This is a genomic window from Nocardia tenerifensis NBRC 101015 (assembly GCF_000308715.1).
GTDB lineage: Bacteria > Actinomycetota > Actinomycetes > Mycobacteriales > Mycobacteriaceae > Nocardia > Nocardia tenerifensis.
Window position 1 is genome coordinate 1 of sequence record NZ_BAGH01000418.1, and the last position, 56326, is coordinate 56326.

At 68.0% G+C, this 56326-nt stretch carries 55 protein-coding genes (1 of these 55 cut by a window edge); 31 read left to right on the plus strand and 24 right to left on the minus strand.

The features are described from left to right. Positions 1 to 411 (minus strand): TerD family protein (locus tag ON39_RS32865; protein ID WP_040740022.1); only part of this gene is annotated, 411 nt, incomplete at its 3' end. Between the two features lie 31 nt (positions 412 to 442). Next, positions 443 to 1867, minus strand: coding sequence for a TerD family protein (locus tag ON39_RS32870; protein ID WP_040740024.1), 1425 nt, complete (start codon positions 1865 to 1867; stop codon positions 443 to 445). A gap of 183 nt (positions 1868 to 2050) precedes the next feature. On the opposite strand from ON39_RS32870, the gene ON39_RS32875 reads away from it, so the two are divergent. From ON39_RS32875 to ON39_RS49870, 4 genes are all read left to right on the plus strand, one after another. Then, positions 2051 to 2674 carry an AIM24 family protein gene (locus ON39_RS32875; RefSeq protein WP_040740025.1) on the plus strand — a complete coding sequence of 208 codons (624 nt, stop codon included), beginning with the start codon at positions 2051 to 2053 and terminating at the stop codon, positions 2672 to 2674. Between the two features lie 10 nt (positions 2675 to 2684). Continuing rightward, positions 2685 to 3380, plus strand: a complete 696-nt coding sequence (locus ON39_RS32880) for an AIM24 family protein (RefSeq protein ID WP_040740026.1) — start codon at positions 2685 to 2687, stop codon at positions 3378 to 3380. 2 nt (positions 3381 to 3382) lie between these two features. Beyond that, complete coding sequence (locus ON39_RS32885) at positions 3383 to 4147, plus strand: AIM24 family protein (RefSeq protein ID WP_040740097.1); 765 nt, start codon at positions 3383 to 3385, stop codon at positions 4145 to 4147. Between the two features lie 104 nt (positions 4148 to 4251). Beyond that, positions 4252 to 4956 (plus strand): hypothetical protein, encoded by a 705-nt coding sequence (locus ON39_RS49870; protein ID WP_174412595.1) that lies wholly within the window; start codon positions 4252 to 4254, stop codon positions 4954 to 4956. Between the two features lie 7 nt (positions 4957 to 4963). Here ON39_RS49870 and ON39_RS32895 read toward each other — a convergent pair whose 3' ends face one another. Both ON39_RS32895 and ON39_RS32900 read right to left on the minus strand, forming a co-directional pair. Next, a complete protein-coding gene (locus tag ON39_RS32895) occupies positions 4964 to 5872 on the minus strand; it encodes an NAD-dependent epimerase/dehydratase family protein (protein ID WP_040740101.1) in 909 nt (302 codons plus the stop codon). A 14-nt stretch (positions 5873 to 5886) separates the two neighbouring features. Then, on the minus strand, positions 5887 to 6684 hold the full coding sequence (locus tag ON39_RS32900; RefSeq protein ID WP_040740028.1) for an MBL fold metallo-hydrolase: 798 nt from the start codon (positions 6682 to 6684) through the stop codon (positions 5887 to 5889). 46 nt (positions 6685 to 6730) lie between these two features. On the opposite strand from ON39_RS32900, the gene ON39_RS32905 reads away from it, so the two are divergent. Beyond that, entirely contained in the window at positions 6731 to 7153 is a 423-nt protein-coding gene (locus ON39_RS32905) for a MerR family transcriptional regulator (RefSeq protein WP_040740030.1), read from the plus strand. 3 nt (positions 7154 to 7156) lie between these two features. Here the strand turns inward: ON39_RS32905 and ON39_RS32910 are convergent, their stop codons facing one another. Genes ON39_RS32910 through ON39_RS32925 form a run of 4 tightly spaced genes read right to left on the minus strand, consistent with a single transcriptional unit; the run spans position 7157 to position 12958 of the window. Then, a complete protein-coding gene (locus ON39_RS32910; RefSeq protein WP_040740031.1) occupies positions 7157 to 8002 on the minus strand; it encodes an HAD family hydrolase in 846 nt (281 codons plus the stop codon). Continuing rightward, positions 8002 to 10515, minus strand: a complete 2514-nt coding sequence (locus ON39_RS32915; protein ID WP_083894829.1) for a phosphoribosyltransferase domain-containing protein — start codon at positions 10513 to 10515, stop codon at positions 8002 to 8004. Before ON39_RS32915 ends, ON39_RS32910 begins: the two co-directional genes overlap by 1 nt. Beyond that, positions 10512 to 11726 carry an HpcH/HpaI aldolase/citrate lyase family protein gene (locus ON39_RS32920; RefSeq protein WP_174412596.1) on the minus strand — a complete coding sequence of 405 codons (1215 nt, stop codon included), beginning with the start codon at positions 11724 to 11726 and terminating at the stop codon, positions 10512 to 10514. Before ON39_RS32920 ends, ON39_RS32915 begins: the two co-directional genes overlap by 4 nt. Positions 11727 to 11740: 14 nt before the next feature. Further along, a complete protein-coding gene (locus ON39_RS32925) occupies positions 11741 to 12958 on the minus strand; it encodes a hypothetical protein (protein ID WP_246002899.1) in 1218 nt (405 codons plus the stop codon). A 145-nt stretch (positions 12959 to 13103) separates the two neighbouring features. Here ON39_RS32925 and ON39_RS32930 point away from each other — a divergent pair, with 145 nt between their 5' ends. From ON39_RS32930 to ON39_RS32940, 3 genes are all read left to right on the plus strand, one after another. Next, positions 13104 to 13679, plus strand: a complete 576-nt coding sequence (locus tag ON39_RS32930) for a TerD family protein (protein WP_040740034.1) — start codon at positions 13104 to 13106, stop codon at positions 13677 to 13679. A gap of 212 nt (positions 13680 to 13891) precedes the next feature. Beyond that, positions 13892 to 14992, plus strand: a complete 1101-nt coding sequence (locus ON39_RS32935; RefSeq protein WP_040740035.1) for a DUF475 domain-containing protein — start codon at positions 13892 to 13894, stop codon at positions 14990 to 14992. 110 nt (positions 14993 to 15102) lie between these two features. Further along, entirely contained in the window at positions 15103 to 15726 is a 624-nt protein-coding gene (locus tag ON39_RS32940) for a TerD family protein (protein ID WP_040740036.1), read from the plus strand. A gap of 17 nt (positions 15727 to 15743) precedes the next feature. Here the strand turns inward: ON39_RS32940 and ON39_RS32945 are convergent, their stop codons facing one another. Further along, positions 15744 to 16643 (minus strand): DMT family transporter, encoded by a 900-nt coding sequence (locus ON39_RS32945; RefSeq protein WP_246002900.1) that lies wholly within the window; start codon positions 16641 to 16643, stop codon positions 15744 to 15746. 82 nt (positions 16644 to 16725) lie between these two features. Here ON39_RS32945 and ON39_RS32950 point away from each other — a divergent pair, with 82 nt between their 5' ends. Then, positions 16726 to 17259, plus strand: coding sequence for a CGNR zinc finger domain-containing protein (locus ON39_RS32950; RefSeq protein WP_040740038.1), 534 nt, complete (start codon positions 16726 to 16728; stop codon positions 17257 to 17259). A 38-nt stretch (positions 17260 to 17297) separates the two neighbouring features. Here ON39_RS32950 and ON39_RS32955 read toward each other — a convergent pair whose 3' ends face one another. Beyond that, positions 17298 to 18683: a glycosyltransferase family 87 protein gene (locus ON39_RS32955; protein ID WP_051187423.1), complete on the minus strand. Its 1386-nt coding sequence runs from the start codon at positions 18681 to 18683 to the stop codon at positions 17298 to 17300. A gap of 170 nt (positions 18684 to 18853) precedes the next feature. Between ON39_RS32955 and rpsF the strand changes: the two genes are divergently transcribed. The 5 genes from rpsF to dnaB all read left to right on the plus strand — a co-directional run bounded on the left by rpsF (position 18854) and on the right by dnaB (position 23816). Continuing rightward, positions 18854 to 19141, plus strand: a complete 288-nt coding sequence (gene rpsF / locus ON39_RS32960) for a 30S ribosomal protein S6 (RefSeq protein ID WP_040740039.1) — start codon at positions 18854 to 18856, stop codon at positions 19139 to 19141. Between the two features lie 90 nt (positions 19142 to 19231). Next, positions 19232 to 19762, plus strand: coding sequence for a single-stranded DNA-binding protein (locus ON39_RS32965; protein ID WP_040740041.1), 531 nt, complete (start codon positions 19232 to 19234; stop codon positions 19760 to 19762). Between the two features lie 58 nt (positions 19763 to 19820). Beyond that, on the plus strand, positions 19821 to 20072 hold the full coding sequence (rpsR, locus tag ON39_RS32970; protein WP_040740043.1) for a 30S ribosomal protein S18: 252 nt from the start codon (positions 19821 to 19823) through the stop codon (positions 20070 to 20072). A 17-nt stretch (positions 20073 to 20089) separates the two neighbouring features. After that, positions 20090 to 20542 carry a 50S ribosomal protein L9 gene (rplI, locus tag ON39_RS32975; RefSeq protein ID WP_040740044.1) on the plus strand — a complete coding sequence of 151 codons (453 nt, stop codon included), beginning with the start codon at positions 20090 to 20092 and terminating at the stop codon, positions 20540 to 20542. A 646-nt stretch (positions 20543 to 21188) separates the two neighbouring features. Then, entirely contained in the window at positions 21189 to 23816 is a 2628-nt protein-coding gene (dnaB, locus tag ON39_RS32980) for a replicative DNA helicase (RefSeq protein WP_040740046.1), read from the plus strand. Between the two features lie 47 nt (positions 23817 to 23863). On the opposite strand, the gene ON39_RS32985 is transcribed toward dnaB, so the two are convergent. Continuing rightward, positions 23864 to 24541 (minus strand): DUF6461 domain-containing protein, encoded by a 678-nt coding sequence (locus ON39_RS32985; protein ID WP_040740106.1) that lies wholly within the window; start codon positions 24539 to 24541, stop codon positions 23864 to 23866. A 141-nt stretch (positions 24542 to 24682) separates the two neighbouring features. On the opposite strand from ON39_RS32985, the gene ON39_RS47700 reads away from it, so the two are divergent. Beyond that, complete coding sequence (locus tag ON39_RS47700; RefSeq protein ID WP_157195545.1) at positions 24683 to 25753, plus strand: outer membrane protein assembly factor BamB family protein; 1071 nt, start codon at positions 24683 to 24685, stop codon at positions 25751 to 25753. Between the two features lie 159 nt (positions 25754 to 25912). On the opposite strand, the gene ON39_RS32995 is transcribed toward ON39_RS47700, so the two are convergent. Both ON39_RS32995 and ON39_RS33000 read right to left on the minus strand, forming a co-directional pair. Next, entirely contained in the window at positions 25913 to 26470 is a 558-nt protein-coding gene (locus ON39_RS32995; RefSeq protein WP_051187424.1) for a P-loop nucleotide/nucleoside kinase family protein, read from the minus strand. A 136-nt stretch (positions 26471 to 26606) separates the two neighbouring features. Next, a complete protein-coding gene (locus ON39_RS33000; RefSeq protein ID WP_040740050.1) occupies positions 26607 to 27023 on the minus strand; it encodes a VOC family protein in 417 nt (138 codons plus the stop codon). 154 nt (positions 27024 to 27177) lie between these two features. Here ON39_RS33000 and ON39_RS33005 point away from each other — a divergent pair, with 154 nt between their 5' ends. Together ON39_RS33005 and ON39_RS33010 are read left to right on the plus strand one after the other, a co-directional pair. Beyond that, positions 27178 to 27684: a VOC family protein gene (locus ON39_RS33005; RefSeq protein ID WP_040740052.1), complete on the plus strand. Its 507-nt coding sequence runs from the start codon at positions 27178 to 27180 to the stop codon at positions 27682 to 27684. A 44-nt stretch (positions 27685 to 27728) separates the two neighbouring features. Then, positions 27729 to 28535 carry a MerR family transcriptional regulator gene (locus ON39_RS33010; protein WP_040740108.1) on the plus strand — a complete coding sequence of 269 codons (807 nt, stop codon included), beginning with the start codon at positions 27729 to 27731 and terminating at the stop codon, positions 28533 to 28535. A 12-nt stretch (positions 28536 to 28547) separates the two neighbouring features. Here ON39_RS33010 and ON39_RS33015 read toward each other — a convergent pair whose 3' ends face one another. Further along, the gene (locus ON39_RS33015; protein ID WP_040740054.1) at positions 28548 to 29111 is read right to left on the minus strand and encodes a TetR/AcrR family transcriptional regulator; all 564 of its coding nucleotides are present in this window, start codon (positions 29109 to 29111) and stop codon (positions 28548 to 28550) included. Positions 29112 to 29192: 81 nt separating this feature from the next. Between ON39_RS33015 and ON39_RS33020 the strand changes: the two genes are divergently transcribed. Next, positions 29193 to 30122: an NADP-dependent oxidoreductase gene (locus tag ON39_RS33020; protein WP_040740055.1), complete on the plus strand. Its 930-nt coding sequence runs from the start codon at positions 29193 to 29195 to the stop codon at positions 30120 to 30122. A gap of 32 nt (positions 30123 to 30154) precedes the next feature. Here the strand turns inward: ON39_RS33020 and ON39_RS33025 are convergent, their stop codons facing one another. After that, positions 30155 to 31288: an FAD-dependent oxidoreductase gene (locus ON39_RS33025; protein ID WP_040740057.1), complete on the minus strand. Its 1134-nt coding sequence runs from the start codon at positions 31286 to 31288 to the stop codon at positions 30155 to 30157. A gap of 67 nt (positions 31289 to 31355) precedes the next feature. Between ON39_RS33025 and ON39_RS33030 the strand changes: the two genes are divergently transcribed. Further along, a complete protein-coding gene (locus ON39_RS33030) occupies positions 31356 to 32036 on the plus strand; it encodes a TetR/AcrR family transcriptional regulator (RefSeq protein ID WP_040740058.1) in 681 nt (226 codons plus the stop codon). Between the two features lie 16 nt (positions 32037 to 32052). Here the strand turns inward: ON39_RS33030 and ON39_RS33035 are convergent, their stop codons facing one another. Both ON39_RS33035 and ON39_RS33040 read right to left on the minus strand, forming a co-directional pair. Continuing rightward, positions 32053 to 32418: a darcynin family protein gene (locus ON39_RS33035; RefSeq protein WP_040740059.1), complete on the minus strand. Its 366-nt coding sequence runs from the start codon at positions 32416 to 32418 to the stop codon at positions 32053 to 32055. A gap of 31 nt (positions 32419 to 32449) precedes the next feature. Next, entirely contained in the window at positions 32450 to 33343 is an 894-nt protein-coding gene (locus ON39_RS33040) for an NAD(P)H-binding protein (protein WP_040740060.1), read from the minus strand. 111 nt (positions 33344 to 33454) lie between these two features. Between ON39_RS33040 and ON39_RS33045 the strand changes: the two genes are divergently transcribed. After that, the gene (locus tag ON39_RS33045) at positions 33455 to 34405 is read left to right on the plus strand and encodes a LysR family transcriptional regulator (RefSeq protein WP_246002901.1); all 951 of its coding nucleotides are present in this window, start codon (positions 33455 to 33457) and stop codon (positions 34403 to 34405) included. A 141-nt stretch (positions 34406 to 34546) separates the two neighbouring features. After that, complete coding sequence (locus tag ON39_RS33050; RefSeq protein WP_040740062.1) at positions 34547 to 35077, plus strand: hypothetical protein; 531 nt, start codon at positions 34547 to 34549, stop codon at positions 35075 to 35077. Positions 35078 to 35131: 54 nt separating this feature from the next. Here ON39_RS33050 and ON39_RS33055 read toward each other — a convergent pair whose 3' ends face one another. After that, positions 35132 to 35542 carry a RidA family protein gene (locus ON39_RS33055; protein ID WP_040740063.1) on the minus strand — a complete coding sequence of 137 codons (411 nt, stop codon included), beginning with the start codon at positions 35540 to 35542 and terminating at the stop codon, positions 35132 to 35134. A gap of 72 nt (positions 35543 to 35614) precedes the next feature. Between ON39_RS33055 and ON39_RS33060 the strand changes: the two genes are divergently transcribed. The 3 genes from ON39_RS33060 (at position 35615) to ON39_RS33070 (ending at position 38229) form a co-directional block, all read left to right on the plus strand. Then, a complete protein-coding gene (locus tag ON39_RS33060) occupies positions 35615 to 35998 on the plus strand; it encodes a winged helix-turn-helix transcriptional regulator (RefSeq protein WP_040740064.1) in 384 nt (127 codons plus the stop codon). A 23-nt stretch (positions 35999 to 36021) separates the two neighbouring features. After that, entirely contained in the window at positions 36022 to 36960 is a 939-nt protein-coding gene (locus tag ON39_RS33065) for an RNA polymerase sigma-70 factor (protein ID WP_040740065.1), read from the plus strand. Positions 36961 to 37041: 81 nt separating this feature from the next. Beyond that, positions 37042 to 38229: an NAD(P)/FAD-dependent oxidoreductase gene (locus tag ON39_RS33070; RefSeq protein ID WP_040740066.1), complete on the plus strand. Its 1188-nt coding sequence runs from the start codon at positions 37042 to 37044 to the stop codon at positions 38227 to 38229. 7 nt (positions 38230 to 38236) lie between these two features. Here ON39_RS33070 and eccCb read toward each other — a convergent pair whose 3' ends face one another. After that, positions 38237 to 42586, minus strand: coding sequence for a type VII secretion protein EccCb (gene eccCb, locus ON39_RS33075; RefSeq protein WP_040740067.1), 4350 nt, complete (start codon positions 42584 to 42586; stop codon positions 38237 to 38239). Next, a complete protein-coding gene (locus ON39_RS33080; protein ID WP_040740068.1) occupies positions 42579 to 42947 on the minus strand; it encodes a hypothetical protein in 369 nt (122 codons plus the stop codon). Before ON39_RS33080 ends, eccCb begins: the two co-directional genes overlap by 8 nt. A gap of 184 nt (positions 42948 to 43131) precedes the next feature. Between ON39_RS33080 and ON39_RS33085 the strand changes: the two genes are divergently transcribed. After that, positions 43132 to 43980, plus strand: a complete 849-nt coding sequence (locus ON39_RS33085; RefSeq protein WP_040740070.1) for a hypothetical protein — start codon at positions 43132 to 43134, stop codon at positions 43978 to 43980. Positions 43981 to 43999: 19 nt separating this feature from the next. On the opposite strand, the gene ON39_RS33090 is transcribed toward ON39_RS33085, so the two are convergent. Genes ON39_RS33090 through ON39_RS33105 form a run of 4 tightly spaced genes read right to left on the minus strand, consistent with a single transcriptional unit; the run spans position 44000 to position 48828 of the window. Further along, positions 44000 to 44977 carry an SCO2521 family protein gene (locus tag ON39_RS33090; RefSeq protein ID WP_040740071.1) on the minus strand — a complete coding sequence of 326 codons (978 nt, stop codon included), beginning with the start codon at positions 44975 to 44977 and terminating at the stop codon, positions 44000 to 44002. After that, positions 44974 to 46026 carry an SCO2522 family protein gene (locus ON39_RS33095; protein ID WP_040740072.1) on the minus strand — a complete coding sequence of 351 codons (1053 nt, stop codon included), beginning with the start codon at positions 46024 to 46026 and terminating at the stop codon, positions 44974 to 44976. The genes ON39_RS33090 and ON39_RS33095 overlap by 4 nt, the downstream gene beginning before the upstream one ends. Beyond that, positions 46023 to 46949, minus strand: a complete 927-nt coding sequence (locus tag ON39_RS33100; protein ID WP_083894831.1) for an SCO2523 family variant P-loop protein — start codon at positions 46947 to 46949, stop codon at positions 46023 to 46025. Before ON39_RS33100 ends, ON39_RS33095 begins: the two co-directional genes overlap by 4 nt. Before the next feature lies 1 nt (position 46950). Then, complete coding sequence (locus ON39_RS33105; RefSeq protein ID WP_040740073.1) at positions 46951 to 48828, minus strand: SCO2524 family protein; 1878 nt, start codon at positions 48826 to 48828, stop codon at positions 46951 to 46953. 638 nt (positions 48829 to 49466) lie between these two features. Between ON39_RS33105 and ON39_RS33110 the strand changes: the two genes are divergently transcribed. The 6 genes from ON39_RS33110 to ON39_RS33135 form a co-directional block, all read left to right on the plus strand. After that, positions 49467 to 51095 carry a cutinase family protein gene (locus ON39_RS33110; protein WP_040740074.1) on the plus strand — a complete coding sequence of 543 codons (1629 nt, stop codon included), beginning with the start codon at positions 49467 to 49469 and terminating at the stop codon, positions 51093 to 51095. 410 nt (positions 51096 to 51505) lie between these two features. Next, complete coding sequence (locus ON39_RS33115) at positions 51506 to 52423, plus strand: DMT family transporter (protein ID WP_051187425.1); 918 nt, start codon at positions 51506 to 51508, stop codon at positions 52421 to 52423. Between the two features lie 79 nt (positions 52424 to 52502). Then, a complete protein-coding gene (locus ON39_RS33120; RefSeq protein ID WP_040740078.1) occupies positions 52503 to 52934 on the plus strand; it encodes a nuclear transport factor 2 family protein in 432 nt (143 codons plus the stop codon). A 28-nt stretch (positions 52935 to 52962) separates the two neighbouring features. Continuing rightward, positions 52963 to 53610 (plus strand): class I SAM-dependent DNA methyltransferase, encoded by a 648-nt coding sequence (locus tag ON39_RS33125; RefSeq protein ID WP_040740079.1) that lies wholly within the window; start codon positions 52963 to 52965, stop codon positions 53608 to 53610. 129 nt (positions 53611 to 53739) lie between these two features. Beyond that, entirely contained in the window at positions 53740 to 55092 is a 1353-nt protein-coding gene (locus ON39_RS33130; RefSeq protein ID WP_040740080.1) for a WS/DGAT/MGAT family O-acyltransferase, read from the plus strand. 228 nt (positions 55093 to 55320) lie between these two features. Continuing rightward, on the plus strand, positions 55321 to 56326 hold the 5' portion of the coding sequence (locus tag ON39_RS33135) for an NAD(P)H-dependent flavin oxidoreductase (RefSeq protein ID WP_040740082.1). It continues 119 nt past the right edge of the window; only the first 1006 of its 1125 coding nucleotides appear in the window; its start codon is at positions 55321 to 55323; the stop codon falls past the right edge of the window.

Below are 56326 nucleotides of genomic sequence, written 5' to 3' on the forward strand. Positions count from 1 at the left end.
CAGCCGCCAGCCTGTGCCGCGGCGGTACACCTCGAGGCAGATGAGCGCCGCCTCCCCCGCCGACGGCGTGACCACGAATTCCGCTGCCGCCCGGTCGTTCTCGGACAGGGTCGCGGTCACCGTGCCGAGGCCGCCGGGGCGCCCGGGGACGGCCGGGTCGGCGCTGACCACGAGCAGCACCGCCTTGGCGTCGCCGCGCACCTCGGGCAGCGCGACGGTCACCTCGTCCTTGTCCAGCCGCACCCCCGGCGCGCTCGGCTGGTTGTAGAAGACGAAGTCCTCCGGGGCGAAAACCTTCAGGTTCTCCGCCACCACCAGCGCCGAAACATCCAGCGCCGCATCGGCTTTCGCGCCGAAGCGAACGACATCACCGGTCAGCGGCACGTTCTGACCGGCCTTGAGTTGAATCACCTTGTCTACCTTGCTGTCAACGCCACCCAGATCACGCGTGCTGGAGAAACCGGCCCAGGTGCGGCACCGCCTCGCCGGGGTGCTTGGCCGCGAAGCCCTCGCCGAGCGCCTGCAGCTTCCAGTCGTTGCCGACCCGGAAGACCTTGGCCATCGCCATCGCGGTGAACGGCATGCCGCCGGCCAGGGTGTACCTGGCCAACTCGGCGTTGGTCGTGCCGTCGACCAAGCGGCAGAACGCATTCTGGATCTGCTCGAAGGTGTGGCCCTTGTAGGAGGTCACGATGAACACCAGCGTGCTCACGTGCGCGGGGATGCGGGTGAGATCGACCAGGATCACCTCGTCGTCGCCCTCGCCCTCGCCGGTGAGGTTGTCGCCCTGGTGCCGGATCGAGCCGTCCTTCGAGGTCAGCTGGCCGTAGTAGGCGACGTCCACCGGGTTCGTGTCGGCGAACATGACCACCGACGCGTCGAGATCCACGTCGACGGTGCGGTTGCCGAACATGCCTCGATTGCGCACCGGGTCCCAGCCGAGGCCCATCTTGACGAAGGTCAGCGCGGCGCCGCCCTCCTTGCGCAGGGTGACCCGCTGGCCCTTGACCAGGCTGACCGGGCGGTCCTTGCTCAGGCTCACCTCGGCGGGCGGCTGCTGCGGCGCCGGCTGTCCCGGCGGCGGGTAACCACCCTGGCCGGGCGGCGGGTAACCGCCCTGCGGGGGCGGCGGATAGCCGCCGGGGCCGGGCGGCGGCGGGTAACCGGGGCCGGGCGGCGGGTAGCCCCCGGTCGGCGCGTACTGCGGATCCTGTTGCGCCGGATAGGCGGGCGTGGTCGGCGGCGGGTAGTTCGGCGCGGGCTGGGTGGGGTACGCCGGCGGCTGCTGGGCCGGGTAGGCGGGCGGCGGCGCGGGCTGAGCCTGCGGCGCGGGCTGACTCTGCGGTGCGGGCTGGGCCGGCGAGTCGTCGACGGTCACGCCGTGATCGGTGACCAGCGCGGCGAAACCGCCCGCGTAACCCTGCCCGACGGCGCGCACCTTCCAGCTGCCCTGGCGGCGGTACAGTTCGAGCGCGATGACGATCGACTCGGTGTTCAAGCCCTCGATCCGGTACTCGTACAACTGATTACCGGCCGCGTCCGAGACGATCGCCGTCGGCGCGGGGAACCGGCCGAAATTGGCGTTCGCGTCGTCCAGCGTGATGACCGCGCGGATCTGCGCGATATCGGCGGGTACCGCGTTCAACGACACCGCGAGCGAGGCGGGCTGCCCGGCCGGCGCCGGCTGTAGATTGACGCCGGGTCCGCTCGGCTGGTTGAAGAAGACGAAGTCGGCGTCGCTGCGGACCTTGCCCTGCTCGGTGACCAAGAGCGCGGACAGATCCGCGGGCGCCGTGAGCTGGACGGAGACCACCACGTCGTTCGTGGCCAGCGGACCGTTTTGGCCCTTGGCGAGTGTTGCGGACAAGTTAGACCCTTCGCTTGTCGGTGCGTTCGAGTGCCACTCTACGAGAAACGCGCGGTCGGCGGTTCGGGTAAAGGCGTCGACGGTCCGGGCAGTCGCCGAGGTGATCGGTTAATGTGTCGACACGCAGTTGGAATGTGGTGCCTTTCCATGTTCCCGAACGAGACAGCAGGCAGAACACTTTCCATGGCGCAACTGTTCGAACAATCCAAGAAGGTGATCGAGGCCCATCTCGCGGGCACCACTCTTCGCGCGATTTCCGGCTCGATGATCGCCTACGAAGGCAACGTGCAGTTCAAGGCGGCCGGTTTCGGCGGCGGCGACGGCGTGCTCGCCGGGCTCAAGCGCCGCGCCACCGGCGAGAAACTCTCGCTGATGGAGTGCGCCGGCCACGGGCGGGTCTTCTTCGCGGTGAACGGTCAGCACGTCACCGTGGTCAATCTGAACAACGAGACGCTGCAGGTGGAGTCGCAGCAACTGCTCGCGTTCGCCGGAAACCTGCGCACCGACGTGCGTTTCGCCGGCGTGCGTGGCGCGTCGACCGGGGCAGGCCTGTTCACCACGACGGTGTCGGGCCAGGGGCAGGTCGCGCTGCTGTCGGCGGGCGGGCCGCTGATCCACCTGGAGGTGTCGCCGCAGTACCCGCTGATCGTCGATCCGGACGCGTTCGTCGCGGCGCGCGGCAACCTCAATCAGTCCTTCGTCACCGACGTGTCCTGGCGCACGCTCGTCGGCCAGGACGCGGGCGAGGCGTTCTCGCTGCGCTGGGACGGCCAGGGCGTGGTGTTGATCCAGCCGGCGGAACGGTAAGGGCGAGCGGATGTTCGAGAAGGTCAACGGCAAGGTCGTCAAGGTCAATGTCGGGATGGCGGGCGGCGTGGTCGCCCGCACCGGCGCGATGCTGTTCTACACCGGCGATGTTTCCTTTGCGCCGCACCAGATTCCGGGCGGCCAGGGCATGGGTGGCGGCGGCTTGATGCGGATGGCCGGCCGGATGATGGCAGGCGAGCACGAGATGACCATGCTCGCGCAGGGCAGCGGCGAGGTGCACTACGGATTCGCCGGCCTGGAGGTGCACGTCGTGCACATGCAGCCGGGCGCGGTGCTGCGGGTGGAGGCGTCGCGGCTGCTCGCCAACACCGCGGGGCTGCAGAGTTCGGTTGTGTCGGTGATGAGTTCGGGCGGCGGGGGCGGTGGCGGCGGGTTGATGGGCGCGCTGCGCGGCGCCGCGTCCGGCGCGCTGACCGGCCAGGGCATGTTCACCACGCAGCTGTCCGGGCAGGGCGCCGCGGTGCTGCTCGCGCACGGCGGCTTCCTGGAACTCCAAGTGGGCGGGCCCAATCCGATCGTGGTCGATCCGCAGGCGTTCGTCGCCGCGTACGGCAATGTGCAGACCGAACTGAAGACGGCGCTCAGCTGGCGCGACGCGGTGGGCCGTGGTTCGGGTGAGGCCATGCAGTTGCACTGCGTCGGACAGGGTGTCGTGTACGTACAGGCCTCGGAAGAGAAGTTGTGATCATGCCCGAAATCCTGAATCCGATGAATCTCGGTGCGAGCGACAACCTTCCGGGAAACAGCTACGCCTACTGCATCGACCTGACCAAGCCCTGGTTCATGCGCAAGGGCGCGATGATCGCCTACTACGGCGACATGCGATTCCAGATGCTGACCCACGGCCTGCAGGGCGGGCTGCTGCACATGGTCGCGCAGCAGTTCTCGGCCCCGCTGTTCACCGGCGACTACGTGGTGGCCGAGGGGCACGGCAAGCTGATCATCGGCGACCGCGGCTACGACATCAACTCCTACGACCTCGAGGACAACGGCAACCTCACCATCCGCGCCGCCAACCTGCTCGCGTTCGAACCGGGGCTCTCGCTCAACCAGTCCATCGTGCCCGGCTTCCTCACCCTGATCGGCACCGGCAAGTTCCTCGCCTCCTCTAACGGCCCGGTCATGTTCGCCGAGCCGCCGCTGCGGGTGGACCCGGAGGCCCTGGTCGGCTGGGCGGACTGCCCCTCCCCCAGCCACCACTACGACCAGCGCTGGATCTCGAGCTTCCTCGCCGCGGGCGCCGCCCGCTTCGGCGTCAACTCCGGCGAGGAGCGTCAGTTCGACTTCACCGGCGCGGGCACCGTACTCATCCAATCCAGCGAGAAGGTGCTCAGCGACGCCATGCTGGTGCGCACCATCGAGGGCCAGATCCAGAGCGGCATCACGCCGAGCGGACTGCAGCGTTTGCAAGGCGTCATCGCTCAGCAGCTGGGTGGGCAGCAGGGCTACTGAGCGGGCGGACGACCCGGGAATCATTCTCCGGGTCGTCCATTCGACGGACTCAGGGACGTTCGACGCGGGGTTAGTTTTCCGGCAGGACACTGCTGGGAGGCATCGTGAGTATCGGACTGATGATCGGCATCATCGCCGGGGCGATCGTATTGATCGTGAAGCGGTTCATGGGTGAGCCGGTGGACGCGCGGGATACCTTCCTGACGCCGTTGATCCTGGTCGGGGTCGGTGTCTACAGCGTGACCAAGGTCGACGACCTCGGCGGGATCGACATCGTCTGGCTGGTCGTCGGCGGCGTCGTGGGTATCGCGTTCGGGGCGGTGCGCGGCACCACCACCGTGCTGTTCGCCCGCGACGGGCATCTGTGGCAGCGCTACACCGTGAAAACCCTTGTGGTGTGGGCGGTCTCGGCGATCGCCGGTTTCGGGATCACTCTGCTCGGGCACGCGACGGGGATGCATCACGACGCCAAGCCGATCACGCTGTCGATCGGCATCGGCATGCTCGGCGAGATGCTCACCCTCGGTCTGCGCGCGCTGTCCACCGGCGTTCCGTTCGCGCCCGACAAGAAGTCCGGCTCCTATGGCCAACGCGGAGAGAGCAATTCGTATCTCGACCGGTTCCTCGACAATCTCGGGCATCCGGGCACGGCGCGTGAGACCGGCGACTCGGGCCAGCCGCCGCGACGCGACGCACCGGATCAGTACCTGCGCAAACCCACCGACGCGCAGCATCCGCGCATCGATCGTTCACCTACGCTGCGCGACGGTCTCGACTGGCTCAACCAATTCCGGGACCGCAGAGCATGATCGACGATCACGTCCTCTGGCGCGACAGCCAAGCATCGCGGAGAATCGCGGCAATATCGGAAAACTTTGGCTCCCAGCCCAATTCACGCCGCGCCCGGTCGACGTCGCCGATCAGTCGGGGCGGCTCCGGCACCGCCGCACCATGTCCGACGGCGATCGTACGACCGGTCAGGCGGGTCGCCTCGGCGACGAGTTCGCTGACACTGACCCCGATGCCGCTACCGATGTTGTACCGGCGGCACGCACCGGGCTCCGGCAGGTGCGCGACCGCCGCCGCGAAAGCCCTTGCGGCGTCGTCGATGTGCACATAGTCCCGGACGACGGACCCGTCGCCGTTGATCGACAGGCACGAACCCTCGCCCGCCGCCGCCAGCACGCGCGGCACGATTCTGGTCGGGTCCGGATCGTCGCCGCCCGCGATATTGAACAGCCGCAACACCACCGCGCCCAGCCGACCCGTGGACGCCTGCGCGGCGATCACCGACTCGGCGGCCTGTTTGCTCGCCGCGTACGGATGGGGCGGCCGGTCCGGCAGATCCTCGGTCATCGGCTGCCGCTCCGGCGTGCCGTAGATCGACGCCGTCGACGCGAAGACCAGCTTGTTCACCCCCGCCGCCGCCATCGCCCGCAGCAGCGAGACGGTGCCGCCGACATTGACCTCGTAGTAGCGCAGCGGGTCGTCGAGCGATTCGCGGACGCGGGTCAGCCCGGCCAGATGGCACACCGCGTCGACCTCCCGGACCGCCGCGGTCACCGCCTCGGTGTCGAGCAGGTCGGCGGTCTGAACCGGAACTCCCCGCGGCACCCGCGCCCGCGCACCATGCACCAGCCCTGCCACTTCGTGACCATCGGCCCGCAACGCCTCGACCACCGCGCCGCCGAGGTACCCGTTCGCTCCCGTCACCAGTACACGCACCGGGCCATTGTCGGTCACCGGTAACCGGCGAACTCCCACGGATCGTGCGCGCTGAACACCGAGACCTCCTCGCCGTGCTCACGGACGAGTTCGCGCAGCCGAGCCTGGGTGCCGACCCGGAGATCGTGGTGTACCTCCGAGGTGGTCTGCACAATGTCCATGATCGGGTGCGGATGGTGCCGCTGCTCCAGTTCGCGGTGGTAGTAGTAGGCGTCGCCGCTGTGCAGCAGCCAGCGTTCGCCGTCGCGCACCGCGACCCCGGCGTGCCCGGCGGTGTGTCCGCCGAGCGGGATCAATCTGAAATCGTCTGGCAGCCCCCGCAATCGGGTAGAGGTGAAGCCGAACCAGTCCTCGCCCCGCTCGGGCGAGTAGGTGACCCAGCGCGGCTCGTGCGCCCAATGCGCGTCGCGGTAGCGGAAACTCGGCGCCTCGGCGAGCGCGGCCGCGAGCTCCGCCGCCAGCACATGAACCTCGGCCTGGGGGAAATCGGGCAGGCCGCCGCAGTGGTCCACGTCGAGGTGGGTCAGGACGATGTGGCGGACGTCCGCGGGCTTGTAGCCGAGGCGCGCGACCTGCCGGATCGCCGTCTCCTCCTCGTCCAGTAGCGGCTGCGCCATGGCGACCCAGTCCGCGCCGAGCGTGCCTGCCGGATCGCGAACGTCGTCCAGGCCTATCCCCGTCTCGACGAGAACCAGTCCGGCGGCGTCGGTCTCGACCAGCAGGCAATGGTTGACCGCGTGCGCCGGCGACGGCCCCGGGTAGGTGGCCTCGATCTGTCGCACGGACCCGCAGTTGAGGTGATGAATCGTCATGCCGGGTAGTCTCCGACTTAAAGCGCGCTTCAAGTCAAGGAGAGCAATGACCGACACCCTGCTCGATATCGCCGAGGTCGCCGCGGCGTCCGGGCTCGCGCCGTCCGCCTTGCGGTTCTACGAGAAGCGCGGGCTCATCACACCGGCGGGCCGCAACGGCCTGCGTCGCACCTTCCGGCCCGATGTGCTCGGCCGCCTCGCGCTGGTCTCCTGTGCCCGCGGCGCCGGCTTCACCATCGCCGAGATCGCCGGATTCCTGCGGGCCACCCCCAGCGACACCGAGTTACGCGCGGGCATGGCCCGCAAGGCGCGGGAACTGGACGAGGACATCGCCAGGCTCACCCGCATGCGCGACAGTCTGCGCCACGCCTCCACCTGCACGCACGAGCCACTGGTCGAATGCCCCGACTTCAAGACGACCTTTGAGAACGCCACCGCGCCAGGGGATTTCGCGCGCAAGGCGGTGTAGCTGCTATTCGGGCATCGGCGGGGAGCCCTTGATGAACCAGTTGATGATCTCCTCGCCCGCGAGGATGCCGGTGGCGCGGGTGATGGTGAGATTCGGGTGCGTCCAGTTGAGGTGTTCGAGCTCGCCGTGCCTCGGGCGGATCGCGTAGTCGGCCGCGCGCAGCATCTCGGCGTCGAGCGCGCCGTCGCCGGCCGCGAAAGTCCGTGCCTCGTCGGCGAGTTCGCCGGACTCCAGGAGCCTGCGCCGAACCTCGGCGACGGCGTGGCTCTTGCAGACGACGTCGGGCATGGCGTAGATCTTGCGACCCTGCTGGGAGGCGGACCAGCCGCGTTCCCGGCACCACGCGTCCCACTCGGCCAGGAAGCCCGCGGGCACCTCCTTGGGGCGCACGACCAGATAGCAGAACAGGTCGTCGGCCTCGCGAAACTTGCTGACCCACGAGTCGTCGATCCTGGTCCGCAGCTCGGCGGTGATCTCGGACAGGGTCGCGCCGCCCGCGCGCACCTTGGCGTCGATGTCGATGCGCCAGCGCAGATCGGGCACGCCGTCGACGAGGATATTGCCGCCGTTGCTCGTGATGGCGTAACGCCATGGGGCGCCGGGCAATCGGATGCGCGAGAACTGCTTGATGGTCCGGGTGGTCGTCGGGATCACCGCGGCGGGCTGGGTGAGGGTCTGCATGCGCAGCGCGGCCGCGGTCGTCATGAACGACAGCGGCGCGCCCTCCAGATGCTCCACGCAGACCGTCGGCACGTCGGCGTGCGCGCTGAAGGCGTTGCGGGAGTAGATCATTGTTCGATCGAGATCGGTGGCCACGAGCGAGTGTCTTCGTAGCCTGGATAAATCCATCACGTCCGGCGCACGTCCTTGATCAGTCCCATACACGAGTAGGCCAGGCCGGGCACGACCTCGACCGGCACGCCGCGGGCCGCGGCGAGCAGACGGATATGCGCGTGCTCCGGGGCCTCGGCCGCGCGGACCAGCACGCGCCACGGCAGCCGCCGCAGCAGGACCCGCGTGGTCTCGCCGACGCCGGGCTTCACGAAATTCACGCTGTCGATGCCGTATTCGGCGCGCACCTGTTCGACCGAGGCCCAGCCGGTCCAGGTCGGCGTGCGATCGCTGCCCTGGACCGCGGCCACCGCCGCGGGCACGTCGGCGCGGACGGCGTCGAACGCGGCGGCGACCGTGTCGAGCAGGCGCTCGGACACATCGTCGCCGGTTAACTCGCGGTAGTACTTGGCACCGTGGAACTCGCCGGGCCCGATCAACGCGTCGTTCAGCACGGTACGCGAAACCAGCCCGGACACCGTCGAATTCAGACACGCCGAGGCGATGAGGAAGTCGTCGCGGGTGCCGTAGGTGCGCACGCAGTGTCCGGGATCGGCCAGCACCGCGAGTTCATCGTTGAACCGTGCGCCGCCCGCCGCGTGGTACGCGTCGAGCGCCTCGGTGAGCTCGCGGGTGATGGCGCCCTTGCCGGTCCAGCCGTCCACGAACACGATCGAGGCCGGATCATGGTGGCGGGCCAGGTAATCCAGCGCGACGGCGTCGATGCCGCGGCCGCGCACGATCGACACCGCGTAGTGCGGCACGTCGAGACTCGGCAGCCCGGCCCCGCGCCCCGACCGCAGCCACCGCTTCATGAGGATGCCGATCGGTGTGCCCGCGCGGGCCAGCGACACCAGCACGATGTCGTTACCGCGTTCGGCGACAACGAGTTCCGCGACGGTCGCCACGGCGAGCGCGAGCCGCTCGGCGCTGTCGGCGAGCACCTCGTCGAAGAGCGTGCGGTAGGCGGCGTCCGGCTGGTACTCGATCGGCAGCGACTCCGCGTAGTGCGCGGCGCCGGACTGGATGCGCCGCTCCCGGTCCGCCACGTCGGCCTCGAGATCCACCTCGGACAGATCCTTCAGCAGCCAGGAAACCTCTTCGGCCGCATAAGAACCGAAATCGGGACCGTGCAGCGGCTCGGGCAGTGTCGTTACACGGCCGCCGCGCTCGGCGTGCAGCGTGCGCGGATCGGCGCCCGGCAGCACCGCGACGAGCACATCCGCGCCGGAGGCGGTCAGCACGTCTACGAGTCCGCCCTCGGCGACGAGTTCCTCGGTGTCGGCGGGCGGGTCAACTACCACCACCAGCACCGGATCAGCTTCGGCGTCAACCGGATCCGTCTGCTCGGCGGCGTCCGGCCGACCGGAGAACTCGGCGGTCCAGTGCGCGTTGTACAGGTAGCGCGGCTGCTCCTGACCGGACTCCGGTGCGGTGAAACGGAATCCGCGCCGCAGCGGGTAACCGGGCTCGTCCAGCACGTACGCCGGCGATCGCGTGGTCGTCTGATACCGGGTCGGCGTACCGGCGGCGGCCAGCTCCGCCGCCAGCCGCAGCGGCAGATACATCAGCTCCTCGTGCGCCAGCACGATCACCGGCCGGTCCGCGAACTGCGCCGCGAGCCGCGACCGCAACACCTCGTGCGCGGCGCCGACCGCCGCGTCGAACGCGGGAAGGTCCGAGCGAAGGACCCCGTGCCTGCCGCCCTCCGGCACCGCGGCGGGCCACGGCAACTCCAGCCGAGTGACCGAACCACGCTGCGCCGCAACAGGGTTCAGCTCAGGCTCGGGCAGCTCCGCGACCGCCTCGACCAATCCCTCCGGCAGCACGGTCCGCCCCGACGCCAGGCAGGCGGTGTCGATCTCGGCCCCCAGCTCCGCCGCCGCCTGTTCGAAGGCGATGCGATCCGCCTCGAGGCGCATGTCCACCAGCGAGGCCAGCACGTACCGCGTGCGCGGCGAGAACGCGTGCAGCGCCCGGATGGCGTCGAGTGCCGTTGCGCCGGTGGAGATCTCGTCGTCCACCAGCACCAGCGGCAGATCGTTGCGGAAGAGATCGGCGGGCACGGGCTGCAACTGGTGCGAGGTGGCGTGCGAGTGCCCCTCCTCGAACCCGGTCAGCGTCTCGACCTCGGCCACGTCGCGCCGCGTCGAATGCAGGTAGCCCACCGCACCGATGCGCGCCGCGACGCAGTGCCCCAAACCCGTTGCCGTCTCGGCGAACCCGAGCACCAGCGCGGGACTGTCACCGAGCGCCGCGCGCACCAGATCGCCGAGGCGGTCGCCCGCGTCGAGCACGACCCGCGGCTCGGTCGGCACGTGTTTACCGAGCACGGTGGAGACCAGCAGATGCGCGCGCCGGGGATTGCGGCGCAGGCCGGGCTGGATCAACTCCCCGATCGCGAGCTCGGCGGGCAACGCACTCACCGGCCGGGCGTCGAGCGCCCCGTAGGACCGTTCGTGGCGCAGATCGAGCCCGAGAGTTTTCGTAGCCCAGGGAATTCCATCGATCTCGAGCGCAACGCCGCTCATACAGTCACCAATGCCGACAACAAATCCACGAACGAAACTCCCTTGTTGGCCACACCGAATACCCGCGCCCGCAACAGCGTCTGCCGCGCCCAACTCCGGTGCGGCCGCATCTCATTCATCTTGTTCCGATAGCCCGACGCCGCGACGCCGCCCACATCCACCTGCAGAATGTCCAGCGCGTCCGAGTACTCCTCGTGCGTCACCACCGACAGCGCGTGCACCGCCGCCACATGCGACGGATGGATCACGGTTTTGCCCTGGATCCCGTTGGCCCGGTCCAGCGTGATCTCGCGCAGCAGCCCATCCAGGTCCCGGCTCACCAGGTACTGCCGGAAGGGCACCGCGTCGGACTCCTCGAACGGCGCCGTGCGCAGTAACGGCCGGAACATCCGCTCGTGGTCGGCGAAGTACTCCCAGACCGGCCCGGTGATCACGAAACCCGTTCCGTCCGCGCGCCCCAGGTAGTTCACGATGTCGGCGATGACATCGGCGACCACCCGCACGTCGTAGATCGTCAGGTCGCGATCGCGCCGGATGCCGAACGTCGAGCACATGTCCGTCGCGCCGACGCGCACCGCGAGCACCCGCTCCCGATGCTCGGCCAGCAGCTCCGCGATCCGCGTCAGTTCCTGGTCCCGCGTCTGCCGGTGCACCAGCCCCGCCGATTCCAGCACGGGCATGCCGTAGATCGGCCGGTCGAGCCGCCGCGCCGCCGCGCTCAACGCGTCCAAATATCTCGGCCCCGTCGCGCTGTCGAACTTGGGGAAGACGAACCCGGTCAATACCGAAGCGCCCGCACCGAGCTGGTCGACGATCTCGGCGATCGTGTCCGCGTCGCGCACCCGCACGAACAGCAGCGGGTTGGCGTCCCCGTTGGCCGCGAGCAGGTCCAGCGTCTCGACGGTCTGTCGCTTGGCGTACTCGACCTCGTGATCGGCGACCGCGTCCTCGAGGTCGATCACCATCGAGCACACCCCGCGCTCGGCGCGTTTGCTGATGGTGAGGGCCAGGTCGGGGCGGGTCGCCGGCGCGTACAGCGTCGCACCCAGCCCGAAGGCCAGTAACTCTCGATCGGTGTGGTCGTCGCCGAACGGCTCGGGCGCGCGGTGGAAAAGATTTCGTGCCTCGGGGCCGTGCAGCTGCCGAAAGTGGCGCAGCGGCATTCGCTTCCGCAGGGAAACCTCCCGCTGGACGGCGATGCCTGCGGTCATTCGTTAACCCATCCTCATTCTCGTCGTGGTCCTGCTTGTTTTCTCATTCGTTCCACTACCCCGGCTATGAAGTCCGCAATCGTGTCCAGCTCGACGACATAGGCCCAGTAGTCCGGGTGCCGACCCGACAGTGTTTCGCTGATTCGATCGATCCGGGCAACCTGTGCGTCCAGCACAGAGCCCCATTCGGTGACGAGCCCGCGACTCACCGCGAGCATTTGGGCGTCCCGCAGCCGAAATCGTACGGCCTTGGCCTTCTCTTGCGGGTCGGACCGGACCGCACGCAATGTGGCGAGCCGCTTGGTGACGGCGTCGACCTGCTGTTCGGCCTCCGTGAGATACCCGCGGGCGGATGTGGTCAGATCAAGTGCAGTCTCCGGGTCGTGCGCCGCCGCCGCGGCTCGCGCCCGGCCCAGGGCAGCGTCCGCGGCCTCGATGGCTCGCTGGCTTTCCCGTTCATTGTCGGCCAGATCCGCCGAACTCGCAGCGCTGAACTCCCGCAGCAGCGCGGAGTAGGCCGGCGCGAGGCCCTCGGCCCTGGTCCGCGCCGCGGCCAGCCGGGTGGTCACCGAGGAGATCGCGGTCTTCGCGGCCGCGGCGCGAGATGGCGCCTGCGCCAACGCATCCGCGAGCCGCTTCGTCGCCGTCTCCAGCCGGTTGGCCGCCTCGCGCACCGTCGCCGCCGACGCGCCCGGCTCCGCGGCTTCCAGTGTGATGAGAGCCTCATCCACGGCCGCGGCCTGGCTGCGCACCGAGGGGTAGTTCGCGTACTCGGATTCGGCCGCCTGCCCGCGCACCCCGGCCGCGGCCACCTTCACCTGCTGAGCCAGCTGCGGCACGGTGCCGAGCACGGCGACGGCGTGCTCGAGCTGCGCCTGGTTGCCGCGGTAGAACTCGTCGACGGCGCGGGCCGCGTCGGTCAGCTGCCGAGTCACCGACTGGGCCTGCTGTGGCCCCTGCGCCAACGCGATTCCGTCGCGTTCGGCCTGCTCGAGCCGCTCGGTCAGCGCGACGTACGCGCCCGCGGCGTCGTAGCAACGACCCCGCACCGGCTCCCACGCGGCCGCCATCCTGCGGTCCGGGAACACCTGCTCGGCCGCGTGCACCGCCGCCTCGGCCGCGCTCTGGCGCTTGTCCATGTCGAGGAACGCCGAGGCCAGCGCCTCTCGCGCCGGCGCGATCCATTCGTTGTTCCCGGATGACCGGAACCAGCCACGCCTACGACCCACCACGCCCCGATCTTAGAGATCTCCGGTGTTCACCGGGGGTTCCGCGGGTTCCTACGCAAGTTCGCGGAAACCTACTACTGTCGTAAGGCGTACCCGGCGATTCGGACATGCTGGGAACCAATGACGGACTATTGAAAGGGAATCCCGCATGGGTGTCAGTTTGTCCAAGGGCGGCAATGTCTCGCTGACCAAGGCGGCGCCTAACCTCACCAACGTCGCCGTCGGCCTAGGGTGGGACGTGCGGACCACCACCGGTACCGACTTCGACCTCGACGCCAGCGCGATCGCGACCGGCGCGGACAAGAAGGTGCTCTCCGACCAGCACTTCGTGTTCTTCAACAACCTGAAGTCGCCCGACGGCGCCATCGAGCACGCGGGTGACAACACCACCGGCGAGGGCGAGGGCGACGACGAGGTCATCAACGTCGACCTGGCGAACACCCCGCCGACCATCGAGAGCATCTTCTTCCCCGTCTCGATCTACGACGCCGAGACCAGGCAGCAGTCGTTCGGTCAGGTGCGCAACGCCTACATCCGCGTCGTCGACCGCAGCAACAACAACGAGCTCGCCCGCTACGACCTCACCGAGGATGCCTCCACCGAGACCGCCATGGTCTTCGGCGAGCTGTACCGCAACGGGGCCGAGTGGAAGTTCCGCGCGATCGGCCAGGGCTACGCCTCCGGCCTCGCGGGCATCGCCCGTGACTACGGCGTGAACGTCTAAGGAACGCACGGCGGTTCGACAGGGGGCCCGGCGACGGGCCCCCTCGTCATGCGCCCCGCCCTGGCTCGAAGCCCACCGCTTCAGCGGGCACGACACCGTTGGACAACCGGCGGTTCAGCGGCCACGCTGGTATCAGCGGTGCCATATCGGTTACATCAGACAAGCGCTCGGACGGCAACAACGTCCGGCCGACGCAGACGAAAGGTCCCCGCGTGGTCCTGCGCATTTTCGGCATGTCAATCATCGTGACGGTGCTGTCGCTCGCCGCCGCGCTGCTCTATGGAGGACCGACCGCGCTGGCGCTGGCCGCGATCCTCGGCATCCTCGAGGTCTCGCTGTCGTTCGACAACGCCGTCATCAACGCGACGGTGCTCGAGCGGATGAGCGAGTTCTGGCAGAAGATCTTCCTCACCATCGGCGTGCTGATCGCCGTGTTCGGCATGCGGCTGGTCTTCCCGCTGGCGATCGTGTGGGTCACCGCGGGCCTGAACCCGGTGAAGGCGCTCGACCTGGCGTTGAACCCGCCGGCCGACGACGCGTCGCACTTCGCCAACGGCGATCCGAGCTACGAGACGCTGCTCACCGACGCGCACCCGCAGATCGCCGCGTTCGGCGGAACGTTCCTGCTGCTGCTGTTCCTGAACTTCATCTTCGAGAAGCGCGACATCACCTGGCTGTCCTGGCTGGAGCGCCCGCTCGCCCAGCTCGGCAAGCTCGACATGCTCTCGGTGGTCGTCGCGTCGATCGCCCTGCTGCTCACCGCGGAACTCGTCGCCGCCGAGGACGAGCGCGCCACCGTGCTGGTCGCCGGCCTGCTCGGCATGGTCACCTACATCGTGGTGGACGGCCTCGGCTCGATGTTCCACACCGAGGAGCACACCGGCGACGGTCCGTCGCAGCTGGCGAAGGCCACCGGTAAGGCCGGGTTCTTCCTGTTTCTCTACCTCGAGGTGCTCGACGCATCGTTCTCCTTCGACGGCGTGATCGGCGCGTTCGCCATCACCTCCGACCCGATCATCATCGCGCTCGGCCTCGGCCTGATCGGCGCCATGTTCGTCCGCTCGATCACCGTATACCTGGTGCGCAAGGGCACGCTGTCGGAGTACGTGTACCTCGAGCACGGCGCGCACTGGGCGATCGGCGCGCTGGCCGTCATCCTGTTCATCTCCATCGGCGTGCACATCAACGAGCTGATCACCGGCATGGTCGGCATCGCGTTCATCGGTGCGGCGTTCATCACCAGCGTCATTCGCAATCGCCGGGAAGACGACGAAAAAGTGGACAGCGAACGAGAGCCGACCCCGGTAGGCTGATTTTCGGCAGAACAGCCGAAGACTCGTGCGGCAGCGGCCATTCCCCTCCGGGGAGACCGCTGCCGCTCCCGTATTGGTGCCACGCACACAGCCCGAGGGGGATCACGCCGATGGCGATCGACAGCAACGCCGGTGGGGTCAACCTCTCGAAGGTGACCCTGTCGAAGGCGACACCGAGCATCAACCTCACCAAACCCGGTGAGCAGCAAGGGAACATGCGGGTCAACCTGAACTGGTCCACCGGTTCCAAGGGGTTCTTCCGCAGGTCCAAGCCGGTCGATCTCGACCTCGGCTGTCTCTACGAACTCGCCGACGGCAGCAAGGGCGTCGTGCAGGCGATCGGCGGGAACTTCGGCGCGCTCGACGCCCCGCCGTACATCCTGCTCGACGGCGACGACCGCAGCGGCACGGCGGCCGGCGGCGAGAACATGCACATCAATCTCGCTCGGCCCGAACTGTTTCGGCGCGTGCTGATCTTCGCGTTCATCTACGAGGGCGTGCCGAACTGGGCCGCCGCCGACGGCGTGGTCACCCTCTTCCCGACCTCCGGCCCGCAGATCGAGGTGCACCTCGACTCCCCCGTCGACGGCGCCCGCTCCTGCGCCATCGCGCTGCTGCAGAACCAGGGCAGCGGGATCACCGTGCACCGAGAGGTGCACTACATCAACGGCGCGCAGAAGGAGATCGACGAGGCCTACCGCTGGGGCATGAACTGGCAGAGCGCCCGCAAGTAAGACCCCGCGCCGGGCCTTCATCGCACCGCCACCACCGGCCGCGGCGTAACCAGCGGAGCCGCAGACGGTTTGCGCGCGGCGAGCACGAGCCCGAGCACGCCGACCGCGAGACCCGCGATCGTCAAGGGGTGCAACGGCTGATCGATCAGCACCCAGGCGAGCAAGGCCGTCACGGCGGGGGTGGCGAAGAACAGCTTGCCGACCCTGGTCGCGTCCCAGCGCCGCAGCATCGCGTTGAGCAGCAGGAACGCGGCCATGGAGTTCACGAACACCATCCAGGTGAGTGATCCGGCGAACCTGCCGAGGTCCGATACGTGCAGCTCACCGGTCAGCCAGGCCAGCACGCCCGCGATCGGCGCGCTGACGACCACGTGCAGCGCCGTGGCCGCCCTGGAGTCGACCTCGGGCACGAATCGCTTCTGATACACCGTGCCGACGCTCAGCCCGAGCAACCCGACCACGCACAGCGCCAGGCCGATCAGCGACAGGTTCGACTGGTCGAAGACCGCCATGGCCACACCGACGCCGCCGATCGCGAAGCCCAACCACTGTCGCGCCGTGACGGTTTCGCCGAGCACCCCGGCGAACAACGCGATGACCACCGGGTTCAGGCCCTGCACCAACGCGATGACGGCGGCGGGCACATGCTCGCCCATCGCCGTGTAGAACGCGCCGAACTGAACCATCTGCATGAGCAACCCGGCGACGGCGACGTGTCGCAGCTGCCCGCCGCGCGGCCAGACCGCACGCATCACGAAGGCGTACCCGGTGAGCAGGATTCCCGCGATCGCGTAGCGCGCGAACAACACCATCATCGGCGGCGCCGCCCCGACGCCGATCATTCCCGCGATGAACGCGCTGCTCCACAGCACGACGAACAGCGGCTGCGCGACCACCGACATGAACTGAGCCTTCACGAGCCCTCCTGAGCTAACCGCCTTGGGTGGTTACACCGTCGCAGCTCGACACATAACCTGTCAAGGTGGTTACTATGAGGAGGTGTTCACCTTCGTCAGCGGCAACCTCGCCTTGGATTTCGCGGGCACGATCAAGGCCCGCACCGGCTCCTTCGACGACGCCCTCGGCCGCCCCGCGGACCTCGCCGAGTGGTTCGTCGCCGCCGAACTGCTCGACCGCGCGCCCGACTGCGACGCCGGCACCCTCGACCGGGCCGTGCGCCTGCGCGAGGCCGCGTACCGCATGGCGATCGCCGTGTCGCACGGCGAACCGCTCGCCGACGCCGACCGCCGCATCGTCAACGACTGCGCGAAAGGCGAACTCCCCGCGATATCCCTGCGCGCCGACGGCACCATCACCCGCACCGGCACCCCGGCCGCCGCGCTCACCGCGATCGCCCGCGCGGCGATCGAGCTCCTCGGCAGCTCGGCCTCGATCAAAGAATGCGGTCGAGCGGAGTGCACCCGCCTTTACGTCGACGCCTCCCGGGGCGGCACCCGCCGCTGGTGCGACATGACCATCTGCGGCAATCGCGTCAAGAGCGCGGCCTTCCGCGCCCGGCACACCGCCGACTGAGCGACGCGTTCGGTGGACATCGCGCGGCCGGCCATCGACTACCCGACCGGAATCAACTCTCCCGGCGCGAATCTCGGCACCGGCGGCGGCACCGGCCGAAACCCACGCGGCCTCGCCCGCAGGAACAGGAAGAACAGCACGACCAGCAGCACCGCCCGGCCCCACACCCCGAACTGGACGACCTTCTCCATCTGCTCCCACGGCCGCCCCGTGCCGAGCGCGTAGAAGTAGCGGAACACGCCGATCCCCAGCGCCGCGTCGGCGACCAGGTACGCGCCGATCGCCGCCCACGGCACCTCGAGCAGTACCAGGAACGGCACCAGCCACAGCGTGTACTGCGGCGAATGCACCTTGTGGAACAGCAGGAATCCACAGAGCATCGCGCCGCTCACCCCGACCCACGGGAACACGCCCCGCGCCTGGTATCGCCGCCACCCCAGCCACATGGCCAGCGCGAACGCGATCAGCACCAGCGTCGGCGAGGCCACCGACACCACCTGCTGGAACAGCGCCTCGCTCTGCGCGTCCGCACCGAACAGCGGCCGAAGTCCCCAGTACCAGATGGAATTCGTGGTGATATCGGCCTGCCGCAACTGCTGGAAGGTGATCGAGGCGCGCCAGCCCTCGTACCCGGCCAGGGCGAACGGCAGGTTCACCACGACCACCGTGCCGATGGCCGCGCCCGCCGTCATCAGCGCGCCGCGCACGTCGAGGCGTCGCTCGTCGCGCTCACGTTCGACGCCGCCGGTGAGCACGTACGCCAGCAGCGGCAGCACGAAGATCCCCGGATAGAGCTTCAGGCAGAAGCCGAGGCCCAGCAGGATCGCGGCCAGAATTCCCCTGGTGCGCAATGAGTATCGAGTCAGCGTGGCGACCACGTAGACCGCGGCGACCGCCGTGCACACCACCGGCAGTTCCCAGTTGTGGAAGGCGTAGAGCACCAGCGGCGGCCCCGCCGCCCACAGCAGCGCCGCGCGGCCCGCGAGCCGGGCCAGCATCCAGGCGGTCAGCAGCGCGAACGGCGCGAGCAGCAGCGCGGAGTGCCGCAGGAACTCGGCGTCGTTGTCCGCGCCGAGCGCGCCCAGCCACATCAAAACGCCGCTGAGCACCGGGTATTCGACCGCACCGCCGACCAGCGTGCCGTCGTGGGTGATACCGCCCTGGACGTACGGGAAGACGTGCTCGTTGATGTCGCGGCCCAACCACAGGAACTGGATATCGGAGTAGCAGACGTCCGAATCCTTCGCGATATCGAACACCACGCTGCGGCCGTCCGCGGTGAACGGCGCGCCCGCACACCGCGCCTTGTTCACATACCCCAGCGCGAGCGTTAGCCCGCACAACACCACCACCACCGCCGCGAACGCCGCGCGACGAGTCACGCGACGCGCGATCAGGTCGCGGCTGGCGAGTCCGGTCGGCATGTGGACCACACTAAGCGGCGAGATACGCCGCCGTCCGCGTTCCCTCGCCGATGGGATCGATTTCAGAGGTCAAGGGGTGTTCGGGTAGCCTGGTCGGGTTGCTGACGCGACGACCCTCCTGCCACGGAGAGCCCGTGGCCGTTTCCTAGTCCACAGGAGGTGATTGGTCCGTGCGTCATTATGAAGTGATGGTCATTCTCGATCCCAGTCTGGACGAGCGCACCGTTGGTCCGTCTCTCGAGACGATGCTCAACGTGGTTCGTACCGATGGCGGCAAGGTCGACAAGGTCGACATCTGGGGCCGCCGCAGGCTCGCCTACGAGATCGCCAAGCAGGCCGAGGGCATCTACGCGGTGGTCGATCTGACCGCGGAGCCCGCGACCGTGAGCGAGCTCGACCGCCAGCTCGGGCTGAACGAGTCGGTGCTGCGCACCAAGGTTCTGCGCCACGACAAGTAGTCCGCCCAACCCTCGATTGCGTCGGTAGCTGTCTCTAGGCTCTACCGCAAATACCGAGATTGCGGACTGCACCCGAGCAGGAGGAACCACATGGCAGGCGACACGGTCATCACCGTCATCGGAAACTTGACGGCCGACCCCGAGCTTCGATTCACGCCCGCGGGAGCGGCGGTGGCGAATTTCACCGTCGCGTCGACACCCCGTGTGTTCGATCGCAATTCGAACGAATGGAAAGACGGCGAGGCGCTGTTCCTGCGCTGCAACATCTGGCGCGAGGCCGCGGAAAATGTCGCCGAAAGCCTGACCAGGGGTTCCCGCGTCATCGTCAGCGGACGGCTCAAGCAGCGCTCCTACGAAACCCGCGAGGGTGAGAAGCGCACGGTCGTCGAGCTCGAGGTCGATGAGGTCGGTCCCTCGCTGCGCTACGCCACCGCGAAGGTCAACAAGACCAGCCGCGGCGGCGGTGGCGGCGGTGGCTTCGGGTCCGGCGGCGGCAGCGCCCCGACCGGCTCCGGTGGTGGCGGCGGTCGTTCCGGCGGCGCCGAGGACGACCCGTGGGGCAGTGCGCCCGCGGCAGGCTCCTTCGGGGGCGGCCGCATGGATGACGAACCGCCGTTCTGACAACGGCTCTCATAGGCCCACCCAGCGTGGACCATCAATGATTACGGAGTAAAAGACCATGCCTAAAGCGCCCGCGCGCGAAAAGGTGCTCAAGAAGAAGGCTTGCGCGTTCTGCAAAGAGGCCAAGTCCGGACTCGTCAACATCGACTACAAGGACACGGCGCTGCTGCGTAAGTACGTCAGCGATCGCGGCAAGATCCGTGCCCGCCGCGTCACCGGCAACTGCGTGCAGCACCAGCGTGACATCGCGGTTGCCGTCAAGAACTCGCGTGAGGTGGCCCTGCTTCCTTACGTGTCGACGGCTCGCTGAGTAAGGGAGGCACGCAAATGAAGTTGATTCTGACCGCTGACGTGGACAACCTCGGTGGGCCCGGCGACACCGTCGAGGTCAAAGACGGCTACGGCCGTAATTTCCTGCTGCCCCGCGGGCTGGCCATCGTGGCCAGCCGCGGCGCCGAGAAGCAGGTCGCGGGCATCCGCCGGGCGCAGGACGCGCGCCGCGTGCGCGACCTGGATCACGCCAACGAACTGAAGCAGGCCATCGAGAACCTCGAGTCGGTCTCGCTCTCGGTCAAGACGGCCGGCACCGGCAAGCTGTTCGGCTCGGTGACCCAGGCGGACGTCGCCGCGGCCATCAAGTCGGCGGGCGGCCCCGTGGTCGACAAGCGCAGCATCGAGCTGCCCAAGTCGCACATCAAGTCGACCGGCAAGCACGGCGTCGTGGTGCACCTGCACCCGGACGTGGTGGCAAAGTTCGACCTCACGGTCGCTGCCAGCTGATATAGCACCATCTCGGAGGCCACTCCCGTGTTCGGCACGGGGGTGGTCTTCGACTGTGCGATGCTGCCCACGTTTTCCGATAACTGACTATTTGCCCCTCGGGCGGCACTGCCATCCGGAAGCTTCTCGGCAAATCCTCGCTGGTCACAGGGCTCCCACGGGCGAGCCTGTGGATTATTCGGAAAACCGACCGGTGGCAATGTGATACAGCTCATAGCTGCCACACTCGTCGTTAACCCAACACGCCCGGCTGTTCAACTTGCCCGACACGCCGCGACTTTATTCATCCACACCTGGATAGATCGAGAAATCGAGATCTATCTGCGGGTTTCTACGGGATGACCTGGGTTTTCCCCAAGTAGTACACAGGGGGTGCACATCGTTGGGTGAACAGTCCCCAACTTATCCACAGGTGTGTACACAAAGCGGTTTGGCGACCGTCTCCCGGTCGCCTAGGTTCATCCCTACGCCGAAGTAGGAGTGGCCCGAACGGCCGGAAATCGCGGATACCGCAACGGTAGCTGGAACTCGCAGGTGGCACCGGTCATCGCGCGAGCGACCGCCGCCACGCCGCAAGGGTCATGTCGGATCCCGCAAGTCATCAATAGGGTGAGCCCGTTAGGTGGAGAGAGGACGGTCGAGTCACATGGCAGTCGTCGATGACCGCGGGCACGCGAGCTTCCCGCCCGAACCGCCCGGCGAGGATTTCGGGCGCCAGCCTCCGCACGACATGGCGGCCGAGCAGTCCGTGCTCGGCGGCATGCTGCTGAGCAAGGACGCCATCGCCGACGTCATCGAGGTCATGCGCCCCGGCGACTTCTATCGCCCCGCCCACCAGCTCATCTACGACACCATCCTCGACCTCTACGGTCGCGGCGAACCCGCCGACCCCGTCACCGTCTCGGCCGGCCTCGACCGCCGCGGCGAGCTCAAACGCATCGGCGGCCCGCCCTACCTCGTCACCCTCACCCAGACCGTCCCCACCGCGGCCAACGCCAGCTACTACGCCGAGATCGTCGCCGAGAAGGCCATCCTGCGCCGCCTCGTCGAGGCAGGCACCCGCATCGTCCAGTACGGCTACGCCGGCGCCGACGGCCAGGACATCGCCGAGGTCGTCGACCGCGCCCAGGCCGAGGTCTACGAGGTCACCGAGCGCCGCACCACCGAAGACTTCCTCCCCCTAGAGGAACTCCTCCAGCCCACCATGGACGAGATCGACTCCATCGCCAGCCGCGGCGGCATCTCCCTCGGCGTCCCCACCGGCTTCACCGAACTGGACGAACTAACCAACGGCCTCCACCCAGGCCAAATGATCATCGTCGCCGCTCGACCCGGTGTCGGTAAGGCGCTCGCCCTCGACACCCCGCTGCCGACCCCGACCGGCTGGACCACCATGGGTGAGGTCCGCGTCGGCGACGAACTGCTCGGCGCGGACGGCCGCCCCACGCGCGTGGTCGCCGCCACCGATGTCCTCCTGGACCGCCCGTGCTACGAGGTCGAATTCTCCGATGGCACAGTGCTCGTCGCGGACGAGGAACACCAGTGGCTCACCGAGACTCGCGCGTCCCGACGGTCCGCGCAGCAGGCGGTCTCCGGTCGGCACCGCAACCAGCGCACCTTCGCCGAGGTTCGCACCACCGGCGACATCGCGCGCACGCTGCGCTGCGAGACGGCCGATCGTCGACTCAACCACTCCGTCGTCAACGCTCAGCCGCTGCAGTTGCCGGCGCGCGACCTGCTCGTGCCGCCGTACACCCTCGGTGCCTGGCTCGGAGACGGTAGTTCCGCCGCCGCGCAACTCACTTCGGCAGACCCAGAGATCGTCGCTCGGATCGAGGGGGAAGGGGTGATGGCGGTTCCGTCGCGGTCCGCGAAACTGCGCTATCACCTGCGGCTACCCGCCGACGCGCCGGTCGCGCCGCGCGAATGTGTGGTGTGCGGAGCGGAATTCACTCCGTTCACCAGCGAGGTTCGTACCTGCGGCCGCTCGTGCGGCGGCAAGGCGCGTTTCCATTCCGCGCCGGTCGCGGCCCCCACCTGCGCGCACTGCGGAGGCCCCTCGATCGGGCTGCGGTTGTGCCAGTCCTGCCGAAACACCGTGGGTAGCGTGCAGGCTCGACTGCGGGCCATGGGCGTGCTGGGCGACAAGCACATTCCGGAGCACTATCTCCGGTCCGCCGAGGCACAGCGCCGTGCTCTGCTCGCCGGACTGCTGGATACCGATGGCACGGTTACCCACGGTGGTTCGGTCCAGTTCAGCGTCACCAATGAGCGGTTGTTCCGGGACGTCGCGGAGCTTGTTGTCAGTCTCGGATATCGCTGCCATGTCTCGACGAAGCGCGTACGTGGCCGGTCCGAGAGTTCGTCGACCGCATATACCTTGACATTCGTGACCGATGACGAAGTATTCGGCCTGTATCGAAAGGCGCTGCTGCACAAGGAGCGTCGAGCGTCCCACAATACGATTCGATCCGGTTCGCGATACATCGTCGACGTCCGCCGCATCGACAGCGTGCCCGTCCGCTGCGTGGAGGTCGACAACGCCGACCATCTCTACCTGGCCGGGCGATCGATGATACCGACGCACAACTCCACGCTCGGCATGGATTTCATGCGTAGCTGCTCGATCAAGCATGGGTTGGCGAGCGTTATTTTCTCGTTGGAGATGAGTCGCACGGAGATTGTGATGCGTCTGCTTTCGGCGGAGGCGAAGATCAAGCTTGGTGATATGCGTGCGGGGCGGATGAGCGACGATGATTGGACGAAACTCGCGCGGCGGATGAGCGAGATCAGTGAGGCGCCGCTGTTCGTCGATGATTCACCGAACCTCACCATGATGGAGATCCGAGCGAAGGCGCGGCGGTTGAAGCAGCGCCACGACCTGAAACTCGTTGTGGTCGACTACCTTCAGCTGATGACCTCCGGCAAGAAGGTCGAATCCCGCCAGCAGGAAGTCTCGGATTTCTCCCGAAACCTGAAACTGCTCGCCAAGGAACTAGAGGTTCCGGTGATCGCCATCAGCCAGCTGAACCGCGGCCCCGAACAACGAACCGACAAGCGCCCCATGGTCTCCGACCTCCGCGAATCCGGCTCCCTCGAGCAGGACGCCGACATGGTCATCCTCCTGCACCGCCCCGACGCCTTCGAACGCGACGACCCCCGCGGCGGCGAGGCCGACCTCATCGTCGGCAAACACCGAAACGGCCCCACCGCCACCATCACCGTCGCCCACCAACTCCACCTCAGCCGTTTCGTAGACATGGCCCGCGGTTAACGCGGCTGTAGGGTCTCAGAACACTCGTCGCTGCGGCTACTGGACGATCACCTGTACGCGACGGGTCCGACGAGCATCGCGCGATCGAGGATTTCCGGGATGAATCGCACTTGGGTGAGCTTCGCGGCCAAAGCGAAAGCATTCGGTAGGGCAGAGACGTAGTCGCTCTCGTATCTCTCGTCCTCGTCCTCCCAGTCGTATTCGTCGTCGCGATCGTTCTCGTCGTCCAGCGAGTCCACGGCCATGCCGAGTTCCCGCATGAACCCGTTGAGCCGGTCAGGCTCGGAGCCGTATCGAAGGTGGGGGCAGTGCAAGGGGTGGTAGGCCGTGACAATCGTGCCGTCGATCGCGTACCCGAGGCTGTCCTCGGCGTAGCCGTGCCGAGTGATGGCCAATACCTCACAATCACGCGACAATTCGGCCAGGACATCGTGGAGCGTGGCCATCCACCCGATCGGCTCGATGGCCACGCTCCACTCACCGACCTGCAAGACACCCACGGTGCCTCCCCCGTACCCTCCGCCGGTTTTGATAGAGAACTCGGTGGCCTGGTCCATGAGCCCGACGAAGTCCGATTCCTGGCCGTGATCCTCGCCGCGGCTGAAGCGGCGCACCACCTCCGACGGGTCGAGCCCGCGGAAGAAGGCCACGGTGAAGATATCGTCCAGCAGGGAGTCACCGTCGTGGAGCCACCGGAATGGGGCCAACGGGTCGGAAGACGTCATAGCGTGCATGATGGCAGGTGGTACCGACAACTCGTTTCTTCCTTAGCCAGAGGACAATTCGAGATCCGCGCGATGATCTCCGCCAGTTGCGGTCCTTGACAGAAGGATTCGGGTTGGCGGGTGCGGCGGCGTCGAGAGCGGGTGAGCCATAAAGTATTCGCGGAAGTGATTTTCGTCTGGTGGACTGGCTGGGTGTTCTGTCAGACGCTGTGGGAGCGGCAGCTACATCAACGGGGCTGTATCAAGGCAGTGGCACTGACACCCGAATCGGTCGTCGTCCATGAGCGCAACACGCGGCTCGTCAGCTTGGACCGACCCACGGGCTCGCTTCGTTGGGACGTTTCCGTCGGCAGATGGCCCCGCGCGGTCCACGTGACCGGCGATCGGTGCCTGGTCATCGCCCAAAACACTCACCAATTGTCCTGTCTGAACGTGCGGACAGGAGCACTGCTCTGGAATACCGCCATCCCTCCGGCGACGGGTCACCTGGTGACCACGGCGGATACTGTGCTCGCTGGTGGCTGGCGAAACTATTCTCCGCTCATGGCGTTTGATCTCGAGACGGGAGCACGCCGCTGGGAAACGACCGACTGCGTCGACACCGTGCTGCCCGCCCTCGTCGGTGACGGCGTGCTGATCGGAGTGCCGGGCGACACGGTGATTCGATTGATCCGTCCAGGTGATGGCGAGGAACTATCACGCTGGCGATTGCCGGAGCCACTGATCAGCTGCGATGACCAGCCAGCCTTCACCCCGATCGGACCCGATCGCTTCCTCGCGCGGTGCGGGCCGAGGTCGGTGGTCGATATACGACTGTCATCCGCCATCGTGCGCGAGTTCGTCCGTGCTGAGGCCGACCTCGCCGCAACGGCAGTCGAGTACAACGCCGGCATGCTGTGGCTGCGTGAACTTCGCGGCGGTTACCTCGCCGTCGACCCGGTCGACGGCCGTGTGTTGTGGCGGGTGAATGTCCGCGAGGCGCTGGTTGATCATGTGGCTATGACGAGGGCTGGGCTCGTAGTGGCCACGCACACCGGAGCGTTGCTCCGCTTGGACTCCGTGGGACAGGTGCTAGAGCGCACCGCCGTGGCCAGAAGGATTTCTGCGTTACGTACCGCGGGACCGAGCGAGCTGCTCGTTCAAACCAAGGGAACCTTGCTTGCCGCAGAGGTGCTGGATCTCAACCAGACCGAAGAAATGCCATCGAACTGAGGTAAGCGCTGCTGGCCACGGCGTGAGACAACTGGAAACCGCCAGGTCAATCGGCTGGCGGCTGCCGCGAATTTGAGACCCTACAGCAGCAGCTTGGAGGGGATCGCAGGCCTAGCGTTGTCCAGCATCCGTATGTCTCATGAGACGGCGTGGAGGGCATTACGGAGAGCTGGTCAGCCGGTGCTCGTTGCTGACGGGGCCGGCGGTGAGGTGGATTTGGCCGGCGAGGTGTGAGCAGTCGACTGGGCCGGTGGTGTCGACGGCCAGCGTGGGTATGAGTCCCAGTGGCGCGGCTTGCGCGGCCCAGGTGTCCCAGTCCTCGGCGAGCCGCTGGTGGTCTTCGTAGAGGGCGGGACGGTTTCTGCCTGCATAACGAGCCCTGGCGATTTCGGCGGGGACGTCGCACCAGATCTCGATCGCGCGCGAGGCTCCGCTTTTCCGGATTCCGGTGCGGGCCAAGTACAGGTCACGTGGCTTGAACCACCATGAGTCGATGACGACGGTGCCCGGAATTGCCTGCGCGAGGGCCCATACCGTGTCCATCGCGATCCCGCCGAGTGCGCGCAGGTCAGTGGCATCATCGAGGCAGGTCGCAAGGGCTTCCTTGACGGTGTCCTTCGATAGGAACTGGGCGTTCAACGACCGGGCCAACGCCCGGCCCAATGTCGACTTGCCCGAGCCGGGAAGTCCGTTGACCAGCACCAGGAATTTGTCCATCGAATCATCATGATGAAGTGCTTGGTGAAGTCATGCGGTAGTCGTCGAATCGTCGGTGCGGTGGAATTCTTAACCGAGGAGCGTGTTCTCGTGGCGATGGTGGTCGCTGCCCGACCGTGGATTCGAGGGGCTCGGTTCACGGCGCCGATTGTTCTGGGTAAACGGCGATCTCGATCAGGTTTCCGTCCAGATCGCGGCAGTAGTGCGACACCATGTCGCCCAGCGCTCCGGTCTTGGGCACCGGGCCCTTCGTGATTTCCACACCACACGCCAGCAGGTGCGCCCGGACGTCATCGGGCGATGCGGTGGTGATGAAGCACAGGTCTGCTGAGCCCGCCGCTTCGACAGCACCGGTCTCCCAATCCGGATCGTCCTGCGAAGCTCCCAGGGGTCGTAGATTGATCTTCTGGTTGCCGAACGCCAAAGCCGTCCGGCCGGCCGGACCGAATTTTTCGGCTCGCATTCCGAGAACCTTCGTGTACCAGTTCGCGGTCGCCTCGACATCACGGCAATTGATTACGATGTGATCGAACCGTACGATCTCGAATCCCATTGGTACACAGTACCTTTCGCTTCTGCACGACATATCCGCATGGCTGCGACACATCGGCAACGATGATTTCGCCCCTACAGCATCGGCTGCGGTGCTAGTGACGGGCGGCACAGGGCCTTGACCCTGACGTAGCGTGAGGCTCGAGGCTGTTGGCATGACCGAGACTTTCCCTGCATTCAGTATCAGTCCTGTTCCCGCGCCTGGCGTCGGCGCTGTGCCGCCGGAGCTTTTTCGGGGGATCTACGGCATGCCGATGTATGCCACGGTGCCGACTTCGGATCTGGCTGCGTCGGCGGAGTTCTGGATTCGTGGGCTGGGGTTCTTCGATCTGTTCTCGGTTCCCGGGCAGATCACTCATCTGCGGCGGTGGGCGTTTCAGGATGTTCTGCTGGTGCCGGCGGAGCGTGCCGCTGAGGCGACGGCATTGAGTGTGGGCTTTTCGTGTGTGTTGAGTCAGATCGACGAGATTGCCGCCGCCTGTGCGGAGTTGGTGCCGGGGTGTACGTCGGGGCCGCGCGAAATGCCTTGGAATACGGTGGAGTTGGAGGTGAGGACGCCGGACGATACTCGGGTGATCATGACGGCGGCGCGGCCGCACGATCCTAAGAGTGTCGAGGCCGAGTTTCTTCGGTCCATAGGAATCGAAGCGCCTGAACGATGAGCATGGCGGCGGTGTCGCATCGCAGCGCTGCCAGACTGGGCGGTATGACGAAGCGAGCTGCGGCGGACGCCGGTCTCACCGTCGGTGTCGCTGCGACGCGCACGGGCGTGACGATCCGGACACTGCATCACTGGGATGCGATCGGGTTGGTCCGTCCGTCCGGGCGCACCGACTCCGGGTACCGCCTCTACACGGCTGCGGACCTCGCCCGTATTCATCGGGTGCTGATCTACCGTGAGCTCGGCGTACCGCTCGATGACATCAAGACGTTGCTGGAGGCGCCGGCGGGCGATGCGATGGCCTCGCTGCGTGAGCAGCGTGATCAGCTGCGAGAGCGTGCGGATCGCATGCACCGAATGGCCGGAGCCCTGGACCGTTTGATCGAGGCCAGGGAGAGCGGGATTCTGCTGTCGGCCGAGGAGCAGGTCGAGATCTTCGGTCGGGACTGGCAACCCTCCTGGGTGGAGGAGGCGCGGGATCAGTGGGGTGACACCGTTCAGTGGGCGCAGTACGCCGAACGCGCCGCCGGTAGGACGGCCGAGCACTGGCAGCAGATCGCCGCCGGTGTCGAGGCGCTGAACGCGGAGTTGGCCGCGGCCTGCCGCGCGGCGGTGGCGCCCGGCAGCGACCAGGCCAACGCGCTGGCGGAGCGGCATCGGGCATCGATCGGCGCCTACTTCGACTGCACCCATTCGATGCACGTCTGTCTAGGGCGCAGGTACGTCACGGATCCGGGATTCGCCGCTTTCTACGACGACCTCGCGCCCGGCCTGGCCACGTGGCTCCGCGACATCATCGACGCCAATGCTCGCGTCCACGGCATCGACCCGGAATCGGCGACCTGGAACTGACACCCACGTGGGTCAGCACCGGGCGCTGGCCTTGTGCACTTCGGTGAGGGCTCGGCGCGCGAGTGCACCGAAGTCGTCGGCCGACTCGATCCAGCGCTCATAGGCGATTTTCCAGGCGAGCGCGCCCAGTTGCGCCGCCACGCGCGCGGTCAGGGCGGGAACGCCGCGGCGCTCGAGTGCGTCGACCATCGCCGCGGTGAGAGCGAGTTCTTTCAATGCCTCACGTTCGCGCAGTTCCGAATGGGCGGCCAGGACTGCCTGCCGCCGAGCACTGAACTCGCGCCGATCGGGTGTGAAGGCTTCGCGCCCGATCGCCTCCAGGGCGTGCGCCACTGTTTCGACAGGTCCGGCGCCGGCGGGCGCGGCGGCGATCCCCTCGATGAGTAGTGCGGTCATCGTGCCGCCGCCGAAGAGAACCTCCCGCTTGTCCGGGAAGTACCGGAAGAAGGTGCTTTTCGTGAGCCCGGCGCGTTGGGCGATCTCGATCACCGTCGTGCGCTCGTAGCCCTGCTCCTCGAACAGGTCGAGGGCGGCGGCGGCGAGTCGCTGTGCGGCGTTGGGTTGCCAGCGGGCCATGACACACAGAGTACGGGACTTGGTCCCATCATCGGGTGTACGGTGATGAGACCAAGTCCCATCACTTCATCGGAGGCAGTCATGAGTCGAGCGGTCATCTACGACACATTCGGGGGTCCGGAGGTCCTGGAGTTGCGGGAGGTTCCGCAACCACATGCCGGGCCGCGCGCGGTCCGCGTCCGCGTCACGGCCGCCGGCCTGAATCCCATGGATTGGGGTATCGCCGCGCGACCCGAGCTAGCGGCGCAGTTCGGTATCGCCCTGCCGTCCGGCTTCGGTTATGACTTCGCCGGCGTAGTCGACGAAATCGGCAGTGACGCCGAGGGTTTCGCGGTGGGTGACCGCGTATACGGTGGCGCTATGGGTAGAGCCGTCGCCGATTTCGTTGTAGTCGAAACACCGCCGTCCGCGGCCGAAATGCTCTGGCACACACCGGAAGGCATCAGCGATGAGGTGGCGGCCACGCTCCCGGTGGCCGGCATGACCGCCGCCGCGGCGCTGGCGGCGGTCGAACTGCGGTCCGGCGACACCATTCTGATCGGCGGGGCCGCGGGCGGAGTGGGGGTGTTCGCCGTACAGCTCGCGAAACTGGCGGGCGCCACAGTAATAGGGACGGCTTCGCCGAGCACATTCGAATTCCTGCGCCGGTTCGGCGTCGAGCCCGTGGCCTACGGACCCGGGTTGGCGGACCGCGTGCGCGCACTGGCACCCGAAGGAGTGACCGCGGCGACCGATCTGTTCGGCACCGAAACGGCCGAGGCCGCAAGGGCTCTCGGCGTATCGCCCGAGCGGATCTCCACCGTCGCCGCCGGTCCCAACCCGCCCGGCGGCGTGCGCGCAACCGGTGGCTTCGATGCGGCCCCGGAGTCCATGGCGCGGATCACCGACTCGATCCTCGCCGGCAGGATCACCGTGCCGATCGCCGCGACGTTCCCGATCGAGGAGATCCGCGAGGCCGTGACACTGCAGGCCGACCGCCACGTCCACGGCAAAATCGTGATCACGCTTTGACCCGTACGCTACGAAACTTGCTGCGCGAGCGGTTAGGTGGCCGCGTTCGCTCGGCGCCGGTCCGGCTGGAAGAACTCGAGCATTCTTCGGCTGGCGTCGGGGGATGTCAGTAGTTCTTGTACCGCAGTGGACTGTTGGGCGGCGGCGGTGGTTCTTTCGAACATTTCGCGTTCGTATTCTTCGATGGCCGAGGCGTAGTCGTCGGGGTGGGCGGCCAGGGCGAGGGCCAGTTGGGCGCCGTCGAGTAGGGCCATGTTGGCGCCTTCGCCTACCGGCGGCATGAGGTGGGCGGCGTCGCCGAGCAGGGTGACGGTCGGGTTCGAGGGCCAGGTCAGGCCGGCGGGGAGGGCGGTGAGCGCGCGGGGCACGATGGTGTCGTCGCTGGCGGCGATGAGGGCGGTGAAGCGGGCGTCCCAGCCGTCGAACAGTTCGATGAGTCGCGCTCGGGCGGCGGCTGGGTCGTCGAAGGGAATCCCCTTGGTGGCGAACCAGTCCCCCGGGGTGTTGTAGAAGCTGAGGCCGATGCGGACTCGGCCGTCGCCGTTGCGCTGAGCCGCCAGGGATTGCCCGTTGCCGAGTACCCAGTAGTTGCCGCGCCCGACCATGGCGGCGAGGTCGGGGTAAGTGCGGTCGATGTCGGAGATGCTGAGTTCGATGATGTTCTGGCCGATGTGCGCGGGTCGGGCGTCGGTGAGGAGCGCGCGGACTCGCGAGTTCGCGCCGTCGGCGCCGACCAGCAGGTCGTAGCTCGCACTGCCGCCGTCGGTGAAGCGCAGCACGCCGTTGTCGGCGGACTCGAATGCATGACCCCAGCGCACCGTGTGTTCGGGGAGGGAGTTCAGAAGCAGGTCGCGCAGATCGGCGCGGTCCACCTCGGGCCGCGCGAGCGGGGCGTCCTCGGGGGTGTCCTCCTGGAGCAACAGGGTGCCGTCCGGCTCGAGTAGCCGCATGTCCTGACCTTCGCGCCGGGCGATCAGGAAGAACTGGTCGATCAGACCGGCCTCGCGCAGCGCCTGCTGCCCGGAGTGGATGTCGAGCATGCCGCCCTGCCCGCGGGCACGACGTGACGATTCTCGTTCGTACACAACGGCTTCGATGCCGTGCACGTGCAGCACGCGAGCGAGGGCCAAGCCGCCCAGGCCGGCTCCGACGATAGCGATGGTCATGGCTTCTCCTCGATTCACTGCATCTGCCGATACACTGTATCAGCGACTACGGTGTATTGTCAGTGCCATGTTGGTGTGGGAGCGGCCGGAGCCGCCGGATCGGCCGGTGCCGGCCCCGCTGAATCGGGAGCAGATCGTTCGCGCGGCGATCCAGCTCGCCGACGCGGACGGCCTGGACGCGGTGTCGCTGCGCAAGGTCGCCGCGGCGCTGAATGTCGGGCCGATGCGGCTGTACGGCTACATCGACACCAAGGAGGAACTGCTCGATCTGATGGTCGACGCGGTCCACGCCGACATCCGGCCGACGGGCGACGGATGGCGAGAAGTGCTGCGCTCCCTGGCCGAGTCCACCCGGCGGGCCGCCCACCAGCACGAGTGGCTCGCCGACCTGATCGGCGGACGGCCCCAGCTCGGACCCAACACGCTGGCGAGCGGGGAATCCGTGCTGGCCGCTATGGACGGCGTCGACCTGGATATCGTCGTGCCCGCGGTCGACGCGGTGAACGCGTACGTGATCGGCGCGGTGCGCCGGGAGATCACCGAGCGGCGCGCCGAGCGGGCCTCCGGAATGGACAAGACGCAGTGGCAGGTCGCCTTCGGGCCCTATCTAGTGCGAACCTTCGCGACCGGCCTGTTCCCCGCGCTGGCAAAGATGGTGCACGACGGGCCCCACCTGGACGCCGACCAAACCTTTTGGACCGGACTGGATTTCGTGCTCGACGGGATCGAAGCCCGGATTGCACGCTGAGCGAGTTCGTCGGGCGTCAGGTGGTGATGGTGGCGACGGGATCGAGCCCGTAGGTGCGGGCGTAACCGTTCTCGGTGCCGACGAGAAGGTCGATGATCTCGAAATAGCGGTCCCAGAACGGGGTTTCGCGCAGTGCGTCGATGAGCAACTGGTAGGCGTGGTGGTCCCGCGCTTCCCATACCCAGACATCGGTGACGCGGGCGGAGTAGAACTCGGTGTCGTAGAAGCGCGACCGCACGCCGGTGGTCTTGGCCTCGATGGCGGGCAAGACCTGGGTGGTGAAGGCGTGCGCGCGTTCCTGGACGGTCAGCGCGAGCCACTCGGGCGTGGTCTTGACGAGGATGAACGCCGTGACCGGCGGTTCGGTGTGTTCAGCGGGCATCTGGGCGCCTCCGAAAAGTAGTGGGTGGATGTCAGAAACCGACTGCGGGCGCGAGGATTTCGGCGCACCACTGCTCGAAGGTGGTGGGAGAAGCGGTGTCCGGCGTGCGAGCGACGCCCGCGTCGAGACCCTGGTCCTTCGCCCGCTTCATGTCGACCACGCCCTGAGCGAATTCCTGGTTGAGCCCGTAGCCGAGCAGGGTGGTATGCAGCTCCTCGTACGGCTGGCGTTCGTAGCGGACGGGGCGGCCGAGCTGCTCGGTCATGATGCGCGCCAAGTCGTTGGGCGACAGGTCCTCCGGACCGAGGACGGGAACGCTGTCATTGCCGCTCCACGAGCGGTCCAGCAGCAGACCGGCGGCGACGGCCGCGATGTCGGCGACGGCGACCAGCGGGGCCTTGCGGTCGGGGTCGACGACGTCGACGAAGACGCCGTTCTCGCGAATCGAGTCGGTCTCCTCCAGGAAGTTCTCGAAGAAGGACGGGTTGGCCAGGGCACGGTAGGCGACGCCGGTGCCCGCGATGAGATCGTCCATGGCGAGGGTGGCGGTGACCAGCCCGGCACGCTCGGCCACCGGGGTGCCGCGGCCGAGCGCGGAGACGGCGACGACATGGCCGACGCCGTGTGCGGCAAGGGCTTTGACGGCGGGAGCGGCGAATCCGCTGTAGCCGTCCGCCGGGGTGCGGGAGCTGTCCGGCGGAACGAGCCAGAAGACGGCGTCCGCGCCCGCGAAGGCTCGGTCGAGGACCTCGGCGTCGGCGTGTGATCCGGTGATCACCTCGACGCGCCCGCGCGCCGCGGCCGGAAGCCCCCCGGGATCACGCACGATCACCCGCAGTTCCTCTCCCGCGGCGGGCGCGGACTCCAGGAGCCGAGAGAGCAGGGGACGGCCGATGTTCCCGGTAGGGGCGGTAATGACGATCATGCAAACCTCGCAGGTGATGTGGATCGGTACACCCGCAATCCTGTGGCGCGCCAAGCGTTGCCACAATGGGAATTTCGGCACGGAATTATTGACTGAAACGGAATGATGCTGGTGAGCCGCTCGAATCCGATCCTCGACGCCAACCTCGCCATCGCGCTGGACGCCCTACTGGCCGAACAGAGCGTCACCCGCGCGGCCGCCCGGCTGCACACCTCGCCCGCCGCCATGAGCCGCACCCTCGCCCGCCTGCGCCGCATCCTTCAGGACCCGCTCCTCGTCCGGGCCGGACAGGCCATGGTGCCCACACCACGGGCGCAAGCCCTGCGCGAGGAAGCCGCGGCGGTGGTGCGCAGCCTCGCGGCGCTGCTCAGCCCCGGCACCGGCGTCGACCCCGCCGGACTGAGCGGCACCTTCACCCTTCAGACCGCCGATCTGGTCGGGGCGGCGCTGGCGCCCCGGCTGCTGCGCCTCGCGGAGCAGGAGGCGCCGGGGGTCTCGTTCCGGCTCAGAGCCGAAGAGCTGGAGGCCGGGTCCGCCCTCCGTGACGGCCGGGTCGATCTGGAGATCGGATCTATCGATCACGTCGACCCCGAAACCGAGGTCGAAGAACTGGTCACGCTGCGCATGGTGGCGGCCGTCCGGGCCGGCCACCCGCTCACCGAAGGCCCCTTGACGGCGGACCGGCTCGCCGCCGCACACCATGTCGCGGTCAGCCGGCGCGGACGGTTCACCGGACCGCTCGACACCGCGCTGGCCGAGCAGAACCTGCACCGCCGCGTCGGCATTGTCCTCCCCAGCCACCTCGCGGCCATGACCCTCGCCGCTCGCAGCGACATCGTCTGCCTCGTCCCCGCCGCCCTTCCCGGCGCCGACCCCTCCCCCCTCACCGACGACGCGAACGCCCTCGGCCTGCGCCTCCTCGACATCCCCCTGCCACTGCCGCCCCTCACCATCAGCATGGCCTGGCACCCCCGCCACACCGCCGACGGAGCCCACCACTGGCTCCGCACCGCCATCCGCCGCACCCTCCGCCCCGGCCAGGAACCCGACGCGGGCCCATAGGCGTTGTGCCGGAGCCGAATTCGCCAAAGCACCGGTGGCGGGACCTGACGCTCCCCGGCTGGCGCTGAGTCGGCGGTGGCTCCGGATTCCGCGAGACGGCTACAGTCGGTGGGTGGCCAGCGGTGGGGGCAAGGAGTCGGTGTGGGGCACTCCCAGAAGTTGATCGGCCCGATGTCGCTGGTGTGGACGGTGGGCGTCGCGGTCGCGGCGGTGGCGTTCATGGCGGGCGTGCTGAACGTGGGGGCCGCGATAGCGCGCTGGACCGGTTCGCAAGTCGCCATGGCGCTGTTTCTGCCGATAAGCGTACTGCTGGGCGTGGGCGCGTGGATGCTCGTCCTGGCCGCCGCATGGCGGCTGCGTCGAAAGTTTTTGCGCCGGAACGGGTCCGAGGTGACCGCGGTGGTGGTCGAGTCGGATCTGCGGCGCAAGTACGGTCGAAGCCTGCTCAACTTCGATGTGTGGCGGGTGACGGTGGAGGCCGAGTTTCCACATCCGGACTCGGGTGCGCAGGCCCGGGTCCGCAAGCAGTACTTCTATCCGCAATACCGTGAACTCGAAGCACGGGCGTTGACTGAGCGTCTCAGTGTTGGCTCCTCGATCGCCGTTGTCGTGCAGGGCAATTCGGCTTTGCTCGATGTTCCCAAACGACCGATCTGGGCCGACATCTGGTGACCATGCGCCTGAATCGGTTGGGGGCGTTCGGTTGAACGCCCTCTGGTCGATCACTCAGTCCAGGACCGCATATGCCTCTACTTCGACGAGCACGTCGGGTTCGAAGAGGTAGTCGACGCCGATGGCGGAGACGGGTGGGAGGGGTTGGGGTAGGGCGAGTTCTTCTGCTACCTCTTCGATTCCGGCCAGGAAGGCAGGGTACTTGTCGGGGGTCCAGTGGGTGACGAAGAAGCGGAGGCGGACTACGTCGGCGAAAGTGGCTCCGGCGCCGGATAATCCGCGGGCAGTGTTGCGAAGCGCTTGGGCCAGTTGGCCGGTGAGGTCGCCGGGGGCGACGGGGTTGCCGTCGGCGTCGCGGGCGATCTGGCCTGCCACGTGCACCTGGCGCGTGCCGGTGCCGATCGAGACGTGGTGGTACGGAACGGGGGTGAACATGCCCTCGGGGGTGAGCAGCTGCACGGCCATGAAATGTCCCTTCTGCGTAGGTATCCGATGTCTACCTGGTGTCCCAAGGGAACTTCAACGAGACTAGGTGTCATGCAGGAAACCGCCGCGTCGTACTCGGACAGCCCGCAACTCACCGAACAGCACCGTGAACTGCTCGATCAGGTGCTCGACAAGTGGTCGCTGCAGGTGCTCGACGCGCTGTGCGGGTGCCCGCTGCGCTTCAACGAACTTCGTCGGGCGATCCCGGTGGTGACGCAGAAGTCGCTCACGGCCGCGCTGCGGCGGCTGGAGCGCAACGGAATGGTCGAGCGCGTGGTCACGAACACGCGACCGGTCGCCGTCGAGTACCGCATCACCCCGCTCGGCAAGACGTTGCAGGACCTCATCGACGCACTCCTGCGCTGGTCGACGCTCACCCTGCCCGAGGTCGAGCGCGCCCGCGAGCGCTTCGACGACCAGGCTGTCGCCGATTAATCGCGATAGTCGAGCATGGAGCGATGAGTACGCGCGAGGCCGATCTGTTCGAGAGCTACCGGGGCCGGCTGGAGGCGATCGCCTACCGGCTGCTCGGGTCGGCCGGCGACGCGGAGGACATCGTGCAGGAGACGTTCCTGCGCTGGCACGCGGCGGACCGGTCGCTGATCGAGACGCCGGAGGCGTGGCTGACGAAGGTGCTCACCAATCTCTGCCTCAATCAGCTCACCTCGGCCCGGATGCGGCGGGAATCGTATGTGGGCCAATGGCTGCCGGAGCCGGTCCTGGCCGGTGACCGGATGCTCGGCCCGGCCGACACCGCCGAACAGCGCGAGTCGGTCTCGCTCGCGATGCTCACGCTGATGGAGCGGCTCTCGCCCAACGAGCGCGTGGTGTACGTGCTGCGCGAGGCGTTCGGGTACGCGCACCGCGAGATCGCGGACATTCTCGACCTCACCGAGGCGAACTGTCAGCAGCTCTACCGGCGGGCCAAGCAGCATGTGAGCACCGATCGGTCCCGCGTCGAGGTCGACGCGGCGACGGCGCGCAGGGTGGTCGAGGAGTTTCTCGCCGCGGCGCTCAGCGGCGACACCGAGCCGCTGGTACGGCTGCTCACCGACGGCGCGGTGAGCGTCGCGGACGGCGGCGGACGGTTGCCCGCGCGCAAGATCCCGGTCGTCGGCGCGTTCGACATCGCGCGGTACCTGCGCCATGTGTTCCAGCCGACCCCCGCCAAGCGCGCCTTCGTCGGCGACGACGCCGTCTTCTACGCGGTCGTCGCCAACGGCGCTCCCGCGCTGCTCGTCGAGGTGGGTGGGCGGGTCTACGGCGTCATCGGCCTCGAGCCGGGGCCCGACGGCGTCGCGGCGATTCATATCCAGGTCAACCCCGACAAGCTGGCGCACATCACCCGCCAGTGGTCGGCCACCGGGCCGCACGAGCCACTTGATCGGAAGTGGTGAGCCACATCACAACCGGGACCTGTCAGGGTTCGCGCCGCTGTCCTGTTCAGGAGGTGAGTGCAACCCAGATAGGAGCTCGTCATGAAGCATCGCATTGTCGTCCTCGGAGCCGGGTACGCCGGAGGCATCACCGCGGGCCGCCTCGCCAAGCGGCTGCACCGCGACGACGTCGAGATCACCCTGGTGAACGCCGACCCCGAGTTCGTCGAGCGGGTGCGGATGCACCAGCTCGCGAGCGGGCAGGAGCTGCCGGCGCGCCCGCTGCGAGAGATGTTCGCGCGCACCGGCGTACGGGTCGTGGTGGCGCGGGTCGCCGAGGTCGACGTCGACGGCAAGACGGTCGATCTCGTCGACGAGGACGGCGCCGAGACGCTCGGCTACGACACCCTCGTCTACGCCCTGGGCAGCACGATCGCCGACTACGGCGTCCCCGGTGTCCGCGAGTACGCCAGCCATGTCGCGAGCAAGCAGGCCGCGCTGCGGCTGCGCGCGCGACTGAACGAGTTGACCACCGGTGCGACCGTCCTGGTCGTCGGCGGCGGCCTCACCGGTATCGAGGCGGCCACCGAGATCGCCGAGGCCCGGCCGAATCTCGCGGTCGCCATCGCCGCGCGCGGCGGGGTCGGCGACTGGCTGCACGAGAAGGCGCAGCGGCACCTGCGTCGCTCCTTCGACCGGCTCGGCATCACGGTGCACGAGAATGTCGACGTCATGCGCGTCGAGGAGAACGGTGTGAGCACCGGCGCGGGCGAGCTGATCGCGGCCGACCTGACGGTCTGGACGGCGGGTTTCACCGTGCACCCGATCGCGGCCGCCACCACGCTGACGGTGTCGGACACCGGCCGGATCGTCGTCGACGCCACCATGCGCTCGGTCTCGCACCCCGATGTCTACGCCGTCGGCGACGCCGGCTTCGCGATCGGCGTCGGCGGCGAACCGCTGCGGATGGGCTGCGCCACCGCGAGCCCGATGGCGTGGCTGGCCGCCGACGCCTTGGCCGCGCGGCTGACCGGACGCGAGGTTCCCGACGCCCCCATCGGTTATGCGACGCAATGCATCAGCCTCGGCCGCCGCGACGCCATCGTCCAGAAGGTGACCCCCGCCGATCAGCCGACATCCACCGTCTTGACGGGCCGATTCGCCGCCCGCGTCAAGAATCTCATCTGCGCGGGCGCGGCCTGGAGCGTCGCCCACCCGACCATGCTGATGCCGAGCCGCCGCCGTCACCTCGCGACAACCGACGCGGCCTCGACCCCGGCCGAGGTCTAGGACGGCCTCATCGAGGCGGCGGCAGAGAGGCCACCTGGATGAGTTGCGGGTCTTGGGACCGCGTGACCAGGGTGCCACGCCCCGGCGGGAGCGGGGTGGCGCGCAGGTCGGCGGTGAAGGGCTTGCCCTCTTCGGCCGGGGCGCTCATGAGCAGGGCGGCGGCGGACACCTCGCGCAGCCTGCCCAGCAGGGTGCCGTGCAGCGCCCTGGCCAGGCCGGTCGACCGGCGCGCGACGACCAGGTGCAGGCCGAGATCGGCTGCGGCGGGCAGGAATTCGAGCAGCGGCTCGAGCGGGTCGGCGCCGTCGGTCACGATCAGATCGTGGTCGTCGACGACGACGTAGCACTCCGGGCCGGACCACCAGCCGCGCTCACGCAGCTGGTTCGGGCCGACCTCGGGGCCGGGCACGCGGGCGGCGAGCGTGCGGCACAGCGCGTCGATCGCGTCCGGCACCGCCGCCGCCGAGGCGCAGTAGGCGGTCAATCGGCGCGGGTCCACCGCGTCGAGCAGGGTGCGCCGGTAGTCGATCAGCAGGATCTCGGCCTGCTCGCGAGTCGAGTTCTCGGCGATGCCGAGCAGGATGTTGTGCAGCAGCGTGGTTTTGCCGCAGCCCTGATCGGCGAAGGCCATGAGGTGCGGTTGCGCGTCGAAATCCAGGACCAGCGGCGACAATTCGTTCTCGCCGAGGCCGACGGCCAGATGCGTCGCGTCCTGCGCGACACCGGCGTGCAGGGCCGCGCGCAGCACCTGGGCGCGCGGAATCTCCAGCGGCAGCAGGCGAACCTCCGGCGCCCGCCGGGTCCCATAGATCGTGCGCAGCCGCCGGGCGGCCTCGGCGACCCCAGTGGACAGCTGCTTCGGATCGGTGTCGGAGTCCAGCCGGGGCAGCGCGATGAGCAGATGCAATTTGTCCGGGGAGAGCCCGCGCCCGGGACGATCCGGCGGCACGGTACCGGCGGCCTGACGATCCAGCTGGGAGTCGGCGGGGTCGCCGAGCCGCAGCTCGATCAGGGTGCCCGCCACGTCGGGCAGCGCGAGCCGGGTCCTGGTCCACGGCGGCAGCGTGACCACGACATGGACACCGAGGCGTGGCCCCTGCGTCGCGATCGTGATGATCGTCTGCTCGAGCGCCGGATAGTCCTGTTGCACAACGTCGAATCCGTCGACGAGCAGAAATACATCACCGTAGGCGTCCGCCGAGATCGGTTCGGCCGCTCGCTTTTCCGGCGGCAACTCCGCCACTCGTGCCTTGCGCGAACGGAACTCACGCATCGACACGAGCCCGAGTTCGTGGAACCGCTGCTCCCTGCGGCCGACGAGGGCGGCCACCTCGGCTACGGTGCGGCGCACCCGATCCGAGTCGCGCCGCCCGGCGACGGACCCGACATGCGGGAACTCGGCCAGCCCGGCCAGCGCGCCGCCCATGTCCAGGCAGTAGAACTGCACCTGCTCCGGCGTGTGCGTGGCCGCGGCGGCCACCACCAGCGTCCGCAGCGCGGTCGACTTCCCCGACCGCGGGCCGCCGACGATCGCCAGGTGCCCCGTGCTGTCCGACAGGTCGGCGAACAGCACGTCGCGGTAGTGCCCGCGCGGTACGTCGACGACGCCGATCGGCAGCCGCAGCAACCCGGCCTGCTCCGTCACCGACGGCGTATCCCGCTGGCGCAGCAGCATTCCCACGGTCGGTGAGTCGCCGAGCGGATCGGTCCACACCACATGCGCGGCGGAGCCGTGGCCGCCGAGAGCCACCGCGAGCGACTCCGACACCGGACGATCGACCGGTCCCGCGCCGCCGGAGATCGACGGGCCGGGCCCGGAGGCGTACGCGGTCCGGAAACGCGTCACGGCTCCGGTGCCGATGCGCAGATATCCGTACCCGGGTATCCGGGGCAGGTGATAGGCGTCGGTGGTGCCCAGCACAAGCCGGGACTCGGCGGCCGAAAAGGTGCGCAGCGCAATGCGATACGAGAGATAGGTGTCCAGCGCGCGCAGCCGCCATTCGTCGGGCCGCTGCGTGCCGAGCAGCAGGTGCATGCCGAGCGACCGGCCGAGCCGCCCGATCCGGACCAGCACGTCGACGAATGTCGAAGTCCCCGAGAGCAACTCGACGAACTCCTCGATCACGATCACCAGCGCGGGCAGCGGCGGCAGCGGCGCGCCGCCGGCCCGTGCCTGCTCGTACTCGCCGATCGTGGTGTACGGGCCGCTGTCCTCGAGATGCCTGCGCCGCCGGTCGATCTCGCCGTCGAGCACGTCCTGCAGGCGTTCGCGCAGATAGAGATCCTGCTCCACGTCGCGGACATGCCCGGCGAGGTGCCGCAGGCTGGCTAACGGCTGGAACGTCGCACCGTTCTTGAAGTCGACGAGCAGGAAGTTCACCCGCTCCGGGCCGTGATGCAGCGCCAGTCCGAGCACGATGGTGCGCAGCAGCTCCGATTTTCCCGAGCCGGTCGCGCCGACCACCAGTCCGTGCGGGCCCATGCCGCCCTCGGCCCCCTGTTTGAGATCGAGCAGCACCGGGTCGCCCGGGCGCGTCGCACCGATGGGTATTCGCAACGCGTCCCGCGGCGCGCGCTCACCCCACCAGTGGTCGATATCGAGCGCGGAGATGTCGCCGAGGCCGTGCAGCGCGGCGAAACTCGCCTCGACCTCCGGCCCCGCCGAGCCGGCGCCTGCCCCCTCGGTCGTGTGCCGCGCTCGCACCCGGGCGACCAGGTCGGCCGCGCCGTCGGTCATGTCGTCCACCATCCGGGGGTCCGCGGGCGGCTCGCGAATGTCGGGCACCGCGATGCGGAACGGCTGCTGCTGGTGCAGCGCCCACCCCGGCCCCTCCGGCAGGCGCACGGCAAGCTCCGGATCGATGTGCGAATCGCGAGGCTGGTGCATGCGCAGCTCGATCTGCACGGCCAGCAGCCGCACCATCCAGTCCGGCACCTCGCTCCAATCCCGGACGGTGGCGACCACGTGCACGGCATACTCCGGCCCGGTGTCGGCTATGCGGCGCACCGTCTCCTGGATTCTCGGCAGCAGCTCGGCGAAGTCCTCCCAGCGGTCGAGGACCAGGAACAGATCCGGCACCGGGCTCTCGGGCAGCGTGGCCCGAACCGCCCGCAGGCTGGTCGGCGAGTCGATGTTGTGCTTGCGGTACAACCGCTTTCGGCGGCCGATCTCCTCCATCATGCGCTGCAGCAGCTCGGCGACCTGCTCGGGCTCGTCGTCGCAGACGACGTCCGCGACGTGCGGCAGTTCGCGCATCGAGCCGAGACGATTGCTGGACTCGAGCACGTGCACGCGCGCCTCGTCGGGCGAGTGGGTCAGCGCGAGCGAGGCCACCACCGTGCGCAGCAGGGTGCTCTTGCCGGAACCGGCGCGCCCCACGACGAGCAGGCCGTTGTCCGGCCCGGCGAACTCGAGCTGCACGATGTCGCCCGCGGTGCCGTCCGGCCTGCGCTGCCTGCCGATCGGCACCGCCAATCTGCCGGTGCCCCACCAGTTCTCCGCGCGCAGGCCCGAATCGTCGACCTGCTCCAGCCGGCCGAGCAGGCTGCCGAGCAGCACACGATCGCCGCCGTCGCCTGCGCCCGCCGTGCGGCGGCGCGTGCGCGCGATGTAGACCTCGTCCTTCAGAAAACCGTAGTGGTTCGGGGTCTGCCGGTCGGTGCGGCGACGCACCTCGTCGTAGACGTGGGTCCACAGATCGTGGGTGCTGATCTGCCCGGTGCCGCTGCCGGCCAGCCCATTGCTGGTGATGCCGTTGACGATCGCCGAGGTGAACATCGACAGCGGCACGGAATCGTCCGCGGCGGAACGCACTCCGTCCTCGGCGATCTGCACGCCGGTGCAGGCGGTCATCACGCAGATCCCGTCGCCGGTGCCGAGGAACTGCCCGACGCCGTCGTCCTGGCCGTCGACCGCCTTGATCACGTCGTTGCCGAAGAACGCGCCGCTGTAGCAGCAATCGAGCAGGATGATCTTGGCCGTGGCGCTCGACTCGTGGATCAGTTCCTTGATGAACGCCGAGGACACCGCGGAGCTGCTCGGCAGATTCGGGTCGGTGTTGCAGGCGGCGAGATACAGGTTGCGGCTGGTCCGGAAGCCGTGGCCGGAGTAGTAGAACAGCACGAGATCCTCCGGCCCGGCGCCGCGGAACAGCCGCTCGATGCCGCGCTCGATCTCCGTCTTCGACTCGTTGACCAGGATCTCGGCCGGTTGGAAGGCGCCGATGCTGGGGTCGTGCAACAGGTTTCGCAGCTCACGGGCGTCCGAGACGGGTGCGTAGAGCTGGGCGATCGACGGCGAGTGGAAGGTGTCGTTGGCGACGAACAGCGCGATCCGGCGGCCCCGGGGGCTAGTCATCGGCTAAGAGACCCCGCAACTGGTCGACGAGGTCGTCGACCTGCCCGTCCGTCGGCCGCACGATGGTGACGCGGCGGTCGCCGTTGCGCACCGTCACCGACTCGGCGCGGCCGCGCGCCAGGAACCGCAGGACGATATCGCGGATCGCCCAGGCGGTGGTGCCGAGCGCGCCCCCGGACACCAGCAACTGGCCGACCTCGATCGCGGTACCGGATTTGGTGCCGGGACTACCGGCCGTCGTCGCCGTGCCGACGCGCACGCCGGAGATCTCCCGTAGCTCGTCGGCGAGTTCGTCGGTCAGCCGATCGAGTCGCCGTGTGTCTCCCGGACCGACCGTGACGATGAACAACAAGTCGGCCATGGCTTTGCCTCCCCGCTTCGCCCGCCGCCTGTGCGGCGCAACGCCATTCTAGCCAGCGGCGCACCCGCGAAGAGGGCAAACGATCGGCAGTCTCGCGGCTCGCGCAGAACGCCGGCTCAGGTGTCGTATCGCGTTATCGTGACTTTGCGCCGAGAACCGACGTAGATCGCGGGGGCAGTACATCGTGGATGAGCAACAACAAGAGTCGCCGTTCGCCCGCTCGATGTTCACCCGGGTCGACCGCAGCGCCAGGGCGTACGCCGACGAGGAGCTGCACAGGTTCCTGGCCCAGAAGTGGGATGTGCGCCGGCGCGAAGGCGAACAGGCGCTGTTGGATTCGTTCACCAAGCACGTCGAGGCGATCGTCGCCAAGTACGACCCGCCGGGCATTCGCCGGCGCAGCGACAGCCTGCTGTTCGCGCGCGGCTACGCGCGCCTGGATCAGACGGCCGGACCGAGCGGGCAGGTCTCGCCGGAGGTGCTGGTCGCGCTGTTCGCCGCCGAGGTCGAGTACCGGGGTCCGCTGCGGTTGAGCCGCACGCAGAGCCGGCGGCTCGCCGAGGTCTACGAACTGATCGGCACCGCGTTGGCGCCGGTGTTGCCCAGCCATGCGGCGCTGGCGTTCCAGCGCGCGTGGAGCCTGTTCCGCCAGGACGGGGACACCGACGCGGAGGACCGCTGCGGCCTGAGCCTGGCCAGGGCGCGGCGGCGGGCCCAGCCGATCCGGTGGCGCAGGGGCGTCGGCTACTTCTCGGATCTGGTGTGCGGCTATGGGTATCGCCCGTATCGGATGCTGCTGTGGATAGTGCTGCAGGTCGGCTTGTCGATCGTGATCGTGCGCTGGCTGTCCACCGCCTCCACGGTGACGGTGGTCTACGACTGCGCCATGAACTACCTCAACCCCCTCAGCTCCTCGGATACCGCGGGGCTGCAGGGGGCCGCTCAGCTGGTCTTCGTTGTGCAGGCGTACGCGGGGGTGCTGTCGACGTCGGTGTTCTTCGCGCTGCTCGTGCGGCGCTGGTTCCGGCTCTGAATCGCACCCGTCGCGGGCCTCACCAGTCGTGGCTGATTATTTTGGAATGCCGCAGCGCCTTGAGGGTTTCAGTGGTCACCCGGTCGCGCAGCTGGCCGACGCGGGCGGTCCACTGCCGGGTGAACCCGGGGTCGGACTCGAGTTCCGCCCACAGCCGCCGCAGTCCGGGCGAGGCGTGCGCGCCCGGCATCCACAGCGGCACAAGCTGATCGAGCATCGGCACGAGTTGGTCGAGCAGCATGTCGGTCTCGTGGTCGGAGGCCCCGCCGCGGTCGGCCATCTGACTGATGGTGGTCAGCAGCCAATCGTGGGCCGCCAAATCCTCGCAGAAGCGTTGCGCGGCGGCCATATCCGGCTCCGCCATGGTGAGCCGCACCGAGCGCACCCGCTTACCGACGAGCCGAAAGGCGAAGCGCGGCAGCTCATTCGCGTCCGGGTCCACCTCGACGGCCCAGCGTAGCCGAGTTGTCCCGGCCCGGAAGGGCATTCGCTGATCGAGCCGGGGATCGACACGGATGAAGGTCGACATCCGCTGGCTGATCGAGGTCAGGTCCAGCTGGTCCTCTTCGTGCGCGCGCAGATGCCCGTCGGCCAGCCGACCGGCGGGGGCGTCGCCGAGCTTGCTCACCGCCTCCACCGTGCCCGGCATGCTCAGATAATGCGACCACGGCTGCCGCGCGGCCTCCTGTGCCCGCGTCACCCGAGTCTGCGAGGAACCCTGCAGGATTCGGCCGCCGACCACGACCGCGCGCGAGGCGATCGTGCCGATGACGTGAACGTGCTTGCCCGACAACGGAATCAGATCGCAGTCGACGCCCTCGACCCGGTTCGGCGAGATCGCCAGCGGGATAGGCCTTTCCCGGGACGAGACGGTACTGCCCGGCTGCACCGCGCTCAGCAGCTCGCTGCTCGCGGGCAGATCGAGCACGTTGCGCGAGGGCAGAAGGCACGTGTGGATCTCCCCGAGCACGGCCAGCGGCGAATCGGGCCCGGTCACGACGGCGTCGGCAAGATCGCGTGCTCGGCGGCGGGCAGGCGCTTGACGACCTCGTCGACGAACACATGGGACAGGCGCTGGCCGACCTCCCGCGGAATCACGATCCGCTCGTCGGCGCCGCGCTTGATGGTCTTGTCCAAGACCTCCTGATCGATGACGATGTGGTCCAGGATCGTCCGGACCGCGTGCTCGATGTTCAAGTAACTCTGCGGCAGAATCGACAGCGCCTGATACGCCGCGAACGGCGCGGCCTTCGGATTCAGCTGCACCACCGACGGCATCTCCCACCAGCTCTTCGGCCAGCTCGCGGCGCGCGGCACCGGCTCGACCACCGCCCGGCCCTCGTAGCGGACCATGCCCAGGCGCAGCAGCTGCCAGATCGAGGCCAGGAAGGGGCAGGACCAGCGGGTGTTCTCCTCGCCGTCCTTGCCGATCTGCTTGTTCCACAGCTCGACGTCGAGGAAGATCGAGTGTTCGCGGCTGCCGAGCTCTTTCGGATGGCGATACTCCGGCACCTGCATCGCCTGATCCGAGTCGTGCTCGGAGGAGCGCCGCCCGTTGCACAGCCAGCCGGACTCGACGTCGGGTGGGCGTCGTCCGGTGGTGGGCTGCACCGGCTCGGCCACGAGCCAGGACGCGACCATCTCGGCCAGCTTGATCTGCTGCCCGGTCAGGTGGCCGTCGACGTACAGCGGCGTCTCCCAGCAGCCCGCCTCGCGCGCGAGATAGTCGATGCGCAGCTCGCAGTCGTTCGCGATGTCGAGCACCTTCGTGAGGATCTCGGTCGGGTCGGTGTTCGGGCCGAAGTAGTCATCGATCAGGAAACAGGTACTCACCCGCGCGGATTCACCGAAGTCCGCCTTCGCGGCCTCGGTGTACAGGTCGACCAGCTTTGCCACCCGCTTGAAGTGTGCGCGGATCGTAGCGTCATCCCCATTCGTCAGGTTCTTCATATAGAAGTGCCCCGTTTCGATGGAAAGATGCGCCAACTCCACGCCGGCGACCTGGACCTGCTCGGTCGCCTCGCTGTACACGGTGGCATCGTTCATGACCAGAAGAGCCCGTCCTTGTCTATGAGTCCCTCGGCCAATTCCTCGAACGCGTCGACGGTTTCCTTATTGGCGATCTTGGCGTCGACGTCGGCGTCCAGAATGACCTGTTCCCGCCACTGCAGCACCGGCTCGACCGGCGTGGTGCCCAGCGTGACGCTCAGGCCGATCTGATTGGCCTGAGCGAGCTGTTCCAAAGCCTCGTTCTGCTTGCGCAACCACGCCCACTGCGGCCCGCGGTCCTTGTCGCCGGCCCCCTCGTCGGTCGACGGCACGGCGGTGCGCACGTAGCGCACAGATTCAAGCAGACGCCCCGCTTCGTGGCCAAATTTCGCGCCGGTCACCAGAATTCCGTTCGGGCCGTGCACCAAACCGTTGGCCGCCAGGATATGTTGCCGGGTCCAGCGGTGGAATACGAGCCACCGCGCCGTCGACTCGCGCAGTGGCTCGGCGGCGGTGGCGCGCAGCACGATCTCCAGCGCCGCCGAGCGGCCCGCGCTGAGATCGACGAAGGTGACGTCGTAGTCCTGTTTGCAGATGGTGAGCAGGTCGATGCACTGCTTCACCACCTTGTCGGTCGGCGCGAACTCACCGCCGCCGCGGTCGCCGGGGAACAGGGTCAGCTGATAGGGGTGCCGAAGGGCGTGCAGGTCTTTGCGATTGGTCTCCGACCGGATATCGCGCCCGGTGGGCATTTTGTCCTTGCCCGTCAGGTACCGGTGCAGCCCTTGATTATCGGTGACGCCGCGGTCCATCTTATCGATCTCGAACAGCGCGCCCGAGGTCGGCGACCCGAAATCGAAGTCGAGATAGGCGACGTTGTACCCCTGGACGCTGAGCCGGTAGGCAATGTTACAGCTGGTCACGGACCGGCCGGTGCCGCCTTTGTCCGACGTCGAGAAAACGAGGATGCGCTCGCTCAACTCATTCACCCCTCATCGCATCGAGACTGGCGACTTCGAGACCATCCAGCTCGCGCAGGGCATCGACGCACAAGCTGAATGCCGTGCCGGGACGCTCATCGATCAATTTGCTCGCTCGCAGCAGATTCTTCTCGACGCTCTCCAGGGCCCGGCGATTAGGCGTGTTGTCCCTTTCACTGAGCTCGAGAAATCTCTGATTGAGCAGATGGTCGGCTTCATCGAGCAATTCCAGCGCGCGCGTCAGCGACGTCGGGGAACGGAACGGCGGATTCAGATAGGTCGACTCCGCCACGACCAGGCACTCGATGATGCGTTCGGTGAAATACCAAGAGGGCGGTGCGGTCTCGTCCCGCGTGGTGCGCGTGTACTCCCCACTCGACGAACGCTCGAAGGCGCGCGCCGCGTCGTCCCACAGGCCTTTGGCCGGACCGCTCGGAAAGGCGCGCTGCTCCAGGTGGTCCATCGTCGCCTGCGCCAGTGCCAGCAGCCGCCTGCGGGTGGACAGCGTGCGCGACAGCTGCGCCGCCTGCAGGATGCGCTTGAGCAACATCGGCGCGTAGTCCGACACCGACCAGTACAGCAGCGGACCCTGGTCGATCGTCTCGATGCCGTGCAGTGTCAGCAGCACGCCGGGGACGTGCAGCCCGAGCGCCGGGTCGTCCTCGGTCAGCCTGCGGGTGATGCGGCCGCGGCGAGCCAGTTCGTCGAAGATCAGGGTGGCCCTGGTGAGGTCGTCGTCGTCGGCTTCGCGGGCGATGAGGTCCTGGATCAGCAGGCCCGAGACACAGAGACTGAAGTAGTCCGACTCCTCGCCGTCGGAGGTGCGCCAGGGGATGTCCTCCAGCGGCCAGTCGCCGTCGCCGTATCGGGCCATCGCCGACCAGTACCGTTGCGCCAGATCCCAGCGCAGCTGCAGCGCGTCGGCGAGGCGGCGCTGCTCGGCGTCGAGCAGGTCGAGTTCGCGGGTGCGCGGCTGGGTGAGGTCGTTGATGCCGTCGAGCGCGGTGATGGTGAAGTACAGGTAGGGGCGCGCGATCGCGAAACCCTCCGATTTGGCGATCGGCACGTCGATGAAGTCGATGATCTCGGCGTCCTTGACCACGCCCCAGCTCCAGCCGCACTCGAACATCAGGCCTTCGCTCTCCAGGTCGGCCTGCGGCGTCTTGTTCAGCGTGACGTCTCGGCGCAGCCTGCCGCGGACCCGTTCGAGCCGCCGCGCCACGCCGCTGACCACCGCGTCGGGTTCGGCGCCGGTCTGGTTGAACATGCTGAGCATCGCCTCGCCGGTCTCGCTGTCGGGGTCGACCGACTGGACCACGAAGCTGCGCACCAGACCGACCATGGCCGCGGTGAGCCGCTTGTTGAGGCGCGCCTCGACGGGCTTGATCAACTGCTCCAACCGCTGCTGCTCACCGGAGCCGCCGGTCGACTCCCGCAGTGCGCGAAGGAATTGCAGGCCGGCCAGGCAGACGGTGAGCGACATGGAGTACGCGTCGACCACGTCGACGGAGCGCTGCCGGTCGGTGGCGCCCGCGGCGTCGGTGGCGCGCAGATAGCTACCCGCCGCGAAGACCGGCTGCTCGTCGTGTTCGTAGCGCAGCAGGTAATCATCGAGCACCTCGACGATCTTCATGCCGATGCGTCGCTCGCGGCCCAGCGGTTTCAAGATCGTGCGGACGTCGTCGGCGATCCGGTCGGGGTTGTGCAGTGCGAAACTGCCGATCTGGGTGGCCGGATAGAGCAGACACAGCAGTTGCTCGGCGTCGCTGATGGAGTTCGAGCCGTCGCGCCCGCCCCAGATCCAGGCGTTGTCTTGGTAGCAGGCCGCCAGCAATGAACTCCAGACATTCAGAATCTGGCGCCGTGGCTGGATTCTCATTGATCGCAGCCTTTCTGTCGTCTCAGCGGGGTGTGCATCAGAACGGGGCGCTCGGCAGGGAAAGCCGACCGCCCAGTTTTCTTATCCGGTTAGTCTCCACGCGGACAACGTCGTTCGCGGTCACGTACTGACCAGGCCATACCCATTGCCTGCCCCAGAAGCGTATCGCGGTACTCGAATCATTTATCGAGGTCGGCGAATTTGACCGGTGTTCGACGTCGACGCCGGCGCGCCGCCACTCCGGTTCCCCGGTCGGGTGGCGTCCGTCTGCCGTCCAGTGTTCCACGTCGGCGGTGAATCCGCCTGTCGGCGTGGAGGTTCCGGGGCACTGTCGCCCGGCGACGGACCGGTCCCCCCGGGGTCGACGAGGTGCTCGCCTCCCCACCTACCTCCAGGAATGCTCCAAAACGGAATGCGCACATTGCATTAAGACTGAATTCGCCCGGCGAGTGGATTGTCGATGCCCCTATTACTGGGGGCAAGTGGTCGTTCCCGCAGCGTTACAGGGTTGTGCTCGAGCGCACACGCGGGCACCACCGCGTAACGCGCCTCTCCCCTTTTTCGACGTCTCTGGTGACGCACGGCCTCGGGGGGCCTGCCCGTCCAACATGCCGGTAATTGGAATGGGGAATCAGGACATGGACTTTCGCGGGTTCTTCGCCCGACATCGTATCGCCTCGGCGGTCGCCGCGCCCGCCGTGCTCGGCGTCGCGGCGATCGTGGCCACCACGTTCGCACTGACGTCGTCACCGCAGACCAGAGATACGCAGCTCACGTCGTCGGTGACCGAGTGCCACGACATGGTGAGCATCTCGGTGGCCGGGCGCAACGACACGCCACGGCAGGGCACGACGAAACTGCTGGTGGACGCGAACGGCAACGAGTTGCCCGCCGCGCTCTCGGGCGACCACAGCAGCGAATGGGTCGACCCGGTGGTGAATCCGGCCGCCGGCGCCGTCGAGCCCGGCTCGTATGCCGCCGTCTACATCGCCTACCCGGCGAACATGGCCACCTACGAGGACGCCGTCAACGCGGGCGCCGCCAACACCGAGCAGGTGATGCGGGAAATCGCGCGGGCGTGCCCGAACACCAAGTTCTCCATCGTCGGCTACAGCGAGGGCGCCGATGTGGTGCGCCGGGTCGCGATGAAGGTCGGGCATCAGGAAGCCGGCAAAGACGGCGAGTACGGAATCGTGGACCCGGCCAACGTCGTCGGCGTCGTCATCCTCGCCGACGCGGGCCGCTCGGCCGGCGACGGGCCGTTCCCCGGAGCCAAGGATCCGAACCACCCCGACGGCTTCGACCAGAAATACCAGGACGGCAAGAATCCGACGCCGGGCCGGGGCGCGCTGCCGGGTACCAGCGGTGACTTCGGCGCGCTGAACGGCAAGATCGCCTCGTTCTGCTCCGACGGCGACCTGACCTGCTCCGCGCCCGAGAACATCTCGCTGCTGCAGCTGGTGGTCAACGTGGGGCGGCAGCTCAATGTCGACGCCCTCGAACGCGACGGGCTCAACCCGGCGACCGGTCAGGACGTCGCCGTCGTGCTCGGCCGCATCGCGCTCGCCGCGTTCGCCGACATCCAGTCGCAGCCGAACTGGCTCAAGAGCGACGAGACGTTTCTGCAAGTGCTGCTGAAGGTTTCGGACCCGGCTTACAAGCCCGGCCAGGCGCCCAAGGAGCCGGTGAAGGCGGACGCGATCGCGGCCGACACCATGTCGCCGCTGGCGTACCTGCCGCAGAAGATCCTGAACGAGATCATCGGTCTCATCGTGACCAACCAGAACACCATTCCGGTCGTGATGAGCGATCCGTACAAGCTCACCCTCGGCCCGGACCACACCGGTCACCACTTCGACTACTGGCACGACGCCGACCCGGCCAAGGGCAGGCCGATGACCTCCGCCGAGTACGCCGCCGCCTGGATCACCCACCTGGCCAAGCAGGCCCAGGAGGGCAAGAAGGTCGACACCAGCGCCAAGCCCACCGAGGCCGATCTCGCCGCCGCGTACAAGGCGGCCGCCGCGACCTCGACCGCCGCGCCGACCACCACCGCGACGCCGACCACCACCAGTGCCGCCCCCACCACGAGCAGCACCACCACCCCGGCGACCACCACCCCGGCGGCGCCGACCACGACCTCCACCCAGCCCACCACCACCCAGGCTCCGACCTCAATCTCCCCGACCGAAACCACGCAGCCGACCACGACAACCCCCACCACCACAACACAATCCACCACCCCAAGCCCCACGCCCACCCGCTGACCGACCCGAAGACCCTGCCCGCCGCACCCAGCGACGGGCAGGGTTTTTCATTGCCCGCGCACGATCGGCAGCGGATGTCCGAAATCGTTGTACAACATCACAATTCGCGTAAGCCGCGTGCGGATAAACGGAGCGAAGCGACGTCTGGCCGGGTAGCCGCGTTCGGACTGGCCTGCACCTGGCATGACGATCAGGGTGCCGCCGATCGCCCGCGCCCGCTGGTCGAAACCCGGTGAGCGGTAGGCGGTGCCCCGAGTATTGGGGGCAAGTGGCCTGGTCGGGGCCCGGAAAAGTGGATCTGTCGGATCATCGGATCTCCTGTATAAGCTCCCGTTCTGATCGAAAGCGAGTGAGCGTATGCCGGATGTTCAGACCTACCCCAGTGTTCGATGCCATCGGGCGGTCGCGCGATGACGCGGCGCGGATGGGCGCTGTTTCTCGCGATGGGCGTCATCTGGGGCGTGCCCTACGCGATGATCCGGATCGCGGTGGTCGACTTCGACCCGGTGGTGGTCGCGTTCGCGAGGACGTCGGTCGGCGCGCTGGTGCTGTTGCCGATCGCGTTGTACACCAACGCTTTAGGCCCGGTGTTCCGCCGGTGGCGGCCGCTGCTGCTGTACACGGTGATGGAGATCATCGGGCCGTGGCTGTTCATCGGGTTCGCGGAGACCACGCTGAACAGTTCGACGGTCGGACTGCTGATCGCCGCGGTTCCGCTGATCGCGGTGGTCATCGTGACCAAGCTCGGTCACGAGGGCTTCGACCGGCGCCGCGTCACCGGCCTGATGATCGGGTTCGCCGGCGTCGCGGCCCTGGTCGGTCTGGACATCGACCTGTCCAACCCCGCGGCCATCGGCGCGATCGCGCTGACCACCATCGGCTACGCGATCGGCCCGATCGTGATCAACCGGGCGCTCACTGACCTGCCGCCGCTCGGCGTGGTGACCGCGTCGCTGATCATCGCCGCGGTGGTGTACGCGCCGTTCGCGGCGTTGCGCAGGCCGGCAAGCTACCCGGCCGACGCCACGCTGTCGGTCCTCGGTCTCGCGCTGATCTGCACCGCGGCGGCGTTCCTGCTGTTCTTCGCGCTCATCTCCGAGGTCGGCCCCGCCCGGGCGACGGTGATCACCTACATCAATCCCGCGGTCGCCATCGTGCTCGGCGTCGCGGCGCTCGGCGAGCCGCTCACCGCGGGCATGGCGATCGGCTTCCCGCTGGTGATCCTCGGCTCGATCCTCGGCACCGCCCGCAGTCGCGAGACGCCCGAGGACGCGCTGTGCACCACGCCCGCGGCGCCCGAGGCGGCGGCCCAATTACCCGAGAGGTAATCGACGGCGGCGCGGGCCGTGGCCAGAATGAGGACCGCGCCGCCTCGACCGGAGGCGGCGCGGAACGGAAGGATCGGCCTTGTCCGCTACCACATCCACATCCACCCGAGCCGTGGTAACCGAGCTGTTGCGCAGGATCGGTTCGGGCGACGCCGACGCGATCGCCGAGCTGTACGCCGACGAGGTGGATTGGCGACTGGACTGGCCGGACGCCGAGCACGGCCGCGCCGCGACGCCATGGATCCGGCACCGCTCGACCGGCGCGGAGGCGGCCGATCATTTCCGGGCGATAGCCGAACACCATGTGCCCGAACAGGTGGCGACGCAGATCGAGCGCGTGCTGGTCGACGGCGAGGACGCGGTGGTGCTCGGCGAGATCCGGCAGACCGCGCGCGCCACCGGACGCGCCTACCGTGCGAGATTCGCGCTGCACCTCACGATCCAGGACGGCCGGGTCACCCGTCACCACGTCTACGAGGACAGCCTGGCCGTCGCGCAGGCCTTCGCCTGACCTCTCGCGCGCTGTGGATGATGTTGGGATGAACGAACTCTCGAACGCCCCCGCCGACGTGGCCGTCACCCGCGCCGCCTACAACGACGTCGCCGAGCTCTATACCGAGATCGCCAAGAACAACCTCGCCGAGAACCCCCATGACCGCGCCATGCTCGCCCTGTTCGCGGAACTGGTGGGCGCCGGCACGCCCGTGGCCGACATCGGTTGCGGCCCGGGGCGACTCACCGCGCATCTGCACTCGCTCGGCCTGTCCGCCTTCGGCATAGACCTGTCGCCGGAGATGATCGCCATCGCCCGTCGGCAGTATCCGGGGCTGTCCTTCGAGGTGGGCACGATGGAGCGGCTGGCGCTGGCCGATGCGGGCCTGCGCGGATTGATCGCGTGGTATTCGCTGATCCATCTCCCGCCGGACCGCATGCCGGAGGTGTCGGCGGAGTTGTATCGGGTATTAGAGGTGGGAGGGCACGCGCTACTGGCCTTTTTCGCTACCGACGCACCCGGCGCGGTGGAGGCGTTCGAGCACAGGGTGACTCGCGCCTACCGATGGTCGCCGGAGCGGCTTGCCGCAGTGTTGCGGGACGTCGGCTTCACGGTGCGCACGCGGATGATCCGGGAGCCCGATCCCGGCGAGCGATTCCAGCAGGCGTACCTACTGGTGTCGAAGGTGGGCTGAAGGCTGGGCAATGATCGCTGAATTAGGTAAATTGTTGCCAGCCGCGCAGGATTCATGGCTGCGCGCGGGCCCGCCCGACAACGTGGTCGATCCATTTGCACACCACGCCTGTCGCCAGGGAGCAACACCATGGACCTCATCGCGCCTATTGATGCCGTTTTCCTGCTCGCCGAGTCCCGCGAACATCCGATGCACGTCGGCTCCCTCCAGCTTTTCGAGGCGCCCGAGGACGCCGGGCCCGATTTCGCCCGGCAGACCTACGAGAAGTTGTTGTCCTGCAAGGACATCGACGCGACGTTCCGTAAACGACCGGCCACCCTGTTCGGCGCGCCGCGCATGGCGTGGACCACCGAGGACGACGTCGAGCTCGAGTACCACGTCCGCCGCCAGGCCGTCCCCCGGCCGGGCGGGACGGACCAGCTGGTCGAGCTCGCGTCGAGCCTGCACAGCGCCCTGCTCGACCGGCATCGCCCGCTGTGGGAGATCCACCTGATCGAGGGCCTCGCGGACGGTCGCTTCGCCGTCTACTCGAAGATGCACCACGCCCTGATCGACGGCGTCTCCGCACAGCGGTTGATCCAGCGGACGCTGACCAGTGAGCCCGCCGGCGAGGCGCGGGTCCCGTGGAATCTGCCGAGGACACCGCGCACGCCGGCGACCGATTCGTCCGCCGGACTGCTCGGCGCGGCCCGAAACCTGTTGTCGGCGGCGGCTTCCGGCCCGACGCTGCTGCGCACGGCCCGCGCCGTGCTGCTCGAGCAGCAGCTGACCATGCCGTTCGAGGCGCCGCGCACGATGTTCAACGTGCCGATCGGCGGGGCGCGCCGCACCGTGGTCCGCTCGTGGCCGCTGGAGCGGATCAAGCAGGTGAAGAAGGCGACCGGCGCGACCGTCAACGACGTGGTGCTCACCATGTCCGCCGGCGCGCTGCGCTCCTACCTGGCCGAGCGAGACGCGTTGCCGGACAAGCCGTTGATCGCGATGGTGCCGATGTCGCTGCGCTCGCCCGACGACGTGGCGACCGACGGCGTGAAGGTCGGCGCCGTGCTGTGCAATCTCGGCACCGACGTCGCCGACCCGCTCGACCGACTACAGGTGGTCGGCGAATCCATGCGCAAGAGCAAGGACGTCTACAGCTCGCTGTCGAGCATCCAGACGATGGCGCTGTCCGCGCTGATGGTCAGCCCGATCGCGCTCAGCCTGCTGCCCGGCCTGGTCCCGCTGACCAATCCGGCGTTCAACATTGTCATCTCGAACGTGCCCGGCCCGCGCGAGCCCATGTACTGGAACGGCGCCCGCCTCGACGCCACCTACCCGATGTCCATCCCGTTCGACGGTCAGGCGGTAAACATCACTCTGACCACCAACGGGGACAATCTCGACTTCGGCGTGGTCGGCTGCCGCCGCAGCGTGCCGGAGCTTCCGCGCCTGCTCGATCACCTGGAGAACGCGCTGAGCGAGCTGGAGTCGGCCGCCGTCTGACCGAAGCCTGCCGGGCAAAACTAGAACGTGTTACTGTCACCCTATGGTGCTGAGACCAGTCGAGGACGTCGCGGCCGCGCAACGGCGATACCCGCGGCTCGCGACCGATTCGACGGGTCGGGGTCCGAGCATGCTCCGGCGGGCACCGCGAACAACTATGTAACTCGTTCTAGGACAAGCTGCCGTCGTCGCTCGCGGCGCAGGAGCAGCGAGGGAGACCAGCAGGCCATGCGTACCGAAATATGCGAACGGCTCGGGATCGAATTCCCCATCTTCGCGTTCACCCACTGCCGCGACGTGGCGGCCGCGGTCAGCAATGCCGGCGGGCTCGGCGTGCTCGGTGCGGTCGGCTTCACCGCCGAGGAGCTCGAGATCGAGCTGGCCTGGCTCGACGAACACGTGCACGGCGTGTACGGGGTCGACCTGGTGATTCCGAGCAAGTACGAGGGCAAGGGCATCGACGGCCTCAGCCCCGAAGAGCTGGAAGCCAAACTGGCGGAACTGGTTCCGAGCGGGCACCGCGATTTCGCGGAGAAGATCCTCGCCGACCACGGCGTGCCGGCGCTGCCCGACGGCGAGCGGCACAACCAGTTGCTCGGCTGGACCGCGACGACCGCGGCCCCGCAGGTCGAGGTGATCCTGCGGCACCCCAAGGCCAAGCTCGTCGCCAACGCGCTCGGCACCCCGCCCGACGACGTGATCAAGCAGGTTCAGGACTCCGGCAGGCTGATCGGCGCGCTGTGCGGCTCGGTCAAGCACGCGCTCAACCACAAGAACGCCGGCCTGGACTTCGTGGTCTGCCAGGGTACCGAGGGCGGCGGGCACTGCGGCGAGATCTCGTCGCTGGTGCTGTGGCCGCAGGTGATCGACGCCGTCGGCGACCTGCCGGTGCTCGCGGCGGGCGGCATCGGCAACGGCCGCCAGGTCGCCGCCGCCATGGCGATGGGCGCGGCGGGCGCGTGGACCGGCTCGCTGTGGCTGACCGTCGAGGAGGCCAATGTGCCGCCCGCGCAGATGCAGACCTACATCGACGCGTCCAGCCACGACACCGTGCGCTCGCGCTCGTGGACCGGCAAGCCGTGCCGCATGCTGCGCAACGACTGGACCGACGCCTGGGAGCAGGCCGACACCCCCGACCCGCTGCCCATGCCGCTGCAGATGATGGTGGCCCTGGACGGCGTCAAGCGCGGGCACCGCTACCCCGAGGCCGCCAAGGACGTGAACTTCAACCCGG

Excerpts from the sequence above, each read along its gene's own strand:
- ON39_RS32995 (WP_051187424.1), bottom strand. The coding sequence starts at position 26,470 with ATGGACAAATTCCTGGTGCTGGTCAACGGACTTCCCGGCTCGGGCAAG.
- ON39_RS33110 (WP_040740074.1), top strand. The coding sequence starts at position 49,467 with ATGGACTTTCGCGGGTTCTTCGCCCGACATCGTATCGCCTCGGCGGTC.
- ON39_RS33095 (WP_040740072.1), bottom strand. The coding sequence starts at position 46,026 with ATGAACGATGCCACCGTGTACAGCGAGGCGACCGAGCAGGTCCAGGTC.
- ON39_RS33105 (WP_040740073.1), bottom strand. The coding sequence starts at position 48,828 with ATGAGAATCCAGCCACGGCGCCAGATTCTGAATGTCTGGAGTTCATTG.
- ON39_RS33015 (WP_040740054.1), bottom strand. The coding sequence starts at position 29,111 with ATGGCCCGCTGGCAACCCAACGCCGCACAGCGACTCGCCGCCGCCGCC.
- ON39_RS32930 (WP_040740034.1), top strand. The coding sequence starts at position 13,104 with ATGGGTGTCAGTTTGTCCAAGGGCGGCAATGTCTCGCTGACCAAGGCG.
- ON39_RS33130 (WP_040740080.1), top strand. The coding sequence starts at position 53,740 with ATGGACCTCATCGCGCCTATTGATGCCGTTTTCCTGCTCGCCGAGTCC.
- ON39_RS32965 (WP_040740041.1), top strand. The coding sequence starts at position 19,232 with ATGGCAGGCGACACGGTCATCACCGTCATCGGAAACTTGACGGCCGAC.
- ON39_RS32885 (WP_040740097.1), top strand. The coding sequence starts at position 3,383 with ATGCCCGAAATCCTGAATCCGATGAATCTCGGTGCGAGCGACAACCTT.
- ON39_RS33040 (WP_040740060.1), bottom strand. The coding sequence starts at position 33,343 with ATGATCGTCATTACCGCCCCTACCGGGAACATCGGCCGTCCCCTGCTC.
- ON39_RS32920 (WP_174412596.1), bottom strand. The coding sequence starts at position 11,726 with ATGACCGCAGGCATCGCCGTCCAGCGGGAGGTTTCCCTGCGGAAGCGA.
- ON39_RS33080 (WP_040740068.1), bottom strand. The coding sequence starts at position 42,947 with ATGGCCGACTTGTTGTTCATCGTCACGGTCGGTCCGGGAGACACACGG.
- ON39_RS32955 (WP_051187423.1), bottom strand. The coding sequence starts at position 18,683 with ATGCCGACCGGACTCGCCAGCCGCGACCTGATCGCGCGTCGCGTGACT.
- ON39_RS33055 (WP_040740063.1), bottom strand. The coding sequence starts at position 35,542 with ATGGCCGTGCAGCTGCTCACCCCCGAGGGCATGTTCACCCCCGTTCCG.
- ON39_RS32940 (WP_040740036.1), top strand. The coding sequence starts at position 15,103 with ATGGCGATCGACAGCAACGCCGGTGGGGTCAACCTCTCGAAGGTGACC.
- ON39_RS33005 (WP_040740052.1), top strand. The coding sequence starts at position 27,178 with ATGACCGAGACTTTCCCTGCATTCAGTATCAGTCCTGTTCCCGCGCCT.
- ON39_RS33125 (WP_040740079.1), top strand. The coding sequence starts at position 52,963 with ATGAACGAACTCTCGAACGCCCCCGCCGACGTGGCCGTCACCCGCGCC.
- ON39_RS32915 (WP_083894829.1), bottom strand. The coding sequence starts at position 10,515 with ATGAGCGGCGTTGCGCTCGAGATCGATGGAATTCCCTGGGCTACGAAA.
- ON39_RS33030 (WP_040740058.1), top strand. The coding sequence starts at position 31,356 with ATGTTGGTGTGGGAGCGGCCGGAGCCGCCGGATCGGCCGGTGCCGGCC.
- rpsR (WP_040740043.1), top strand. The coding sequence starts at position 19,821 with ATGCCTAAAGCGCCCGCGCGCGAAAAGGTGCTCAAGAAGAAGGCTTGC.
- ON39_RS33070 (WP_040740066.1), top strand. The coding sequence starts at position 37,042 with ATGAAGCATCGCATTGTCGTCCTCGGAGCCGGGTACGCCGGAGGCATC.
- ON39_RS33000 (WP_040740050.1), bottom strand. The coding sequence starts at position 27,023 with ATGGGATTCGAGATCGTACGGTTCGATCACATCGTAATCAATTGCCGT.
- ON39_RS32905 (WP_040740030.1), top strand. The coding sequence starts at position 6,731 with ATGACCGACACCCTGCTCGATATCGCCGAGGTCGCCGCGGCGTCCGGG.
- ON39_RS33025 (WP_040740057.1), bottom strand. The coding sequence starts at position 31,288 with ATGACCATCGCTATCGTCGGAGCCGGCCTGGGCGGCTTGGCCCTCGCT.
- eccCb (WP_040740067.1), bottom strand. The coding sequence starts at position 42,586 with ATGACTAGCCCCCGGGGCCGCCGGATCGCGCTGTTCGTCGCCAACGAC.
- ON39_RS32875 (WP_040740025.1), top strand. The coding sequence starts at position 2,051 with ATGGCGCAACTGTTCGAACAATCCAAGAAGGTGATCGAGGCCCATCTC.
- ON39_RS32910 (WP_040740031.1), bottom strand. The coding sequence starts at position 8,002 with ATGGATTTATCCAGGCTACGAAGACACTCGCTCGTGGCCACCGATCTC.
- ON39_RS33115 (WP_051187425.1), top strand. The coding sequence starts at position 51,506 with ATGACGCGGCGCGGATGGGCGCTGTTTCTCGCGATGGGCGTCATCTGG.
- ON39_RS33065 (WP_040740065.1), top strand. The coding sequence starts at position 36,022 with ATGAGTACGCGCGAGGCCGATCTGTTCGAGAGCTACCGGGGCCGGCTG.
- ON39_RS32900 (WP_040740028.1), bottom strand. The coding sequence starts at position 6,684 with ATGACGATTCATCACCTCAACTGCGGGTCCGTGCGACAGATCGAGGCC.
- ON39_RS32880 (WP_040740026.1), top strand. The coding sequence starts at position 2,685 with ATGTTCGAGAAGGTCAACGGCAAGGTCGTCAAGGTCAATGTCGGGATG.
- ON39_RS33060 (WP_040740064.1), top strand. The coding sequence starts at position 35,615 with ATGCAGGAAACCGCCGCGTCGTACTCGGACAGCCCGCAACTCACCGAA.
- ON39_RS33020 (WP_040740055.1), top strand. The coding sequence starts at position 29,193 with ATGAGTCGAGCGGTCATCTACGACACATTCGGGGGTCCGGAGGTCCTG.
- ON39_RS32985 (WP_040740106.1), bottom strand. The coding sequence starts at position 24,541 with ATGACGTCTTCCGACCCGTTGGCCCCATTCCGGTGGCTCCACGACGGT.
- dnaB (WP_040740046.1), top strand. The coding sequence starts at position 21,189 with ATGGCAGTCGTCGATGACCGCGGGCACGCGAGCTTCCCGCCCGAACCG.
- ON39_RS33035 (WP_040740059.1), bottom strand. The coding sequence starts at position 32,418 with ATGCCCGCTGAACACACCGAACCGCCGGTCACGGCGTTCATCCTCGTC.
- rplI (WP_040740044.1), top strand. The coding sequence starts at position 20,090 with ATGAAGTTGATTCTGACCGCTGACGTGGACAACCTCGGTGGGCCCGGC.
- ON39_RS33010 (WP_040740108.1), top strand. The coding sequence starts at position 27,729 with ATGACGAAGCGAGCTGCGGCGGACGCCGGTCTCACCGTCGGTGTCGCT.